The 56,225-nt window shown below is 69.3% G+C and carries 57 protein-coding genes (2 of these 57 only partly in view); 24 read left to right on the top strand and 33 right to left on the bottom strand.

The features are described from left to right. The 5 genes in view from JOE46_RS22935 to JOE46_RS22915 are tightly spaced (at most 27 nt apart) and all read right to left on the bottom strand, a layout consistent with a single transcriptional unit that may run on beyond the window. Window positions 1-280: the 5' end (the start) of an ABC transporter ATP-binding protein gene (locus tag JOE46_RS22935; protein WP_209928598.1), read on the bottom strand. 1,388 nt of this gene lie to the left of the window's left edge; only the first 280 of its 1,668 coding nucleotides appear in the window; the start codon lies at window positions 278-280; its stop codon lies off the left edge, out of view. A gap of 27 nt (window positions 281-307) precedes the next feature. Further along, the gene (locus JOE46_RS22930; protein ID WP_097210241.1) at window positions 308-1,189 is read right to left on the bottom strand and encodes an ABC transporter permease; all 882 of its coding nucleotides are present in this window, start codon (window positions 1,187-1,189) and stop codon (window positions 308-310) included. After that, window positions 1,186-2,145 carry an ABC transporter permease gene (locus JOE46_RS22925; RefSeq protein ID WP_097210240.1) on the bottom strand — a complete coding sequence of 320 codons (960 nt, stop codon included), beginning with the start codon at window positions 2,143-2,145 and terminating at the stop codon, window positions 1,186-1,188. Before JOE46_RS22925 ends, JOE46_RS22930 begins: the two co-directional genes overlap by 4 nt. 27 nt (window positions 2,146-2,172) lie before the next feature. Then, the gene (locus JOE46_RS22920) at window positions 2,173-3,777 is read right to left on the bottom strand and encodes an ABC transporter substrate-binding protein (protein WP_269588557.1); all 1,605 of its coding nucleotides are present in this window, start codon (window positions 3,775-3,777) and stop codon (window positions 2,173-2,175) included. Then, complete coding sequence (locus tag JOE46_RS22915) at window positions 3,774-5,033, bottom strand: ROK family protein (RefSeq protein WP_179800449.1); 1,260 nt, start codon at window positions 5,031-5,033, stop codon at window positions 3,774-3,776. Before JOE46_RS22915 ends, JOE46_RS22920 begins: the two co-directional genes overlap by 4 nt. Before the next feature lie 448 nt (window positions 5,034-5,481). On the opposite strand from JOE46_RS22915, the gene JOE46_RS22910 reads away from it, so the two are divergent. The 4 genes from JOE46_RS22910 (at window position 5,482) to JOE46_RS22895 (ending at window position 10,587) form a co-directional block, all read left to right on the top strand. Next, window positions 5,482-6,423 (top strand): TauD/TfdA family dioxygenase, encoded by a 942-nt coding sequence (locus JOE46_RS22910; RefSeq protein ID WP_209928596.1) that lies wholly within the window; start codon window positions 5,482-5,484, stop codon window positions 6,421-6,423. Further along, entirely contained in the window at window positions 6,423-8,738 is a 2,316-nt protein-coding gene (locus tag JOE46_RS22905) for an arylsulfatase (RefSeq protein ID WP_209928593.1), read from the top strand. Before JOE46_RS22910 ends, JOE46_RS22905 begins: the two co-directional genes overlap by 1 nt. Window positions 8,739-8,821: 83 nt before the next feature. Continuing rightward, complete coding sequence (locus JOE46_RS22900) at window positions 8,822-9,565, top strand: SDR family NAD(P)-dependent oxidoreductase (protein WP_097210236.1); 744 nt, start codon at window positions 8,822-8,824, stop codon at window positions 9,563-9,565. A 2-nt stretch (window positions 9,566-9,567) separates the two neighbouring features. Beyond that, window positions 9,568-10,587, top strand: coding sequence for a DUF2804 domain-containing protein (locus tag JOE46_RS22895; protein ID WP_209928591.1), 1,020 nt, complete (start codon window positions 9,568-9,570; stop codon window positions 10,585-10,587). 2 nt (window positions 10,588-10,589) lie between these two features. On the opposite strand, the gene JOE46_RS22890 is transcribed toward JOE46_RS22895, so the two are convergent. The 8 genes from JOE46_RS22890 to dapA all read right to left on the bottom strand — a co-directional run bounded on the left by JOE46_RS22890 (window position 10,590) and on the right by dapA (window position 17,690). Continuing rightward, complete coding sequence (locus tag JOE46_RS22890; protein ID WP_097210234.1) at window positions 10,590-10,898, bottom strand: hypothetical protein; 309 nt, start codon at window positions 10,896-10,898, stop codon at window positions 10,590-10,592. Next, window positions 10,895-11,650, bottom strand: a complete 756-nt coding sequence (locus JOE46_RS22885; protein WP_097210233.1) for an ESX secretion-associated protein EspG — start codon at window positions 11,648-11,650, stop codon at window positions 10,895-10,897. Before JOE46_RS22885 ends, JOE46_RS22890 begins: the two co-directional genes overlap by 4 nt. After that, complete coding sequence (locus JOE46_RS22880; RefSeq protein ID WP_209928590.1) at window positions 11,647-13,143, bottom strand: PPE domain-containing protein; 1,497 nt, start codon at window positions 13,141-13,143, stop codon at window positions 11,647-11,649. The genes JOE46_RS22885 and JOE46_RS22880 overlap by 4 nt, the downstream gene beginning before the upstream one ends. A 589-nt stretch (window positions 13,144-13,732) precedes the next feature. Next, the gene (locus tag JOE46_RS22875) at window positions 13,733-13,984 is read right to left on the bottom strand and encodes a hypothetical protein (RefSeq protein WP_146179112.1); all 252 of its coding nucleotides are present in this window, start codon (window positions 13,982-13,984) and stop codon (window positions 13,733-13,735) included. A 1-nt stretch (window position 13,985) separates the two neighbouring features. Then, entirely contained in the window at window positions 13,986-15,902 is a 1,917-nt protein-coding gene (locus tag JOE46_RS22870; RefSeq protein ID WP_209928589.1) for a glycohydrolase toxin TNT-related protein, read from the bottom strand. Beyond that, window positions 15,902-16,216, bottom strand: coding sequence for a WXG100 family type VII secretion target (locus JOE46_RS22865; RefSeq protein WP_209928588.1), 315 nt, complete (start codon window positions 16,214-16,216; stop codon window positions 15,902-15,904). The genes JOE46_RS22870 and JOE46_RS22865 overlap by 1 nt, the downstream gene beginning before the upstream one ends. After that, window positions 16,213-16,707, bottom strand: a complete 495-nt coding sequence (locus JOE46_RS22860; protein ID WP_179800441.1) for a YbaB/EbfC family nucleoid-associated protein — start codon at window positions 16,705-16,707, stop codon at window positions 16,213-16,215. Before JOE46_RS22860 ends, JOE46_RS22865 begins: the two co-directional genes overlap by 4 nt. Window positions 16,708-16,793: 86 nt before the next feature. Further along, on the bottom strand, window positions 16,794-17,690 hold the full coding sequence (dapA, locus tag JOE46_RS22855) for a 4-hydroxy-tetrahydrodipicolinate synthase (protein ID WP_209928586.1): 897 nt from the start codon (window positions 17,688-17,690) through the stop codon (window positions 16,794-16,796). Window positions 17,691-17,762: 72 nt separating this feature from the next. Between dapA and JOE46_RS22850 the strand changes: the two genes are divergently transcribed. Continuing rightward, entirely contained in the window at window positions 17,763-18,668 is a 906-nt protein-coding gene (locus JOE46_RS22850) for a LysR family transcriptional regulator (RefSeq protein WP_097210228.1), read from the top strand. Here JOE46_RS22850 and JOE46_RS22845 read toward each other — a convergent pair. Both JOE46_RS22845 and JOE46_RS22840 read right to left on the bottom strand, forming a co-directional pair. Further along, window positions 18,661-19,824 (bottom strand): Ig-like domain-containing protein, encoded by a 1,164-nt coding sequence (locus JOE46_RS22845; RefSeq protein ID WP_374102925.1) that lies wholly within the window; start codon window positions 19,822-19,824, stop codon window positions 18,661-18,663. The genes JOE46_RS22850 and JOE46_RS22845 overlap by 8 nt on opposite strands. A 129-nt stretch (window positions 19,825-19,953) precedes the next feature. Further along, complete coding sequence (locus tag JOE46_RS22840) at window positions 19,954-21,042, bottom strand: UDP-N-acetylmuramate dehydrogenase (protein ID WP_269588550.1); 1,089 nt, start codon at window positions 21,040-21,042, stop codon at window positions 19,954-19,956. A 24-nt stretch (window positions 21,043-21,066) separates the two neighbouring features. On the opposite strand from JOE46_RS22840, the gene JOE46_RS22835 reads away from it, so the two are divergent. From JOE46_RS22835 to JOE46_RS22815, 5 genes are read left to right on the top strand one after another with little or no spacing between them, the layout of a single operon-like run. Beyond that, window positions 21,067-21,570 carry a DUF2505 domain-containing protein gene (locus JOE46_RS22835; protein ID WP_097210226.1) on the top strand — a complete coding sequence of 168 codons (504 nt, stop codon included), beginning with the start codon at window positions 21,067-21,069 and terminating at the stop codon, window positions 21,568-21,570. A 50-nt stretch (window positions 21,571-21,620) separates the two neighbouring features. Next, the gene (locus JOE46_RS22830; protein WP_097210225.1) at window positions 21,621-22,124 is read left to right on the top strand and encodes a DUF2505 domain-containing protein; all 504 of its coding nucleotides are present in this window, start codon (window positions 21,621-21,623) and stop codon (window positions 22,122-22,124) included. 47 nt (window positions 22,125-22,171) lie between these two features. Next, window positions 22,172-22,672 carry a DUF2505 domain-containing protein gene (locus tag JOE46_RS22825; protein WP_077040616.1) on the top strand — a complete coding sequence of 167 codons (501 nt, stop codon included), beginning with the start codon at window positions 22,172-22,174 and terminating at the stop codon, window positions 22,670-22,672. Window positions 22,673-22,686: 14 nt separating this feature from the next. After that, window positions 22,687-23,490 (top strand): class I SAM-dependent methyltransferase, encoded by an 804-nt coding sequence (locus JOE46_RS22820; RefSeq protein WP_209928583.1) that lies wholly within the window; start codon window positions 22,687-22,689, stop codon window positions 23,488-23,490. A 40-nt stretch (window positions 23,491-23,530) separates the two neighbouring features. After that, the gene (locus tag JOE46_RS22815; protein ID WP_209928581.1) at window positions 23,531-25,327 is read left to right on the top strand and encodes an acyl-CoA dehydrogenase; all 1,797 of its coding nucleotides are present in this window, start codon (window positions 23,531-23,533) and stop codon (window positions 25,325-25,327) included. 13 nt (window positions 25,328-25,340) lie between these two features. Here the strand turns inward: JOE46_RS22815 and JOE46_RS22810 are convergent, their stop codons facing one another. Beyond that, entirely contained in the window at window positions 25,341-25,940 is a 600-nt protein-coding gene (locus JOE46_RS22810; protein ID WP_245221149.1) for a type IV toxin-antitoxin system AbiEi family antitoxin domain-containing protein, read from the bottom strand. Window positions 25,941-26,035: 95 nt separating this feature from the next. Between JOE46_RS22810 and JOE46_RS22805 the strand changes: the two genes are divergently transcribed. Then, window positions 26,036-26,803 carry a DUF2993 domain-containing protein gene (locus JOE46_RS22805; protein WP_097210222.1) on the top strand — a complete coding sequence of 256 codons (768 nt, stop codon included), beginning with the start codon at window positions 26,036-26,038 and terminating at the stop codon, window positions 26,801-26,803. Window positions 26,804-26,836: 33 nt separating this feature from the next. Here the strand turns inward: JOE46_RS22805 and deoC are convergent, their stop codons facing one another. Continuing rightward, on the bottom strand, window positions 26,837-27,508 hold the full coding sequence (deoC, locus tag JOE46_RS22800) for a deoxyribose-phosphate aldolase (RefSeq protein ID WP_097210221.1): 672 nt from the start codon (window positions 27,506-27,508) through the stop codon (window positions 26,837-26,839). Between the two features lie 91 nt (window positions 27,509-27,599). On the opposite strand from deoC, the gene JOE46_RS22795 reads away from it, so the two are divergent. Genes JOE46_RS22795 through purU form a run of 3 tightly spaced genes read left to right on the top strand, consistent with a single transcriptional unit; the run spans window position 27,600 to window position 29,815 of the window. Further along, window positions 27,600-28,022 carry a GNAT family N-acetyltransferase gene (locus tag JOE46_RS22795; protein ID WP_209929234.1) on the top strand — a complete coding sequence of 141 codons (423 nt, stop codon included), beginning with the start codon at window positions 27,600-27,602 and terminating at the stop codon, window positions 28,020-28,022. Between the two features lie 51 nt (window positions 28,023-28,073). Further along, on the top strand, window positions 28,074-28,904 hold the full coding sequence (locus JOE46_RS22790; protein WP_209928580.1) for a class I SAM-dependent methyltransferase: 831 nt from the start codon (window positions 28,074-28,076) through the stop codon (window positions 28,902-28,904). A gap of 23 nt (window positions 28,905-28,927) precedes the next feature. Continuing rightward, the gene (gene purU / locus JOE46_RS22785) at window positions 28,928-29,815 is read left to right on the top strand and encodes a formyltetrahydrofolate deformylase (RefSeq protein ID WP_097210220.1); all 888 of its coding nucleotides are present in this window, start codon (window positions 28,928-28,930) and stop codon (window positions 29,813-29,815) included. 49 nt (window positions 29,816-29,864) lie between these two features. Here purU and JOE46_RS22780 read toward each other — a convergent pair whose 3' ends face one another. From JOE46_RS22780 to JOE46_RS22755, 6 genes are all read right to left on the bottom strand, one after another. Further along, a complete protein-coding gene (locus tag JOE46_RS22780; protein ID WP_097210219.1) occupies window positions 29,865-30,893 on the bottom strand; it encodes an alpha/beta fold hydrolase in 1,029 nt (342 codons plus the stop codon). 96 nt (window positions 30,894-30,989) lie between these two features. After that, complete coding sequence (locus tag JOE46_RS22775) at window positions 30,990-31,925, bottom strand: diiron oxygenase (RefSeq protein ID WP_097210348.1); 936 nt, start codon at window positions 31,923-31,925, stop codon at window positions 30,990-30,992. Between the two features lie 154 nt (window positions 31,926-32,079). Further along, window positions 32,080-32,370 carry a DUF2516 family protein gene (locus tag JOE46_RS22770; protein ID WP_027501186.1) on the bottom strand — a complete coding sequence of 97 codons (291 nt, stop codon included), beginning with the start codon at window positions 32,368-32,370 and terminating at the stop codon, window positions 32,080-32,082. A 74-nt stretch (window positions 32,371-32,444) separates the two neighbouring features. Further along, window positions 32,445-33,239, bottom strand: a complete 795-nt coding sequence (locus tag JOE46_RS22765) for a heparin-binding hemagglutinin (RefSeq protein ID WP_209928579.1) — start codon at window positions 33,237-33,239, stop codon at window positions 32,445-32,447. Beyond that, window positions 33,236-33,664 (bottom strand): helix-turn-helix domain-containing protein, encoded by a 429-nt coding sequence (locus tag JOE46_RS22760; RefSeq protein ID WP_097210217.1) that lies wholly within the window; start codon window positions 33,662-33,664, stop codon window positions 33,236-33,238. Before JOE46_RS22760 ends, JOE46_RS22765 begins: the two co-directional genes overlap by 4 nt. Before the next feature lie 83 nt (window positions 33,665-33,747). Then, window positions 33,748-35,019 carry a DUF445 domain-containing protein gene (locus JOE46_RS22755; protein WP_209928578.1) on the bottom strand — a complete coding sequence of 424 codons (1,272 nt, stop codon included), beginning with the start codon at window positions 35,017-35,019 and terminating at the stop codon, window positions 33,748-33,750. A 101-nt stretch (window positions 35,020-35,120) separates the two neighbouring features. Between JOE46_RS22755 and JOE46_RS22750 the strand changes: the two genes are divergently transcribed. From JOE46_RS22750 to JOE46_RS22725, 6 genes are all read left to right on the top strand, one after another. Next, a complete protein-coding gene (locus tag JOE46_RS22750; RefSeq protein ID WP_097210215.1) occupies window positions 35,121-35,888 on the top strand; it encodes a TetR/AcrR family transcriptional regulator in 768 nt (255 codons plus the stop codon). 39 nt (window positions 35,889-35,927) lie between these two features. Next, on the top strand, window positions 35,928-36,278 hold the full coding sequence (locus tag JOE46_RS22745) for a DUF4873 domain-containing protein (protein ID WP_097210214.1): 351 nt from the start codon (window positions 35,928-35,930) through the stop codon (window positions 36,276-36,278). Window positions 36,279-36,324: 46 nt separating this feature from the next. After that, a complete protein-coding gene (locus JOE46_RS22740) occupies window positions 36,325-37,281 on the top strand; it encodes a LysR family transcriptional regulator (RefSeq protein WP_097210213.1) in 957 nt (318 codons plus the stop codon). A gap of 130 nt (window positions 37,282-37,411) precedes the next feature. Beyond that, window positions 37,412-38,875, top strand: a complete 1,464-nt coding sequence (locus tag JOE46_RS22735; RefSeq protein WP_374102924.1) for a glycoside hydrolase family 5 protein — start codon at window positions 37,412-37,414, stop codon at window positions 38,873-38,875. 766 nt (window positions 38,876-39,641) lie between these two features. Beyond that, window positions 39,642-40,361, top strand: coding sequence for a hypothetical protein (locus tag JOE46_RS22730; protein ID WP_209928573.1), 720 nt, complete (start codon window positions 39,642-39,644; stop codon window positions 40,359-40,361). A gap of 109 nt (window positions 40,362-40,470) precedes the next feature. Continuing rightward, the gene (locus JOE46_RS22725) at window positions 40,471-41,934 is read left to right on the top strand and encodes an Ig-like domain-containing protein (protein ID WP_097210211.1); all 1,464 of its coding nucleotides are present in this window, start codon (window positions 40,471-40,473) and stop codon (window positions 41,932-41,934) included. A 90-nt stretch (window positions 41,935-42,024) separates the two neighbouring features. On the opposite strand, the gene JOE46_RS22720 is transcribed toward JOE46_RS22725, so the two are convergent. The 3 genes from JOE46_RS22720 to JOE46_RS22710 all read right to left on the bottom strand — a co-directional run bounded on the left by JOE46_RS22720 (window position 42,025) and on the right by JOE46_RS22710 (window position 45,008). Next, window positions 42,025-42,666: a TetR/AcrR family transcriptional regulator gene (locus tag JOE46_RS22720; protein WP_209928571.1), complete on the bottom strand. Its 642-nt coding sequence runs from the start codon at window positions 42,664-42,666 to the stop codon at window positions 42,025-42,027. Further along, entirely contained in the window at window positions 42,663-43,367 is a 705-nt protein-coding gene (locus tag JOE46_RS22715; RefSeq protein ID WP_209928569.1) for a TetR/AcrR family transcriptional regulator, read from the bottom strand. The genes JOE46_RS22720 and JOE46_RS22715 overlap by 4 nt, the downstream gene beginning before the upstream one ends. A 120-nt stretch (window positions 43,368-43,487) precedes the next feature. After that, window positions 43,488-45,008 carry an NAD(P)/FAD-dependent oxidoreductase gene (locus JOE46_RS22710; RefSeq protein ID WP_209928567.1) on the bottom strand — a complete coding sequence of 507 codons (1,521 nt, stop codon included), beginning with the start codon at window positions 45,006-45,008 and terminating at the stop codon, window positions 43,488-43,490. 130 nt (window positions 45,009-45,138) lie between these two features. On the opposite strand from JOE46_RS22710, the gene JOE46_RS22705 reads away from it, so the two are divergent. Then, window positions 45,139-46,008, top strand: coding sequence for a polyphosphate kinase 2 family protein (locus JOE46_RS22705; protein WP_209928565.1), 870 nt, complete (start codon window positions 45,139-45,141; stop codon window positions 46,006-46,008). 18 nt (window positions 46,009-46,026) lie between these two features. Here the strand turns inward: JOE46_RS22705 and JOE46_RS22700 are convergent, their stop codons facing one another. The 4 genes from JOE46_RS22700 to JOE46_RS22685 form a co-directional block, all read right to left on the bottom strand. Further along, a complete protein-coding gene (locus JOE46_RS22700) occupies window positions 46,027-46,248 on the bottom strand; it encodes a hypothetical protein (protein WP_097210206.1) in 222 nt (73 codons plus the stop codon). Between the two features lie 38 nt (window positions 46,249-46,286). Then, window positions 46,287-46,625, bottom strand: a complete 339-nt coding sequence (locus tag JOE46_RS22695; protein WP_245221148.1) for a hypothetical protein — start codon at window positions 46,623-46,625, stop codon at window positions 46,287-46,289. 74 nt (window positions 46,626-46,699) lie between these two features. Beyond that, on the bottom strand, window positions 46,700-47,266 hold the full coding sequence (locus JOE46_RS22690; protein WP_209928564.1) for a type 1 glutamine amidotransferase domain-containing protein: 567 nt from the start codon (window positions 47,264-47,266) through the stop codon (window positions 46,700-46,702). A gap of 130 nt (window positions 47,267-47,396) precedes the next feature. Then, the gene (locus JOE46_RS22685) at window positions 47,397-48,455 is read right to left on the bottom strand and encodes a YeiH family protein (protein WP_209928563.1); all 1,059 of its coding nucleotides are present in this window, start codon (window positions 48,453-48,455) and stop codon (window positions 47,397-47,399) included. Between the two features lie 101 nt (window positions 48,456-48,556). On the opposite strand from JOE46_RS22685, the gene JOE46_RS22680 reads away from it, so the two are divergent. Continuing rightward, window positions 48,557-49,468, top strand: coding sequence for a LysR family transcriptional regulator (locus JOE46_RS22680; protein WP_209928562.1), 912 nt, complete (start codon window positions 48,557-48,559; stop codon window positions 49,466-49,468). A gap of 42 nt (window positions 49,469-49,510) precedes the next feature. Here the strand turns inward: JOE46_RS22680 and JOE46_RS22675 are convergent, their stop codons facing one another. Together JOE46_RS22675 and JOE46_RS22670 are read right to left on the bottom strand one after the other, a co-directional pair. Next, window positions 49,511-50,551, bottom strand: coding sequence for an NAD(P)-dependent alcohol dehydrogenase (locus JOE46_RS22675; protein ID WP_209928561.1), 1,041 nt, complete (start codon window positions 50,549-50,551; stop codon window positions 49,511-49,513). A gap of 72 nt (window positions 50,552-50,623) precedes the next feature. Then, a complete protein-coding gene (locus tag JOE46_RS22670) occupies window positions 50,624-51,181 on the bottom strand; it encodes a TetR/AcrR family transcriptional regulator (protein ID WP_209928559.1) in 558 nt (185 codons plus the stop codon). 309 nt (window positions 51,182-51,490) lie between these two features. On the opposite strand from JOE46_RS22670, the gene JOE46_RS22665 reads away from it, so the two are divergent. Both JOE46_RS22665 and JOE46_RS22660 read left to right on the top strand, forming a co-directional pair. Next, complete coding sequence (locus JOE46_RS22665; RefSeq protein ID WP_209928557.1) at window positions 51,491-52,324, top strand: hypothetical protein; 834 nt, start codon at window positions 51,491-51,493, stop codon at window positions 52,322-52,324. Window positions 52,325-52,378: 54 nt separating this feature from the next. Continuing rightward, window positions 52,379-53,875 (top strand): cellulase family glycosylhydrolase, encoded by a 1,497-nt coding sequence (locus JOE46_RS22660; RefSeq protein ID WP_209928555.1) that lies wholly within the window; start codon window positions 52,379-52,381, stop codon window positions 53,873-53,875. Window positions 53,876-53,947: 72 nt separating this feature from the next. Here JOE46_RS22660 and metE read toward each other — a convergent pair whose 3' ends face one another. After that, window positions 53,948-56,225, bottom strand: partial view of a 5-methyltetrahydropteroyltriglutamate--homocysteine S-methyltransferase gene (gene metE / locus JOE46_RS22655; RefSeq protein WP_097210199.1) — the 3' portion only. 17 nt of this gene lie beyond the right edge of the window; 2,278 of the gene's 2,295 nt are visible here — the last part of the coding sequence; the start codon falls outside the window, past its right edge — the gene reads right to left on this strand; it ends in the stop codon at window positions 53,948-53,950.

The raw sequence follows: 56,225 nt of genomic DNA, 5'->3' as shown, positions 1-56,225 counted from the left end.
TGGCCGCCCTGGTCCCGCGCAGCCGGGCGAGCGTGCCCTCCCCTGCCCCGACCACCTGGGCGCCGCCGAGCCGGATCGACCCGCTCGCCTCGGCGTTGTCGGGCAGCAGCCCGAGCACCGCCTTCGCGGTCATCGACTTTCCGGAACCGGATTCACCGACCAGCGCGAGGATCTCACCGCGGCCGACGGTCAGGTTCAGCCCGTCCACCACCGGGTCACCGGTCGCGCCGAAACGGATGCTCAGGTTCTCGATTTCGAGGATCGGGTCTGTCTGGGTCATCGTCTACTCCTGAGATGTCATGGCGTGTCAGGCCCGACGCGCGGATCCGAGCGCCTGGGCGATGAGCAGGAATCCGAGCACCAGCGCCGCCACCACCACCAGCGGGCCGATGGCAAAGGCCGGGTTGGCATCGAGATTGGGCACGGAGTCGGCGATGATCGACCCGAGCGAGGGTTCGGGTGGCCGGACGCCGATACCGACGAAGCTCATCGCGGACTCCACGAACACCGCCACCGACATGGACAGCGCCAACTGCACGGCCAGCGGCTCCAGCGCGTTCGGCAGCACGTGGGTGCGCAGCACCCACCACCGACCGGCCCCGATGACCTCCGCCGACTCGACGTACGGCAACTCCCGGATCCGCAGCACCTGGGTGCGGATCATCCGCCCGAAGATCGGGATCTCGACGACCACGATCACTGCGATCACCGTCACCGCGCCGGGTCCCACGATCGCGGCGAGCGCGATCGCCAGAATCAGCGCGGGAAACGCGAGCACCACGTCGAAGGCGCGCTGGGCGATCACGTCCGTCACCGGGTGCAGGCTCGATGCCAGCCCCAGCAGCGCGCCGACCAGCGCCCCGATCGGCACCGCGATCACGATGATCTCGAGGTTGATCCGGATGCCGTGCAGCACCCGGGAGTAGACATCCCGATTCACCTGATCGGTGCCGAACCAGTGCTCGGCGCCGGGGCCGAGGAGGTTCGCCCCGCCGATCTGCTCGTTCGGCCCGAAGGGTGCGATCCACTGGGCCAGCAGTCCCGCCGCCGCCACCGCGACCACCAGCACCAGGCCGAGCAGGCCCTGCCCATGGGTCAGCGCGGCCCACGCCGGGTGCCTGCGCGCGGGCGCCGGCTCGGGAAGGGACCGGTCGGCGACCGCCGGGTCCTCGATGGGGGTGACGCTCATGAGGTTCCCCCGATCCGGATCCGCGGATCCAGGTAGGCATGCACGACGTCGGTGACCAGCTGAACGAGCACGAACACCGAGACCGAGAGCAGCAGCAGCACCTGGACCACCGGGTAGTCGCGGCGGCTGATGCCCTGTTCGATGAGCTGCCCGATCCCGGGCCAGGCGAAGATCGCCTCGACCAGCACCGCACCACCGAGCAGCTGCCCGGTCTGCAGACCCAGCGCGGTCACCATGGTGGGGAGTGCATTGCGCAGTGCGCTGCGGGTGACGAGATTCCACCGCGAGACGCCGAGCGCCCGTGCGGTCAGCACGTACGGCTGACTCAGCTCGGTGCGCAGCGACTCGGTGAGGAATCGGGTCAGGGCGGCGGCCACCGGCAGGGCCAGGCACACGGCGGGCAGCAGCAGGTACTGCGCCGAGATGTCGGGCCTGACCCAGAACCCCTGCGGGGGAACCCCACCCGAGGGGAGCACCGGAAAGAGCACCGCGAACACCAGGACCAGCAGCACGCCGCTGACGAAGGGCGGCAGCGCCACGGCGAGGGTGTTGAACCCGGCGACAGCGCCGGTCAGCCACCGCTTCGGCCAGACAACGGCCGTGACGCTGAGGATCAGGCTGACCAGCACCGCGAGCACCAGCGCGGTCACGGCGAGCACGACGGTGTTGACCAGACCGGAGAGGACCAGATCGGAGATCTGACCGCCGATCACATACGACCTGCCCAGGTCGAAGGTCAACACCGAGCCGATCCAGGACACGTACTGGGCCGGGATCGACCGGTCCAATCCGAGCGAATGTCTGATCGCGGCAATGGATTCCGCGGAGGCATCCGGACCGGCCAGGCTGCTCGCCGGATCGCCGGGGACCAGCCGAAGCACGAAGAAGATCAGCAGTGAGGCCAGCAGCAGCACAGCCACGGCCGACGGCAGCCGGCGCGCGAGGTATCGCACCATGATGCGGGCTCCTCTCGGTCGGGGCCGTCAGGCCAGATAGGTGTCCGTGTAGACGATCTCGGAGCGTTTGGTCCAGTCGATGCCCTGCACCCTCTGCGCCGTGGCGAGTTGGTTGAGCACCACGCCGATCTCCACCAGGAACAGCCCGTCGAGCAGTTGGTCGCTCACCGCCCGGTACCTGTCCTTCGCCTCCGCGCCGGTGCCGTCCGCGACCCGCCACGCCGCTCCCGCGGCGTCGACATAGGCCGGGCTCTCGTAGTGCGAGGAGTTCTTGAGCGCGTTGAACGGGTATGCACTGACGGTGAGCGTGGACGGAACGTACTGGGCCCACGAATGGAACGTCACCCACAGGGCCGGAATGGTGCCGCCGATCAGCGCCTTGATGAAGGTCGCGCCCTCCTGCGGATCGAGCTCGACCGGGATGCCGATCTCGGCGAGGTTCGCCTGCACGATCTGCGCGGTCGCCTCGTAGAAGGGATTCCCGGCCTGGTAGGTCAGGGGCAGGGTCGGGACCGCGATCCCCGACCCGGCCAGGATGGCCCGCGCCTTGGTCGCGTCCCGGGTGAAGGTCGTGTTCCTCGACTCGTCGTAGGCGGGCGAGCTCTTGGGCCACGGCAGGTTCACCGGGTAGCCGGAGCCGCGGAACACCTCCGAGATCACCCGGTCCCGATCGATCGCGTACGCGATCGCCTGCCGCACCCGGACATCGGCGAGCGCCGGGTGGGTGACGTTCGCACCCACGTACACCTGCAGCTCGGCCCCCTCCAGCGACACCGCCTGGAATCCCGCTGTCTCGCCGAGGGTTTCGGTGTCGCGATAGTTCAGCCCACCCGCAACCGCGACCTGGCCGGACTTGAGCGAGCTGAGCAGCGCCTGCGAGTCGGGGATCACCGAGACCTCCACCCGGTCCAGGAAGGGCCGGTCCGGGATCCAGTAGTGCTCGTTGCGCTCGAACACCAGCGCGCTGTTTGGCGTGCGCGAGACCAACTTGAACGGCCCGGTGCCGATGAAGGCGTCACCGGTGGCGAGCTTGTCGATGGACTCGCTGTCGAGGATCGGCACGGTGTCGAGCAGGTCGAAGACGTTCCCGAGCGGATGCGCCAGCGTCAGCACCAGGCGGTGCGGGTCGCTGGTGTCGAACGCCGTGATCGCGGCCGCGGTGCTGCGCAGCTGAGCGGTCCACTTGGGGTCCGCGTAGGTGCGGAGGGAGAACTCCGCGTCCTTCGAGGTGAACGGGCGACCGCTGTGGAAGGTGACGTCGTCGCGCAGCTCCAGGGTCAGCGACAGCCCGTCGGCGGCGAGCTGCCACGACTTCGCCAGCCGAGGTTGCGGCTCCACGTTGTCGTGCGGATAACGGACGAGGGTGTCGTACGCCAGCCCGATCACGGTGGTGGCGCCGCTGGTGTTGGTCAGGAACGTCGCCGGGATCACGTCCGCGGTGATACCCGTCTTGAGGGTGCCACCGCGCACCGGTGTGCCGGACGCGCCCGTGGCCGCCCCCGCCCGCTGCTCGTCGACCGCGGAGGAGCAGGCCCCCAGCAGCCCGGTCCCGAAGATGGCGGCGGCGGTCAGACCCGCGCCGCGGAAGAAGGTACGACGATCGACGATCGACCGGTTGACTGAGGAGCTCACTGGGAGACAACCCTTCGAATGGAGGTGAGTGGATCTGAGTAGAGGGTGCTGAGCGAGACCACGCCTGCCGCGAACTCCTGGACGCGGTTGCCGAAGCCGGTGATCCGGATGTCCTTGCGGGCCAGGCTCGACGTGCGCGCGAACGCCTCGGCGACGTGCGGGATTCCGGCGGGGTACTCGGTGAATGCCTGACCGCCGAGGATCACCCGGTCCGGGTTGAACAGGTCACGCAGCATCGCGACGGTGCGGCCGAGCACCCGGGCGCGCTCGACCAGGAGTTCGTGCGCCGGAATGGAACCCGCGGCCGCCGCCCGGTAGACGGCAGCGATGGCGGGCCGTTCATCGGTCTCGGTGAGGATGCCGGCCTCCTTGGCTGCGGCGATGGTGGCGCGGTCGCTGACCGTGGCCTCGAGGCAGCCGCGGGCACCGCAGGCGCACAGCGCCGAGGAACCGGTGGACAGGTGCACGATCGAGCCGGGGCCGGACGAGGGCGTGTGCACCCGGCCGTCGATGGTGACGGCGACTCCGGCCGTCTCGCGGGCGTAGAAGTAGAGGCTGGTCCCGTCCGTTCCGCTGTCACCGGGGCGCTGAGGGGCGAGCAGCAGCTCCGACGCCGCCATCGCCTCGACGTGCGCGGCGACCGACACCGGCAGCCCCAACCCTTCGCCGATGATCGCGCCGACGGGGGCGCCCAGCCAGCCGAGCCGTGGGTGGTCGACCCGGCCCGTGGTCGCGTCCACCCGGCCGCCGAGCGCCACCCCGACCCACAGGGGCCGGCGTCGATGCCATCTGGAGGCGAACAGCTTTGCACTGCGAGAGATTTGGGAGAGCGCCCGGTCTTGTGGGCCTGCCGGTGTCGGAACCTCGACGGAGCCGAGGATCTTTCCCCGGAGGTCACTGGCGACGATCCCGGTCACCACCGCACCGATATGGATACCGATGGTGAGATAGGGCTCGTGGTTGACCTCGAACGGCACCCGGGGTCGACCCACCGCTCCCGACGCGGTGAGATCCGCGCGCTCACGCAGCAGGCCCTCGGCGAGCAGCGCCGAGACCTGGCGGTTCACCGTGGCGGTGGACAGGCCGGTGATCTTCGCCGCGATGTCGCGGGCGATCGGCCCGCGGGCGCAGGCCACCCGGAACACGGCCGCGGCGGGGGCGTCCGCGACGCGCAGTTCCGGCGGCACGATCTGGGCGCGGGTGGGGGTACGGGTGATCGGCCGGGTGAGGACGGCCGCAGACGACAAACTGGTGATGGACACGCGAATTCCTTGCGCTTCGTCCCCGGCGGGGGACAGACCTACACGGCGTGGGCGAGCGCTGACCAGGTCAAACGGCGCGAGACCGACCGCCGTGACGCCCCACAGGGGCGTCCGGGATCAGGCGTCGAGGTACGAGGAAGTGGCAGCGCGGACTAGCGAGAGATACCGCGAGGGGAACAACAGAGTTCCCGCGTCAGGGGCAGGCGTGAGCCCAGTGCGGCGGTCACATAGGTGACCCGCATGGGGTGAGGCCTGCCGGAGTTCATGGCGTCAAGCTAACACCTCGCCGAATTCTCCACCAGCCGAGGGGAAATACCCGTCGGGGCGACGATCCGGAACACGGTTGCGATCAGCATGACGGAAACCCTTGGCCACCGCAGGCATCGCTGGTTGCCTGGCACAGGTACCACAGCGAGTCCCGTCAGACTACGAAAGGCCAATCATGTCAATCGATTTCGAAACCCAAACGACCGCGACGGGAGCCTCCGTCGCAAAGCTCGGCGCCCACATCGGCGCCCGCGTCGACGGCGTCACCCTCGGCGGCGACCTCGATCCGGCGACCGTCTCACTGATCCGGCATGCCCTGCTCGAGCACAAGGTGATCTTCTTCCGCGGCCAGCAGCACCTCGACGAGGACTCCCAGTACGCGTTCGCCCAGCTGCTCGGTGAGCCGACCACCGCGCACCCCACCGTCACCTCCCGCGGTGAGCGGGTGCTGCCGATCGACTCCGAGTACGGCAGCGCCAGCAGCTGGCACACCGACGTCACCTTCGTCGACCGCATCCCGAAGGCCTCGATCCTGCGGGCCGAGGTGTTGCCCTCCTATGGCGGCTCGACCACCTGGGCGTCCACCGTCGCGGCCTACGACACCCTGCCCGAACCGCTCAAGGCCCTGGTGGAGAACCTGTGGGCGACACACACCAATCTCTTCGACTACGCCGCGAGCACCGCCGCGACCGTCGACGGCAAGGGTGAGGAGTACATCCGGGAGTTCCAGTCCACCTACTACGAGACCCAGCACCCGGTCGTGCGCGTGCACCCGGAGACCGGTGAGCGCTCGCTGCTCCTCGGCCACTTCGTCAAGGGCTTCGTCGGCTTCGGGCCCGCCGAGTCGCAGGCGCTGTTCCAGTTGCTGCAGGCGCGCGTCACGAAGCTCGAGAACACCACCCGATGGAACTGGGAGGACGGCGACGTCGCGATCTGGGACAACCGCGCCACCCAGCACTACGCCGTCGGCGATTACGACGGGCAGCGCCGTCGCCTCACCCGGATCACCCTCGCAGGCGATGTCCCGGTCAACACCCACGGCGAGCGCAGCCGCATCGTCACCGGCGACGCCTCGCACTACTCGACCATCGACCAGCCGGTGCGGGTCGCGAGCTGATGACCGTCCCGCCGCACGCCAGGGGCTACGAGGGGTTTGCCGGCCGGATCGGCCGGACCACCGACGACTCCACCCCGTCCTGGGCGCCCGTCCCGTCGGCCGCCCCGGGTTCACCGAATGTCGTCGTCGTGTTGATCGATGACATGGGCTACAGCGACATCGGGCCCTTCGGCTCCGAGATCGACACGCCCAACCTCGATCGCCTCGCCGCCTCGGGCGTGCGGCTGACGAACTACCACACCACCCCGCTGTGCTCGCCGTCGCGCGCGGCGCTGCTCACCGGGCTCAATCCGCACCGAGCCGGCTACGGCTTCGTCGCCAATGCCGATCCCGGTTACCCGGGCCTGCGACTCGAACTGGCCGACGACGTGCTCACCTTGCCCGAGATCCTGCGGGCAAGCGGCTACGCCACCTACGCCGTCGGCAAGTGGCACCTGGTGCGCGACGCCAACCTGCGCCCCGGCGCGAATCGCGATTCCTGGCCGACGCAGCGCGGGTTCGATCGCTACTACGGGTCTCTTGAGGGCCTCAATTCCTTCTACTATCCCAACCAGCTGGTCTCGGACAACTCCGCCGTCGACGTGGACGATTACCCCGAGAACTATTACCTCACTGACGATCTAACGGACAAGGCGATCGGCTACCTCAAGGACCTGCGCGCCCACGATGCCGACAAGCCGTTCTTCCTCTACTTCGCACATGTGGCCATGCACGGACCACTCCAGGCCAAGCCCGCGGACGTCGCGAAGTACCGCGGCCGCTACGCCGAGGGCTGGGATGCGCTCCGGGAGAGCCGCTTCGCGGCGCAGCTAGCGCAGGGACTGTTCCCTCCGGGGACCGAGCAGGCGCCGCGCAACTCCGAGGCCGGATTCGATGTGCCCGAATGGGACTCGCTGACGCCTGAGCAGCAGCGCCGCTTCGCCCGCTATATGGAGGTGTACGCGGGCATGGTCGACAGCGTCGATCAGAGTGTCGGGCGGGTCCTCGACACCATCGAGCAACTCGGTGAACTCGACAACACCATCGTGGTGTTCACCTCCGACAACGGCGGCACCGCGGAGGGCGGGCCCGAGGGCACCCGGTCTTACTTCTCCCAGTTCGCCCACGTCACCGACCCGGACTGGGTGGGCGACGTGCCGCACGACGAGGAACTGATCGGGACCGCGAAGCTCGGCGTGCACTATCCGCGGGGCTGGGGCCAGGCGTCGAACACCCCGTTCCGCTTCTACAAGGGACAGTCCTTCGCCGGCGGCGTCCGGGTGCCGTTCGTACTGTCGTGGCCAAACGGACTGCGAAAGCAGGACGGCGACACCGGAATCCGCGAGCAGTTCACCTACGTCACCGACCTTGCGCCGACCCTGCTCGGGCTCGTCGGCATCGACCCCCCGACCGTGCGGGGCGGACTACCGGCCAAGGAGTTCGACGGGGTGGATGCCTCCGCGGTGCTGCGAGACGGGACCGTCCCGTCCTCGCACACCGAGCAGTACACCGAGATGACCGGCAACCGCGGCTACTACCGCGACGGCTGGAAACTGCTCGCCCTGCACCCCGGCCCGGACGTGGACGCCCCCCGCTGGCAGCTGTTCGACGTTCGGACCGACCCGACCGAACTCCACGACCTGGCGGACCGGCTGCCGGAGAAGGTCGACGAGTTGGCCGCGGCATGGGACGAGGCGGCCTGGGCGAACACGGTGTTCCCCTTGCTGAGCGGCGGCGCCCTCGCCGTCCGCAGGCCGGCCGAGCAGGCGTTGTCGCGGCCGGTCCGGATCCTGGCGGGCACCCCGCCCCTGGAGCGCTATCGGTCCTCGAAGCTGATCGCCTTCCGCGACTTCGAGATCGCCGCCGAGTTGGGTGGATCCGGATTCGCGCGGGGCGACGAGGGCGTCCTGGTGGCGCACGGCGACCCACAGGGCGGCTACCTGCTGTACATCGAAGACGGGCACCTGGTGTTCGGGCTGAACAGCTACGGCCGGTACACCTCCGTCGACGCCGGTCCGGTGCCCGTGGGCGCCAGCAGGCTCGAGGTCTCCGCGACGGTCGCCCCGCGGCTCCGCTGGGACTTCACCGTCCTGGTCGACGGCGTCGCCGCCGGGGAGCTGCTCGGGCAGGTGCAGCTGGTCGGCATGGCCCCCTGGACCGGCATCTCGGTCGGGGTGGACGCCCACGGCCCGGTGTCCTGGGATCTGCGGCAGCGGCGCGGCCCCTTCCGGTACACCGGCGCACTGCGTGCGGTCACCTACACACCTGGCCCCGTCCAGGTGCCGGGCGGGGCCATCGAGCGGATCGAACGCGAGGCCGAGTACGCCGCCGATTAGGCAGCTCCGCTGCCCGTGCGCGGTTGACGAGTCCAGGGACCCGCCAACCGCGCACGGGCGCCGCAGGCGCCTAGGCTGAGCCCATGACCATCTCGCCTGATGCACAAGTCGCCGTCGTCACGGGAGCGAGCTCCGGAATCGGTGAGGCCACCGCGCGCACGCTCGCCGCGCAGGGGTTTCACGTGGTTGTCGGCGCGCGGCGGATCGACCGCCTGGAGAAGCTGGCCGAGGACATCGGCGGCACCGCGCTCGAACTCGATGTCACCGACGAGGACTCGGTGGACGCCTTCGCCGCGGTGCTGCCGAGGGTCGACGTCCTGGTCAACAACGCGGGCGGCGCCAAGGGCCTGGCCCCGGTCCTCGAGGCGGACCTGGACGACTGGCGGTGGATGTGGGAGACCAACGTCCTCGGCACCCTGAAGATCACCAAGGCCCTGCTGCCGAAGCTGATCGCCTCCGGCGACGGGCTCATCGTCACCATCACCTCGGTCGCCGCGTTCGAGGCCTACGACAACGGATCCGGCTACACCTCGGCCAAGCACGCCCAGGCGGTGCTGCACCGGACGCTGCGCGGCGAGCTGCTCGGCCAGCCCGTGCGGCTCACCGAGATCGCCCCCGGCGCAGTGGAGACCGAGTTCTCCCTGGTGCGCTTCCACGGCGACGAGGACCGCGCCAAGAAGGTCTACGAGGGCATCACGCCCCTGGTCGCCGCGGACGTGGCCGAGGTGATCGGGTTCGTCGCGTCCCGCCCCTCGCACGTGAACCTCGACCAGATCATCATCAAACCGCGCGATCAGGCCGGCCCCGGACGCTTCTCGCGGACCTAGGCGTGCAGCACCGGCTGACCGCGGGCCCGCTGCTCGACGAGCGTGGCCGGCTCGCCGAGGCGGGCTGGTCCACGTCCGAGGTCCGCCGGTACGACCGGGCAGCCGTCGCCGCACCCCGGTTCCGGATCAAGGAGTGGGACTACTACTGCGTGCTCACGCAGGACGTCGGTCTCGCGCTGACGGTCGCGGACAACGGCTACATGGGCCTGCTCGGGGTCTCGTGGCTCGATCTCGGGGCGCGCGCCGAGGTGACCGAGAACGTGATGCTGCCCTTCCCGATGGGCTCGATGGCGTTGCCCGCAAGCGCCGATGCCGGCGACGTGCTGGCCTCACACAAGGGTCTGCGGATCTCGTTCCGGCACACCGAGGGTGGCCGGTTGCTCGCGATCGATCACCCGGGGTTCGACGGCGGGCGCGGGCTGAGCGGTGAGCTCCTGCTGTCCCAGCCCACCATGGATCGGATGGTTGTCGCCACGCCGTTCCGCAAGGCCCCCAAGGCCTTCTACTACAACCAGAAGATCACTTGCCTTCCCGCGAGCGGTGAGGTCGTGGTCGGCGGGCACTCGTTCGCGTTCGACCCCGGGTCGGCGTTCGGCGTGTTCGACTGGGGCCGCGGCGTCTGGACCTACGACAACACCTGGTACTGGGGCTCGGCGTCCGGGCTCGTCGGCGGAAAGCCGTTCGGGTTCAACATCGGTCACGGTTTCGGCGACACCTCCGCGGCCACCGAGAACATGGTGTTCGTCGACGGTCGCGCGCACAAGCTGGACCAGGTGACCTTCCACCTCCCGGCGGGCACGTTCGACGGCGCACCGTGGACCTTCACCAGCAACGACCGCCGGTTCGAGATGACGTTCGAGCCGATCCTCGACAGGGCGGCCAGCACCGATCTCTTGGTCCTGCGCTCCATCCAGCACCAGGTGTTCGGGCGATTCAGTGGTCACGTCGTCCTCGACGACGGCAGCACGATCGAGATCGCGAACCTGCTCGGGTTCGCGGAGGAGGTCCGCAACCGCTGGTGAGCTCAGGCGCCGCGGCCCGGCCCCGGGTCGAGGATCAGCAGGGCGTCCAGCTCCCGGTTCCGGCAGCGGCGGACGAACTCGGCCGCCGAGCCCGGGTCGGCGGCGAAGCGCTCGTGCGTCGGCCCGTCGATCTCGTAGAACTCCTCCGCCTCCGCGACCCCGTTGGCCGCGGGAATGGCCAGGTAGTGGCGCCCGGTGGTCTCCTCGATTCCCAGCGAGAAGCGCAGTTCGAGGCAGATGAACTGGTCCCGGAAGCTCGGCGACGCGACGGCCGTCTCGGTCCGGTCCTGTTCGCGCCGTACCTGTCTCATCGGCCGACGGCCCCTGAGCGCGCGACGCCGACGAGCCGCTGCACCTCGGCGGCGATGTCCTCACCGCGGGCGGGCAGTGCGCTCACGATGTCGGAACCCCGCACGAGGTAGCGCCCGTCGTCGGCGAAGTCCATCCAGTGGAAGCCCTGTCCGTCGCCGGTCGGCCGGTTGTCGTAGGCGGGGCCCGCGAAGACCGTGATCTCGCCCAGCCCCGTGCGCGGGCGCCGGAAGAACTCGTCCCGTTCCTCGTTCCCGCGTGCCCGGCTGGCCGACTGCATGAGGGAGCCGCTCGCAGGCGCCACCGACCGGGGCACCGACACGCCCCGACGCCGACCCGCGGCTACGGCCGGGATCGATTGGGCCACAAATGTTCCCACCTGCGCGACGGGAGCGGATGCCAGCAGGACGTCGGCGCCCGCGTGCAGGTCAGGCCCCGGCAGCTGAACGGCCACGGCCGCGACGGACTGCCCGATACCGGCGTGCATCCTGATCATCGACTCGAGCCCGGCGCCGCGAAACCCGCACAGCTCGATCCGGACCACCGGCTCGGCCAGCGCGACCAACGCCTCGTACAGGCGCTCGTCGAGCATCGGGACGACGCTCTGCGCGGCCGCCCGCCGGTCCGCCCGGAACTCGTCTTCCGTGGCCGCGGTGCCGCGGAACTGGAACGGGTAGGGCAGGCGGTCCCGGCCGAATCGCTCCCACAGAACCGTGAACTCGAGGGCGGTCAGGCGCCACCGACCGTCGCTCATCCGCCGATGACCGGCGGCGCGACCTTCGGGAGCCTGCCCACCAGTTCGTTGCCGTTGTCGACGTTGACGAGGTAGCTGGGCGTCTTGTGCTCGGTGTCGTCATCGCCGTTGGCGCGGGCGCCACCCGGCGCCATGCCGCCGCCCATCGCGCCAGGACGGCCCGCGGCGCCCGCCGTGCCACCGCCGGCTCCACCCGCGCCCGCCGCACCACCGGCCGCGCCCGGCACGCCCATCCCGCCGCCGAGGCCACGCGAGGAGCCACCCAGCCCGCCGGTCGCGCCAAGGCCTCCGCCCGCGCCCGCGCCGTAGGACGCGCCGGACCCAGCACCCGCGCCGAGCCCCGAGCCGGAGCCCGACGCGCCGTGGCCTCCGGATCCGGTGCCGCTGCCGGTACCTGTGCCGGAACCGAGCCCGCTACCGGTCCCGTCGGCACCGCCTGCGGCCGCGGGAGCGGTCCAGGCAGAGGACGGATCGGTCTGCGCGAAGGGCGAATTCGAGCCGTCGGTGCCGGAGGCGGCGCCGTCCGGCGACAGCGGGTTCGCGCCCGCGTTCGGGTCGAAGGGGTCGGCTCCTGGCGATCCGGGCGCCGGATCGTTCCCGACTCCCTGCCGCGTCGGGGGGACCGGGGCATCCCCCGGTCCGGTGTAGCCGGAGGGGTTGTAGCCGGACGGTCCCCCGGTGTTCGTTTCGCTGCGCGGCGAGAACGTGCCGTCGCCCTCACGGTCTATCACGTTCTTTGGCTTCGGGAGGATCGGGACGTTGGTGTCGGCCTGCTGCATCACCGGCGTGTATACGGTCTTCATGATCTGGATCGCCTGCTGGCGGGCCTCGTCCTTGCCGTGCACCAGCTGCTTGACCATCCCGACCGAGGGCAGCGCGACGTTGACGAGTGACTCGAGCGCGGAGATGGCCTCCACGGCGGGCATGGTCGCCTTGACCTGCGAGATCCCGGTCGCCGCCTCGGCCACCTTGGTCCCCACCAGCTGGCCCGCCACCGCCAGCTTGTCGGAATCGGCGACATAGGCCGCCGTGGCCGTCACCGCGGCCTCGGCGGCGACGCCCTCCCACTTGCCGTCGATCTCCTTCGAGATGAAGTCCTTGAACTCGGCGAGGCCCTCACCGAGCGAGGATCCGATCTTCGCCCAGCCCTCGGCGCTCGCCCGGATCGGATCCGCACTCATCGCGTCGACGGCGGACTTGATGGCCTCGTGCGACATCGAATCGAAGCTGTCGGGCACCACAGACGGCGGTTCGTAGCCACCACCGAACTCAGCCTTGAGACCGTCCTGCCGGCTGTAGAGCTCGGAGCGCTCGGTGTTGCCGGCCTCCTGCCGATCCTCGACGCGGTCGCGCTCGTCGATGTCGTAGCCGGACACCACATCGATGATCTTGTTTCCGGGGTCGCGCGCCAGATCGCTCAGGTCGTCCAGGGCACCCGTGGCCAGGTCGCCCATCGACCCCTTCAGCTCGTCCAGGCTCGGCAAAATCGACATCTCAGATCCCCCTCGCCGTGCTGAACATCGTGGTCAACGCACCACAGGCCGCGCCAACGGCGACCTGGCTCCCGAACCTCTTCCGCACCGACACTCCCCCACTGGTCCCGACCGATACCGGTCCTCCCTAGATAGACGCAGCACCGCACCCATCCGTTCCATCCGGATCACGACAAACCCGGCGAGGCAGCTCACCCCTCCATAGCTGCCCCGCCGGCCACCGTTCCGAATCCGGCCCGAGGGGTATCAATGCGCCGCAGGCCGCACATTCGCAGCCCGCGTCCACCCCCGTGTGCGCGATACTTCCCACCCGGCCCAGTTCTCACGGCTTACCTGGAATAGACGCACCACGGAGCGAATCGGTTCCGTGGTCTACTGGGAAAATCCGTACCGAAACCCGGCAGCACGGCCAAACTGGTCCGACCACTACTGCGGTATGGCGTTCTACCCCCACCAGTTCCCCGAACTGCCCCAAAATCGGCGACCGCCTGCTCGTGTCAGCACACGTGATCAACCAGCCGCCGCTCAGACGAAATCATGCGGTCCCCCGCGCGAATCTCCGTCTCGTCGGAAGCAATCGAACCTCTCGTCACAATGCATCAGGCTTGGAAAGAGCACGCAGCCTGGATATTGCGGCATCCACTCCGCCGTGGGAATCGAAGAAGTACAGGCATGCATCGTGCTCTGAATTGAAGACCTTCCGGTCATACTTTGATCCGCGTTCGCTGTAGAACACTTCCCACTGACCGGCGGGCGTTTCGGAAACCGAGAAAGAGTCATGGGTCATCCCATTGACCACCACCGGAACACGTATACCGGCCAACTCGAGCGCTTCGATCAATTCAGAACTCTTCACTTACTACCTCTCTCAAGTAACCCGCGTTGATCAGATCCACGATCGAATGAGTTGTGTGGTACTGGATTCCACCACCCGGTTGCGCCATCGCTTCGGCGATCCGGCCCATGAACACCGGAATTGGCCGAACAACCTGATACTGATGATAGCCCTGGTCGAGCGAGGTAAAGGGAAGGCCTCGCTCCGGAAACGGCACGCCCGGCGGCGAAGCGAACCGCCCGTATGGCGACCCAAATCTGTCCATCGTCTCGCCGGGTTGGAGGACGACCGGACGCCTCTCATCGGGTGACTCAAACCCATCGGGGTGGAGGCCGGGATCCGGCCATCCCTCGACCATCGGCGTACCCCACGCGTCTATCCTTGTTCCTGGCGGATGATCCTCATCTCCGGGCCAGTGCGCCTCAAGCCATTGATCCCGGGTTAACAACGAGCCGTATGGATTCCAGTCCTCAGGGATCAATTCCTGAACGTGCGGATCCGACTGTAGTAGTCCCCGGTTCTCGAGGACCAGGTCTTGGAGATCCTGCCGCGAATGAACCGCCTCGATTTCACTCGAATCGATCAAATGCAGCAGGGGATGATTACCGAGGGTGGCTTCTCCGGCCTCGATCACCCCCGCGGGCGGATGTCCCGTGGTCGATTCCAGATAGTCATCTGGGGCGGTGATCTCTTGGACTGGAAGTGGATAGCTCTCGAATGCAGGCTCAGGATCTGTGGGGCTTCTACCGTCGAACCCCGCATCTTCCGACAGCGAGTCCAGTCCATCGGACGTGTCGAATGGAGGCTGTCCATGACCGGCCGGCGATGCGGAATGCGGACTTACCTCTGTCGACTGCTGAACGGCGGTGCCCATGTTCAACCCACCCGGCCTCGCCGTGGGCGATGTCGCAGTGGATCCCACCCCGCCGCCCGCCGTCGGTTCCGTGATCCCCATGTTCAATCCGCCGGTGCGCGGGGCCGGCCCCGCCGACGCCGCATCCGCGACCGAACCCGGGCGCGGCGCGGCGTCGGCCGAACTGGGCACCGTGCTCGCGGGCGTCTCCAATGGCGAAAAGCGGGGCGTGTCGACCGACGAGGTGGGACGCGTGGCGGTGTCCCCGTCGCCCGCCGCCCCGACGCCGCCGCCGATCGCGCCCGACGCGAGGTCCTGCCAGGACACACCCTGACCCGACGCCGCCGCGCTGGCCGCTGACCCGGCCGCCCCGGCTATCGTCTCCGTGCCGATCTGCCCGAGCGGTGACCCCGAGCCGAACCGGCTCACCCCGCCGGAGACCGCGCCCTCGACGAAGCCCTCGATCGCACCGGACGCCAGGCTGCCGGTGTCCAGCCGGTCCCGGTTGCCCTGCAGGATCTGCAGCGACTGGATTGCGCCGTCCAGCAACACATTCTGCGCCGCGCTCACCGCGGCGTGCTGGAGCAGCTTCATGATCAGCTGCCGCACCACCATCCGCACCGCGACCTGGGTGGCGATCTGCGCGGCGGGGATCGCCGCGGTGCTCGCGCCAAGGGTCGGGATGGCCGCCGCGGCGAGCGCCGCAAGCTCGGCCGCCAGCAGCGCCAGCGCCGCGATGATCGTCAGCTTCGCGTACTCGACGTCGGTTGCGGTGGTGTCGCACGATTCGGACAGCTGATCGCACAGCGCGACCAGCGACAGGAACGCCCCGTCGGCACCGTCGAAGTTCTCCCAGTACTGCGCCATCGCCGCGTTGACGTCGCCGAGCACGGCCGCCAGCGCCTTGTCCATCGCGGCGTCGCCGTCCTGGGCGATCAGTTCCACCGCCGACGAGGCCGAGTCCCAGGCGTCGGCCAACCGGCGCAGGGAGGTCTCGTCGGCCGCCGGCCAGTCCGCCCCCACCGCGATCGAGGCGACGCCGCGGAGCCACCCCGGGATCTGGATCCCCATCAGGCCGGTCCGCTGAGGCTGCCCGCGAATCCCCGATCCGAACCGTCGAAGGCGTCCGCGGTCTCGGTGACCGCGCCCGCGATCGCCCGCATCGCCTCGGCGACCTTGAGCAGCCCGTCCACCGCCGAGTCGGCGCCGGGCACGTAGCCCTCGGCGAAGGCCGCACCGGTCTCGTCGGAGCCCCAGCTTGCGCCCTCGGCCTGCAGCGCGCCGGACAGCTGGGTCCGGGTGCGGTCCAGCGCGTCCGCGACCGCCTCGAACCGCGGTGCGGCGGACCGCAGCCCGTCCGGGTCGACCCAGACCGGGCGGCTCACTGGTCGGCCCCGCGCAGGATGGACGCTCCGGGTTCCCACCCGGATTCCTCCGAGTCCCCGTCGGCCACAGCCACCTCCGGCGCCGCCGGCACCAGGTTCCGCAGGCTCGGCGCACCCGGGATCAGGTCGGGCAGGTCGGGGAGGTCGACGTCGGCCTGCGACACCGGCGCCATCAGGTCCTGCACGCGGCGGCGTGCGGTCGCCGCCGCGTCGCGGGCGGTGGCGGCGATGGCCTCCCCCAGCCGGGACGGCGTGGACCTCGCGAACGCCTCCGGTGCGAGGTCGACATCCACGACCGCTCCGGCCGAATCGACGGTGACCGTGGCCAGTCCGTCCGGCGTCCGCGCCTCCACCCGCAGGGCCGCGACCTCGGACTGCGCCCGGGACAACAGGTCCGACCGGCGGTGCAGGTCCTCGAGCATGCCGTCGATCTGAACCCGCAACGCCTCGTTGCGGGCGCGCAATTCCTCGCGCGCACCCGGATCCCGCACCCGTACCCCCACCGAATCACAAGGGCCGCAGCTTCGGCCCGTCATCCTTCTAGACGCGGCGCGGGCCGATTCGGTTCCACCTCGAATCAGACCGCCGCGAGCGCTGTTCGGAGTTTCGCGAGGTCCGGCGCGGGCGTTTCGAGCAGGGGCATGCGGACCGTCGCGTGCGGGATGATGCCCAGTTCGGCCAGCGCCGCCTTGGCCATGATGGCGCCCTGCGAGGTCCGCATCACGGCCTCGGTCAGGCCGAGCAGGGACCGCTGGATGTCCCGGGCGGATTCGAGGTCTTCACTCCGGACGGCTCGGATCAGCTCCGCGTTCCGGTTGGCGACGATGTTGCCCACGACGCTGACCACGCCGCAGGCGCCGATCGACAGGTAGGGCAGGTTGAGTTCGTCGCTGCCGCAGTAGTAGGCCAGCGACGAGCCGGCCATGACGGTCATGGCGTCGAAGAGGTCCTCCTTGGCGTCCTTCACCGCCCGGATCCGCGGGTGCCGGGCGAGCTCGATCAGCGTGTCCGTCGCCAACGAGATACCGGTCCGCGCCGGGACGTCGTAGAGCATCACAGGCAGGTCGGTGGCATCGGCGACCGCCAGGCAGTGGGCCACGACCCCGGCCTGGGTCGGCCGGGAGTAGTACGGACAGACGACGAGCAGGGCGTCGGCGCCTGCGGCCTCGGCCTGCCGCGCCCGCTCGACGCTCGCGGCCGTGTCGTAGGTGCCGACGCCCGCGATCACCCGTGCCCGGCCCCTGGCCCGGTCGGCCACCGCTGACACCAGGTCGACCATCTCGGCCTCGGTCAATGTGGGCACCTCGCCCGCGGTGCCGCCCACGACGATCCCGTCGCACCCGGTGGCCAGGAGGTGGTCGACCAGGCTCGCGACCCCCTTCGCGCTGACTGCGCCGTCGGGCCGCATCGGGGTCACCATCGCGACCAGGTTCGAGCCGAACAACGCCTGGGCAGTCTCACGGGAATCGGTCATGAGGCGATCCTGCCCACCCCATTTCCATCGGTCCAGCGATGCTTTTTTACCAATAATGCGTAGCCTGGCTTCATGATCGATGTCGGGTCTCTCAGCGCGTTGCGATCGGTCGCCGTGCTCGGGACCATCGCCAGCGCGGCGGACGAGCTCGGCTACACCGCCTCGGCCGTCTCCCAGCAGATCAAGCGCCTCGAACGCCAGATCGGTGTCGCGCTGCTTGCGCCCGCCGGGCGCGGGGTCGTCCTGACCCCGGCCGGTCGGGCGCTACTCGACGCCGCCCCCGAGGTCTTCCAGTCCCTGGAACGCTGCGCCGAAGCGGCCCGCTCCGTCGCCGACGGCACCCCCACCGGGGTGTTGCGGGTGGCCGCCTTCTCCACGGCCATCCGCGGACTCCTGGCCCCGCACCTGCCGGACCTGGCAGCCGAGTGGCCCGACCTGCACCTGCAGGTCACCGAGCAGGACCCCGACCAGGCGCTGCACTCGGTCGCGGCGGGCGCAGCGGACCTGGCGATCATCCACGACGCCGACGGGCTCTCGCCCCGGCTGCCGTCATCGCTGACCTACCGGCATCTGCACACCGATCTCGGCGACCTGGTGATGCACCGGAGCCACCCGCTTGCCGCCGACCGGCAACCGCTGACCAGCGCGGACGTCATCGCCCATGCCTGGGTGACCAGTCCACCCGGCACCGTGTGTCACCAGTGGTTCCGACGCCTGGTCGCGGACCAGCCCGGTGAACCAGACGTCCGCCACCTCGTCGACGACTTCGCGACCCAGCTGTCGCTGGTCGCCGCGGGCGAGGTCATCGCCCTGGTTCCCCGCCTCGCCAGGCCCGCACTCGGCGACGACCTCGTCACCCGCGTCCTTCAACCACCGCCCATGCGCGAGGTCTCGGCCGCGTGGCGGCGCAGCGCCGACGCGAGCCCGGCCATCCGAGCCGTGGTCGCCGAGCTGCTCCCAGGCGCCGACGTCAGCTGACCGGAACCGCCGCGCCACCGGCGGGCAGCGCCGACATCTCCTGCCACGCGGCCCAGTCGACCGCCCAGTCGTAGATGTCGCCGTCCGCGGCGGACAGCGGGATCCGGGTCCCGGTGACCTCGACCGGGTCGCCGTACAGCGCGGTGCCGAAGTACTCCTGGGCGTCGCTCAGGGAGAGGTTGATGCAGCCGTTGGTCACGTTGGCCGCGCCCTGCACGCCGGTGGTCTCGGGGTTGGCGTGGATGAACTCGCCGTTGTTGGAGATGCGCACCGCCCACCGCTCGCGGACGTTCTCGTAGAAGGGCGGGTTCGACATGAGGAAGTCCTCGTGCTTCTCGCTGACCACGTGGACGCCGCTGCGGGTCACGTTGCGGTCCTCGTTGCCCTCGCCGTAGCTGACCGGGAGGTCCATCACGGTCGCGCCGTCCCGCACCACCTGCATGCGGTGGCTCGGGGCGTCCGCCTTGACGATCTGGCTGCGGCCGATGGTGAAGTTCAGGCTCAGGTCCTCGGCGCCGTACGCCCCGTCCCCGTAGTCGACGCCGTACAGGTTCGCCGCGAGGTTCACCGTCGTGCCGGGCGCCCAGTAGTTCTGCGGGCGCCAGTGCGCGCGGGACCCGTTGTCGTCGGGCAGCCAGGCCCACGACCCGGGGGTCGGCGGGTTGGTGGTCACGGTCAGCGCCTTCTCCACCGCCGCCTTGTCCTCGACGTGGTCGCTGAACTTGAGGATGATCGGCGCCGCGATGCCGACTTGCTGACCGTCCGCGATGTTCGTGTTGGCGGACGTCGTCGACTGCGGGGTCACCGTGGTGAGCGAACCCTCCACCGGCACGGTCTTGCCGTCGGAGCCGACCGCCCCGCCGGACCAGGTGTAGCGCGCGCCGTAGCCGAGCGGCTCGGAGACGGTGAAGGTGGTCTTGTCCGGGGACAGCACGCCCTGCACGGGCCTGCCCGCCTCGTTGGTGAGCGCGACCCCCTGCAGCGTGCCGCGGGCCGCCGTCACGGAAACCGGCGCCGTCGGGCTGACGTCCTCGGCGCCCGCCGCGGGGACCTGGGTGACCGCCGCGACCGGCCCGCTCGCCGCCACCGGGTTACCGCCCCCGCCGCCGATGGTGCAGCCCGCGAGCACCGCGACCGCCGCGAGCAACACGGCTATCGACGAGAACCCGCGGACCTTGTTCGTCCGAACACGCTGGATTACCACGCAGGCCACGGTACCTGCGCAGATGATGTGGCCCACGTCGCGCCGACCGCTGGACCTGGGAAAGGCCAGGGGAAGGCCTGGTCAGATGGTGCAGCCCACGGTCACCGGCTCCGGTTCGAGCCGGACCCCGAACGCCTCCTGCACCCCGTCCCGCACCTCTCTGGCCAGCGCCAACAGGTCCTCGGTCGACGCGCTCCCCCGGTTCGTCAGGGCCAGCGTGTGCTTGGTGGACAGCCGCGCCGCCGCGTCCGCTCCCGGGTGCCCCTTGGTGAACCCGGCCCGCTCGATCAGCCAGCCGGCCGACAGCTTGGTGCCCGCGTCGCCGGGGAACTGCGGCACCCGCACGTCCTCGCCGAGCCGCCCCGCGATGGCCGTCAGCACCGCGGGCAGCCGATCGTCGGCGAGCACCGGGTTGGTGAAGAAGGAGCCTGCGCTCCAGGTGTCGTGGTCGGCGGGGTCGAGAACCATGCCCTTGCCCGCACGCAGACCGAGGACGACCTCCCTGACCTTCGCCGCCGGACGGCGTTCGCCCTCCTCGGCACCCATGGCGTGCGCCAGCTCCCGGTACCGCAGCGGCTCGCTCAGTCCGTCGGGGCGCAGGTCCAGCTCCAGCGCCAGCGCCAGCGCCGCGTCCGAGTGCTTGAGCACGCTGGTCCGGTAGCCGAGGCCGAGCTCGTCCGGCGTCACCCACCGCACCTCACCGGTCGCGCGGTCCAGCAGCTGCACCCGCCGCAGCAGGGTGCCGACCTCCACGCCGTAGGCCCCGACGTTCTGCACCGGCGTCGCGCCCGCCGACCCGGGGATCCCGGACAGGCACTCGAGGCCGCCGAGGCCCGCCTCGACGGTCCGCGCGACGACGTCGTCCCATACGGCGCCCGCCTCCGCCAACACCGAGTCGGGGCCGAGCCGGATCGCATCGTTGGCCACCCGCACCACGACGGCGTCGACGCCCTCGTCGGCGATCACCAGGTTGGACCCGCCGCCGAGGACGAGCGTGGGGGTGCCCGCCGCGTCGAGCGCGCGCACCACTCCGACGATCGCGTCCGTGTCGCGGCAGGTGAGCATCGCCCGTCCGGGCCCGCCGAGCCGCAGCGTGGTGAACCGCGACAGCGGCACGCCCTCACTCAACTCGGCACCGAACTCCGCCGCGATGTCACTCAATGCCTGCACGGGGTCAAACGGTAGCCTGCCGACATGGCCCGCAGCATTCCGCATTCCGCGTCCTACCCGCAGCCCGTCGACCAGGTGCACCGGGCCCTGACCAGCGAGCGGTACTGGCGCGACCGCCTGGCCGAGGTCGGCGGCGAGGGAGCCGAGCTGGGTCATGTCGTCACCGGCGAGGGCACCATCGACGTGGAGATGGCGCAGGCCATCCCGGCCGAGCACCTGCCCCCGATCGTGTCCAAGATCCGCCCCGGCGACCTGATCATCACCCGGACCGAGACCTGGGGCGCCCTGGACGGCGGGCGCGCCACCGGCACCTTCAGCGCGCGGGTCGACGGGCTGCCCGGCGAGGTCACCGGCACCCTCACCCTTGCCCCCACGGGCACCGGCGCGGCCATCACGCTCGACGGTCGGGTCGAGGTGAAGCTGCCGCTGATCGGCGGCAAGATCGAGGCCGTCATCGCCGAGCAGGTCGTCGAACTCCTCGACGCCGAGCACGGGTTCACCGAGGGCTGGATCGCCGCCAACGGCTGATCCGGATGGGGCAGATGTGACCTGGGTGATACCAATGTAAATTGCGGGGCATGTCACGCCGAATTGAGTTCACCGCCAACTACACCCGCCCCGCCGCCGAGATCCACCGCACGCTCACCGACGAAGGATTCTGGCGCAACCGCGTCGAGCAGGGCGCAGACAAGGGCCTCACCCTCGCGCACCTCACCGCCGGTGAGGGCACCATCGACGTCGCCCTCGCCCAGGACATCGACAAGGCCGCGCTGCCGGGCGTCGTCTCCAAGATCCTCAAGGGCGAACTGTCCATCACCCGTGGCGAGGTGTGGGGCCCGCTGACCGACGGCAAGGCCGAGGGCACCTTCAGCACCACCGCCACCGGCATCCCGATCAACGCCTCGGGCACCGCGACCCTGGTCGACACCGCCGAGGGCTCCACCCTGACCGTCGAGGGCGACGTCGAGGTCAGCGTGCGCCTGATCGGCGGCACCATCGAGGGCCTGGTGTCCGAGCAGATCCTCGGCATCCTGGCGAAGGACCAGGAAGTCGTCGAGGAGTGGATCACCGCCAACAGCTGACGCGGGTGTTGTCGGTGCGCCGAGCCCGAGCCGGTACCCTCCGGGTCATGGCTCGACGCATCGACTACTCCGCCCGTTACACCCATCCCGCCGAGAAGGTGTACTCCGCGCTGACGAACCGGGACTACTGGGAGGCGCGGATGGTCGAGCTCCGCAAGTTCTCCGACAATCACGTCGAGAGCTTCGAGGTCGGCGACGACGGCATCGACCTCGTCTTCCACCACATCATTCCGCGGGACACCCTGCCCGACATCGCGCAGACCGTGATGAAGAAGGACATGGTGATCACCCGCAAGGAGCACTACAGCGTCTTCGGCGACGAGGTCACCGGCACCTACTCGGCCTCCATCCCGGCCGGCCCCGGCAGCCTCAGCGGCACCATGGCGCTGTTCGGCACCGACACCGGCTCCACGCTGCGGACCTCCTCCGAGGCGAAGGTGTTCATCCCCTTCGTCGGAGGCAAGCTCGAGCAGCTGATGCTGGTCAACCTCGTCGACCTGTTCCGCACGGAGGCCCAGGTCACCGCGGACTGGCTCGCCGAGCAGTAAAAAAACCGAACCTCGTGTCCCGCCCGAGCGGAACCCGAACGGGTTCCGGCAAACCGGACGGCGTCATCACCCGCGGCACCACCGGCATCAACCGGCTGCGCCGCAGCGACCGCTGGCTGATGCACCGGGCCGCGGTCGCCGACACGCTGCACGCGGCCGGCGACCCGCTGGTCGTCGACCTCGGCTACGGCGCCCGCCCCCACACCACCTTCGAGCTGGCGTCCCGGCTGCGCACCGTCCGCCGCGACCTCCGAGTAGTCGGCCTGGAGATCGATCCCGCGCGGGTGGTCGAGGCCCGCGACGGCGTGAGCTTCGCGCGCGGCGGCTTCGAGCTGGCCGGGCTGAACCCCGTGCTCATCCGCGCGTTCAACGTGCTGCGCCAGTACCCGGAGGACGCGGTCGCAGGCGCCTGGGCCAAGCTGCAGTCCGGGCTGGCGCCCGGCGGCTTGCTGATCGACGGCACCTGCGACGAGTTGGGCAGGCGCTGCGCCTGGGTGCTGCTCGACGCGGACCGCCCGCTGTCGCTGACCCTCGCCTGGGACCCGTTCGACATCGAGCGGCCGAGCGACATCGCCGAACGGCTGCCGAAGGCCCTGATCCACCGCAACGTGCCGGGCGAGCCGGTGTACGAGCTACTGCAAGCAGCCGACCGGGCGTGGGCGACGGCGGCCCCGCACGCCCCGTTCGGTCCGCGGGTGCGGTGGCGGGCGGCCGCCCAGCTGCTGCGACAGCAGGGCGTGCCGGTGGAGGTCCCACGCCGACGGCTCCGCGACTGCGTACTGACGGTCCCGTGGTCGCTGGTCGCCCCTTCGATCTAGCCTTGTCGTGACCGAAGCACCTGCGAAGGGACCTGTGAGAATGCGTTCGACCCTGCTGTCGCGGAGAGATCTCGACTTTCTGCTCTACGAATGGCTCGACGTCGAGGCGCTGACGGACGACCCCCGCTACCAGGAGCATTCCCGCGACACCTTCGACGCGGTGCTCGATCTCAGCGAGCAGCTGGCCACCCGGCACTTCGCCACCCACAACAAGAAGGGTGACGAGCAGGAGCCGAGCTTCGACGGCACCCGGGTCACCATCATCCCGGAGGCCAAGCAGGCCCTCGACGCGTTCGTGAAGGCGGACCTGATGGGCGCGGGCATGGCGTACGAGGCAGGCGGGCTGCAGCTGCCCGCGACGGTCACCGGAGCCTGCTTCGCCTGGTTCCAGGCCGCGAACGTCGGCACCGCCGCCTACCCGATGCTGACCATCGGGAACGCGAACCTGCTGCTCGCGCACGGCAGCCCGGAGCAGATCGAGACCTACGCCAAGCCGCTCGTCGCGGGCCGCTTCTTCGGCACCATGTGTCTGTCGGAGCCGCAGGCGGGGTCCTCGCTCGGCGACATCGTGACCCGCGCCGAGGCGCAACCCGACGGCAGCTACCGGCTGTTCGGCAACAAGATGTGGATCTCCGGCGGCGAGCACGATCTGGCCGAGAACATCGTCCACCTGGTGCTGGCCAAGATCCCGGGCGCGCCCGAGGGCACCAAGGGCATCTCACTGTTCGTCGTGCCCAAGTTGCTGGTCGAGTCCGACGGCAGCCTCGGCGAACGCAACGACGTGACGCTGGCCGGGCTGAACCACAAGATGGGCTACCGCGGCACCACGAACACCGTGCTGAACTTCGGCGACGGCACCCACACCCCCGGCGGCGCGGCGGGCGCCGTCGGATACCTGGTCGGCGAGCCCGACAAGGGCCTGTCGTACATGTTCCACATGATGAACGAGGCCCGGATCGGGGTCGGCCTCGGCGCGACGGCGCTCGGCTACACCGGCTACCTCAAGTCCGTCGACTACGCCCGGCTGCGCGAGCAGGGCAGGCCGGTCACGGCGAAAGATCCTGCCACCAAGCCGGTCCCGATCATCGAGCACGCCGACGTCAAGCGGATGCTGCTGGCCCAGAAGTCCTATGTGGAGGGCGCGCTGGCGCTGGAGATGTTCTGCATGCGGATGGTCGACGAGCAGCGGATCGCCGAGACCGTCGCCGCCCGTAACCGGATCGGCCTGCTGCTCGACATCCTCACCCCGATCGCCAAGAGCTGGCCGTCGCAGTGGTGCCTCGAGGCGAACAACCTGGCGATCCAGGTGCACGGCGGGTACGGCTACACCCGCGAGTACGACGTCGAACAGCACTACCGCGACAACCGGCTCAACCCCATCCACGAGGGCACCCACGGCATCCAGGGCCTGGATCTGCTGGGCCGCAAGGTCACCCAGCAGGGCGGCATCAGCCTGCGGCTGCTGAGCGAGTCCATCGGGCGCACCATCGCGGACGCCGAGGAGACCGACGGCGAGCTCGCAGAGCTGGCCGAGCAGCTCGGCGAGGTGCTCGGCCGGGTCGGCACGATCACCGCGGGGTTGTTCGCGTCCGGCGACGTCGAAGCGGCCATGGCCAACAGCTCGGTCTATCTGGAGGCGGTCGGGCACGTGGTCGTCGCGTGGATCTGGCTCGAGCAGATGCTCGCCTGTGAGGGCAAGACCGGCGACTTCTACGACGGCAAGCGGCAGGCCGGCCGGTACTTCTTCCGGTACGAGCTGCCCAAGACCGGCCCGCAGCTGGCGCTGCTCGCCTCGCTCGACCGGACCACGCTGGAGATGCGGGACGCCTGGTTCTGATCGACCCGCCGGGTCAGGCCCAGGCGGACAGCGCCCGGCCGACCCGGCGTTCGACCCGGACCGACTGCCCCGCCGCGCCAGCCTCGAGCGCAGGCCGGTCGAGCCTGCCGATGGCCAGCGCGTCGCCGACCACCTCGTCGAGCACCCACTGCGAGACCCCGCTCTCGGCCAGGTCGAGCACCGTCCGCAGCGGGGTGGTGATCAGGAAGGCACCGGTGTGCTCGCAGTCGGCGGGCCCCAGGTCGGCGCGGTGCACCGCGACCCGGTCGGTCCGGACGTGCACGGGCGCGCCTGCGGTCACGTGCAGGAACTGCGGGTGCAGGTGACCGAGGCCGTACAGCTCGGCCGCGCTCTGATGGGAGACGACGGCCCCCTGTAACTGGACGCACCGCCTGGCCACGTCCTCCAGGTCGGTGTGCGGCCACGGCGACAACCGGAACAGGTCCCTGTCGACGCGTTCCCACGCGCCCGCGCCGAGCGCGCGGCCGATCTCCCCCGGCGAAAAGCCGAGCGTGCGCGCCTGTCCGGCGGTGAAATACCCGGCCTGTTCGAGCGCGCACTCGAACAGACCCCGCTCGCGCTCCTCGTGGCGCCGCACGACCCCGTCGTCCATGACGTCACAGTACGTGCGACTGTGGCATGGATCACAGGGAATTCTCGCAGCGCGTTCTCAGATCCCCCACAGACTTCTGGGGAAGAATCCGTGCAATGGCCTCCCCCGCGAACACTTCGTACCGGTCCGCGAACTCCGGACCGAAGCGCAACCGCACCCTGCTGATCGTGCTGATCGTGATCGCCGCGCTGGTCGCGGTCCTGATCTCGGCCGAGCTCTACGTCCGGCACAACGTCAAGCAGTGCATGGCCCAGCAGCTCGAGAGCGAGCTCGGCTCCCAGGTCGACGTCGGGTTGAGCTGGAAGCCGGTGCTGCTGCAGGCGATCGACAAGAACGTCCCATACATCACGGTCACCAGCGACGACTCCAGCTTCGGCCCCGCCAAGGACATGCACGTCACGGCGAAGGTCAACGACATCGAACTGACCGACAAGGGCGGCGGCACCATCGGCAGTTCCACCGCAGACGTGGACTGGTCCACCGCCGGCATCCTCGCGACCATCCAGGCCCAGCCCTTCGGCCAGCTGGTCTCCGGCGTGACCGCCGACCCGACCGCGGGCACGCTGTCGTTCCAGGTCATCGGGCTCGCGGAGCTGACCGTCCGGCCGCAGGTGGTGGACGGAAAGGTCGACATCGAGACCGTTGAGGCCTCCGTCCTCGGCCTCGGGCTGCCCACCGACCTGGTCAGCGGCATCGTGGACGTGCTCGGCGACAGCCTGCAGACGCTCCCGCTCGGGATGTCGGCGACCTCGCTGACCATCACCGACGGTGGACTGCAGATGTCGATGGCCGGCGGCGCCTACACGATGCCGGAGGCCTCCCCCGAGGCGCAGGCCACGGGCGGCGGCTGTTCCCTGCTGTGATCCGCGCTCGCGGTGGCCGGGTGGCGGTTCGCGCTATCCGGCCGCCGCGAACCCGTCCAGCACGGCCCGGGTTCCGGACAGGCCAAGCCTGGTCGCGCCCGCCTCGATCATCTCCCGCGCGGCGTCCGCGGTCCTGATCCCGCCGCTCGCCTTGACGCCGAGCCTGCCGCCGACGGTGGCCGCCATCAACCGCACCGCGGCCGCGGTGGCACCGCCCGCCGGGTGGAAGCCTGTCGAGGTCTTGACGAAGTTCGCCCCGGCCAGTTCGGCGGCCCGGCAGCATTCGACGATCGCCTCGTCGGACAGCGCAGCGGTCTCGAGGATCACCTTGAGCACGGTGGCGTCGCCGATCCCCTCCCGCACGGTGAGGATGTCCGCGAGCACCGCGTTGTAGTCGCCCGCGACCGCCGCGCCCACATCGATCACCATGTCGATCTCCCTCGCGCCCTGCTCCACCGCGAGCCGCGCCTCCGCCCCCTTGATCAGGGAATGGTGCTTGCCCGACGGGAAGCCGGCCACGGCGGCGACGGCCAGCCCCTCGGCCCGCACCGGCAGCATCGACGGCGATACGCAGATGGCGTACACGCCGAGGTCGCGGGCCTCCGCGATCAGCGCGTCGACATCGGCGGGCGTTGCCTCCGGCTTGAGCAGGGTGTGATCGACCATCTGGGCGACCCGGTCTCGGGTCAGCGGGGCGTCAGGCATACCGAAGAGCTTGGCACAGCGCGGTATCCGAGCGGGGAATCCGGTTGCGGCCGCCACCCGCGGCGGGGCGCCCCTGCCCGCGGGCGAACCTATGGAGGTCGGGCTGGTCGCGAGGTTGCGGGCGTCCGAGGCGTGGCTGCCTGCGCTGTCACTGGTCGCCGAGATCGACGGCGAGATCCGCGGCCACGTCTGCCTGACCAGGGCCACCGTCGCCGGTCGGCCCGCGCTCGCGCTCGGTCCGATCGGGGTGCCGCCCGAACACAAGGGCCACGGGATCGGCGCCGCGCTGATGCACGCCGTCCTCGGGGCGGCGGACGCACTCGACGAACCGCTGGTCGCCCTGCTCGGACACCTCGACTACTACCCGCGGTTCGGGTTCGTGCCCGGGTCGACGCTGGCCGTCGACCCCGGCGTCCCGGACTGGGTCTCGCACTTCCAGATTCGGCCGCTGCCGGCCTACACCCCTGACCTCGCTGGCGGATTCCGGTACGCGGAACCGTTCTACGAGGAGTGAACGCGCGGTGACACGTTCCATAATGTGAACCGTCGCGGCTACCGTGTCGGTATGAGCGCCGACGAGCTGGCCGCCGTGTTCAACGCAGGCGCGGCCGAGTTCACCTGGCTGACCCCACAGATCTGGGGCCCGGCCGGGCAGGCACTGGCCTTCCAGTTGCGGCTGGGGCCGGGCAACGCGGTGCTCGACGTGTGTTGCGGCGCAGGCGCCTCGGCGCTGCCCGCGGCCGCCGCCGTCGGTCCGGGCGGCCTGGTACACGCCGTCGACCTCGCGGACGACCTGCTGGAGGAGGGCAGGCTGCTGGCGTCCGATCGCGCCCTGCAGAACATCGACTTCGTGCACGCCGACGCCACGGAATGGGAGCCGCCGAGCACGGTCCCCGAGGCCGGCTACGACGCGCTGGCCAGCTCCTACGGGGTGTTCTTCCTCCCACGCATGGACGAGTCGGTGAACCGGCTGGTGAACCTGGTCCGCCCCGGCGGCAAGGTCGGCGTCACGGCCTGGCGCCGCGGCGCCCTCGAGGACTACGCCAGGGCGTATTTCGATGCGGTCGGGCGGCACGTGCCGGGCTTCGACGTCGGTGCCCGCGACAACCGCGATGACCCGCTCAAGAAACTCGATACGACCGACGCGCTGAGCGCCTGGCTCGCCGGTTTCGGCACCTCCGCCGTCGAGATCAACGAGCTGTCCAACTGGCTGCCCGCGACCCCCGAGCTGGCATGGGGACTGGTGCTGGGCAGCGCCCTGCGCGGCACCCTGGTCGGCCTCGACCCCGGCACCGTCGAGGCGATCCGGCTCGAGTTCCTGGCGCTGCTCACCGAACGCGACATCGAGACCCTCGACCTGGGCACGCTGGTCGCCACGGCAGTCGTCGACCGCTGACCGGTACCTGCGACACTGGGTCCATGAGCTCGCCTACCACCGACGACGACCGCCGTTTCGTGCTCTCGCTCGGCACCCCGGACCGCACCGGCATCGTCGCCCGGATCTCCACGTTCCTCGCCGAGGTCGGCGGATCCATCGTCGAGGCCGCGTACCACGCGGACGCCGACAGTGGCTGGTTCTTCACCCGGCAGGCCGTGAGCGCCTCCTCGATCGACATGAGCATCGACGAGCTCCGCACCGCGTTCGCCGCGGTCGCCGCCGAGCTCGGCCCCGACACCGAGTGGACGCTGCAGGATTCGTCCGAGCGCAAGCGCGTCGTGCTGCTGGTGAGCAAGGAGGCACACTGCCTGCACGACCTGCTCGGTCGCGCCGCGGGCGGCGAGCTACCCGCGGACATCTGCGCGGTCATCGGCAACCACATGGACCTGGCGCCCGTCGTGGAGGCGCACGGGCTCACCTTCCACTACGTGCCGTTCCCGAAGGACCCGGCCGAGCGCGGCCCGGCGTTCAACCGGGTTCGCGACCTGGTCGACGCCCACGACCCCCACGCGGTGGTGCTGGCCCGCTTCATGCAGGTGCTGCCCGCCGACCTGTGCGAGCACTGGGCTGGGCGCGCGCTCAACATCCACCACAGCTTCCTGCCGTCCTTCGTCGGCGCCAGGCCCTACCACCAGGCGTTCGCGCGGGGCGTGAAGCTGATCGGCGCGACCTGCCACTACGTGACAGCCGAGCTGGATGCCGGGCCGATCATCGAGCAGGACGTGATCCGGGTCGACCACGCCGACGAGGTCCGCGACATGGTGCGCCAGGGTCGCGACATCGAGAAGCTGGTGCTCGCCCGTGGCCTGCGCTGGCACCTGGAGGACCGGGTGCTGGTGCACGGCCGCAAGACCGTCGTCTTCAGCTAGGCGCTCCGCGCCCGTGAGTCCTTGTGGTCCCCCTGCGGCCCAGAAGGACTCACAGTCGGGCGAGGCGGCGGATCTCGTCGTTGACCGGGCCGGGGGCCTCGACGGTGCTCATGTGGCCGATCGCGGGCAGCCGGATCAGGCGCTGCAGGTGCCCGGCCTCGTCCAGCACGTCCGAGATCCGCCGAGAGTGCGACTGCGGGGTGAGCCGATCGGCGGTCCCGACCAGCACGGTGGTCGGTACCTGCAGGTTCTCCAGCGCGGCGCGGATGTCGAGCATGCTCAGCGCGGCGCCCCAGCCGCCGCGGGTCCGGCCGTGACAGTCGAGCACGATCCGGGTGCAGAACTCGACCTCCTCGCGCGTGGACCCGGGCGCCATCGCCGCGTACTGGATGACGCGGCGGGTGGCGGGCGTATCCACCCGCACCGAGCTGCGCCAGCCCAGGAGAACCCGGCCCACCGGCGGCGGGATCGTCGGCAGCCGCTGCGAGAGCGGGATCAGCGTGGACTCTGCGACCAGGCTGTCGGTCGCGGTGCTCGCCAGCATCACCGCGCGGGCCTTCGCCCGGACGTGCTCCGGGTACCTACCGGCCCACGACATGATGCTCATGCCACCCATGCTGTGGCCGACCAGGACGGCCTTCTTGTCGCCGGTCACGGTGGCCTCGAGCACCGCGGCCAGGTCGTCGGCCAGCAGGTCGGTGCTGAGCGGGTTGCGACCGAGCTCGGTACGCCCGTGCCCCCGCTGGTCGTAGGTGATGACGCGGAAGTCGTCGGCCAGCGCGTTGATCTGCGGGTACCAGTAGGCGGTCGAGCAGGTCCAGCCGTGGCTGAGCACGATGGGCTGCGCCTCGGGATCGCCGTAGGCCACCACGTGGATCGGGTGCCCGTCCGCCGAGGTGACGGAGATCGTCTCGGGCCGGTGCACGGGATCGCTCAGCGCGGGATTCGGCTCGGCCACAAAGGGTGCGCTCGACCTGGTCCGCCGGGAGAGCACGACCGCGCCCACACCGATGATCGCCGCTCCGGCCGCCGCTCCGACGAGGATCCGTCGCTTCGAACCCCGTGACTGTGCCGTCACCTGTCCACCTCCGTGATGTGCTGTTCATTGTCGATTGGGAAGCCGCCCTTGCCCTGACGTCACACGATGCCGTGGTCGCGCCGGGTCCCGGCGGCGCTAGATGATGTGTGCCCGGCGCAGCAGGAGCTTCGACGGCCCGCCGATCAACCCGACCTCGCTCAGGAATTCGACGGTCTTCGCGCTGCCCTCGCGGAGCATGTCGTGGTAGTGCTTGTTGGCCTTCGCCGCCGCGCGGGCTCGCTCGGGGTCCAGCCCCGCGGCCTCGTACACCTTGTCGTTGACCAGGCTGGTGACGATGAAGTAGGCGGTCACGCCGAGCATCAACCGGACCCGCGCCCTGGTGAACCAGGAGATGCCGTCGACGCGCCGGACGGTCTCCTCGCGGGCGAACTTGATGTGCCGCGCCTCCTCGAGGACGTGGATCCTGCTCACCGTCCTGGTGAGCGGCTGCACCCGCTCGTCCTTCATGAAGTCGCGCTGCATCATGTCGAGGATCTCCTCGGCGAACAGCGTGCCGCCGTAGGCGAGCGAACCGGAGGCCGTCGCCTTGAAGGCGCGCGCCGACTCTCGGATCCACCGCTTGGGCCGGTAGGACGGGACGCCGAAACGCTGCGCCGACCTGGCGAACATCGTCGAGTGCCTGCACTCGTCGGCGATCTCGGTGAGCGCGAACTGCACGTGCGGCTCGGACGGGTCGTGGCTGTAGATATCGCGCAGCAGCATCTGCATGAGGATCATCTCGAACCAGATTCCGGTGCCTGCGACACTCGCGGCCTCGTGCTTGGTGAGCGTGATCCGCTGGTCCTCGGTCATCGACTCCCAGAGGTCGGTGCCGTAGAGGCTGGACCATTCCGGCGTCATGCCGTAGAGGCCCGCCGGAATGGGCGCCTCCCAGTCGACCTCGATGAGGGGGTCGTAGGACTTCCTGGCCGCCGAGGCCAGTAGTCGGCTCGCCGTGTCCTGCCGCTCCCCCGCCCTGGCCAGGCGGGATCCGGACCTGTTCACGGCCTTGCGTACGTGAAGGATCGACATCGCCACTCCTCGGCATCGGATCCGGTGACACGCGCCGGTATCGACTTACCTCAAGAATGCGTGGCGGGAATGACCGTTGTCAAGGGTTATATGTAACTGATATTCGCAGACAATTTGGGGGTGCGATCGACGCCCCCAACGCGAGGGCGACCGACTACCAGCGCGGCCCGCGCTGGACCTCGTCCACCCGCGGTCGCACGTCGACCAGGTACACGCAGATCGCCACGACCGCGATCATCCAGAAGAGCATTCCGAAGGGCAGCAGCAGCACCAGCAGCGCGACCAGCAGGATGCCCAGCCAGATCGGCTTGCTCAGCTTGTCGACCGCGGTGAAGGCGTCGGTGCGCTGCCGGATCGCGTGGAAGACCGCGAAAACGCCCGCCGCGATGGCGGCGAGCTGGAGCGCGAGCATGATCAGGCCGGTGAGGCCGTTGACGGTCGGCATGTATCCATCCTACGAGTTCGGCCCCCGCACACCGTGATGCGCGGGGGCCGAACTCGATTCAGCTGTGCGAACCGTCAGCTGGTGGCCTTCTTGGCCGGGGCCTTCTTGGCCGGAGCCTTGGCCGCGGTCGCGGCGGGCTTCGGGGCGGCCGGCTTGGCCGGAGCCTTCTTGGCCGGGGCCTTCTTGACGGGCGCCTTGGTGGCGGCCGTGTCGACCTTGGCCGCGGCCGTCTTGGTGGTGGACTCGGCCTTCTCGCCCGCGCCGACGAAGCGGCTGGCCACGTTCTCGCCCGCCTCGGTCACGGCGTCGCTGACCTCGTCGGCGACGTCGCTGATGCGCTCCGCGGCGCGGCCGGCCAGCTTGGCGGCCTGCTCGCCGACGGCCCGGGTCTGACGGGCAACGGTGCCGAGGGCCTCCTCGGTAAGGGTGGCGGCGTCGCCGAGAACCGACTCGGCGCGCTCGATGCCCTCTTCGACGGCGGGCTGCTTGCGCAGACGCTCGACGGTCTCCTCTCCCCGCTCGGCGAGCGAGGTGTAGATGTCGGATGCGACCTTCAGGTACGCCTCGGCGACCTTGCGCAGCTCCTCGGCGGTGAACTTCTCGCGCAGCTCGGCGAGCTCCTCGGGCAGCTCGGACGGCAGGCCGGCAAGCCGCTCGCGGAGGCTCTCGACACCCTCGGTGAGGTCGCCGGTCAGCTTCTCGAAGCGCTCGCGGGCGGCGTCGACCGTGAGGGCCTCCTCGCCGTTGGCGGTGGCACGCGAACGCACCTGGGCGACGACGTCGGCGACGGCCTGGACGACCACGTCGCCCGCGCCGACTGCGGCGTACAACGGGGTCTTCACGCTGTCGAGACCTTTGAGTTCAGTCATTCCTGGTTCTCCTTTTCGGGCTGGGGGTCGAGGCGCGGATTGTTCTCGCGCCGAAACGATTCGTAGATTTCAAGGAGGACCTGCTTCTGTCGCTCCGTGACGGAGGTATCGGAGAGCAGGGCGTCCCGCACCGGACTGGCTGGGCGATCTTCGAGAAATCCAGCCCGCATGTAGAGCACCTCCGCGGACACGCGGAGTCCCTTCGCGATCTGCCCGAGCACCTCTGCCGAGGGCTTGCGCAACCCACGCTCGATCTGACTCAGGTAGGGGTTGCTGACGTTGGTGAGTTGCGAGAGCTGCCGCAACGACACCTGCGCGGCCTCCCGCTGCGACTTGATGAAGCTGCCGATGTCCTGCGCCGCGGAGCTGACCACCCGCGCGGCCACATCACCGGCACTGTCGCCAGTGGGCGTTTCGTCGGCCATCACACTCCCTACCTGGTGGGTGAATCCCACGGTACGGGAGCGTGCTAACTATTGCAAGCACTCTTGTTAGCAGCGGGCTGCGGTCAGGTGAACAACACTTGCGAGACGGTGTGGATGGTCAGCCCGGCGAGCGCACCGACCACGGTGCCGTTGATCCGGATGAACTGCAGATCCCGCCCCACCTGCAGCTCGATCTTGCGGCTGGCCTCCTCCGCGTCCCAGCGTGCCACCGTGTCGGTGATGACGCCGGTGATCTCCTCCGTGTAGTTCGCGGCGATGTAGCGGGTTCCGCTGTCGAGCCAGCCGTCGACCTTGGCTCGCAGTTCCCCATCGTCGCGCAGCCGCTCCCCCAGCCGGATCACGGTGTCGCGGATCTTGGCCCGCAGCGTGCTGTCCGGGTCGTCGACGGACTCGAGGATCATCCGCTTGGCCACCTTCCACGCCGCCTCGGCGGCTCCGGTGACCTCCTTCCGGCCCATGATCTCCGCCTTGACCTTCTCGGCCTTGGCCATGGTCGCCGGGTCGTTCTGCAGGTCGTTCGCGAAGTCGACGAGGAAGCGGTTGGCGGCCAGCCGAACCTCGTGCTCCGGGTTCGAGCGCACCTTCCAGGTGAACTCCACGAGCTCCTTGTAGATCTTCTCGCCGAGCAGCGCGTCGACGAACTTCGGCGACCAGGCCGGACTGTCCCGGTCGATGATCCGGTCGATCGTGTCCTGGCTGCCCAGCGCCCACTGATGGGCCCGCTCCGCGAGCAGGTCGAGCAGCGGCAGCTGTCGGTTCTCCTTGATCAACTCCGCGAGCACCTTGCCGATCGGCGGCCCCCAGGCCGGCTCGGCGAGCCTGCGGACGATCGTGCTGTCGATGATCTGCTGGACGTCCTCGTCGCGGAGCACCGAGACGAACCCGCGCAGGATCGTCGCGGTCTCCGCGGCCACCCGCGTGGCGTGCGCCGGCTCGGCCAGCCAGGTGCCGACCCGCAGCGGGACCTGCGCGGCCTCCACCTTCTGCGACACGACGTCGGGCGCGAGGAAGTTCTGCCCGACGAAGCTGCTCAGGTTCGAGCCGAGCTGGTCCTTCTTCTTCTTGATGATCGCGGTGTGCGGGATCGGCAGCCCGAGCGGATGCCGGAACAGCGCCGTCACGGCGAACCAGTCCGCCAGCGCGCCGACCATGCCCGCCTCGGACGCGGCCCGGACATAGCCGACCCATTCCGGCGCGCCCTTGCTCTCCTGCCAGCGGGCGACCAAATACACCACGGTGGCCAGGACGAGGAACCCCGTGGCGAGGGCCTTCATCCGGCGGAGGTCACGCTTCTTGGCGGCGTCATCGACGGTGAGCAACTGCACCAGGCCCATTGTGCCGAATCTCCGGGCCACGCCGGGTCAATCGTCGGCTCCTGCTCGAACCCCCGCCTAAACTGTGCAGGAGATCAAACCGAACGGATGTGGCGAACCCAGTGCCCAAGAACTCAGTGCCAACAGCACAGGACCCCGAACAGACCGAGACTGCGACCAAGCCCGAGAGATCCGAGGAGGCGGCCAAGCCCGAGAAGCCGGACGGCCGCAAGCGGCGGTGGCGCGAACACAAGATCGCGCGCCGCGAGGAACTGGTCGACGGCACCATCGCGGCTATCCGGGTGCGCGGGCGCGACATCGGCATGGACGAGATCGCATCCGAGATCGGCGTCTCCAAGACCGTCCTGTACCGGTACTTCAACGACAAGAACGACCTGACCAGCGCCACCATGATGCGCTATGTCGAGACGGTGCTCGCGCCGCGGATGTACGCCGCGATCGGCAGCGACATGGACGAGTACGAGCTGGCGCGGATGGCGATCACCGCGTACGTCGAGACCGTCGCCGAAGACCCAGAGGTCTACCTCTACGTGATGGCGAACAGCGCGGGCGGCAACCGCGACGTCGTCGCCGAATCGGAGCGGATGATCGCCGAGCTGCTCTCCGCCGTCCTCGGCGAACGGTTGCGCCTGATGGAGATGGATTCCGGCGGGTCGCTGCCGTGGGCCTACGGGATCGTCGGCGCCGTACAGCTCGCCACCCACTGGTGGATCTCCAACAAGTCGATGACCGCGGAGAACCTGATCGACTACCTGACGATGATGACGTGGGGCGGGATCACCGGGATCGCGGAGGTCGCAGGCTCTCCCGCGCGTTTCAACGCCAATCCGCATCCGCTGCTCCGCGGGGACGCCGCCGAGGGCCTCTGACGGTCTTGTGTTACCTGAGGTAACAGGTATTCTTGCGGGGTGAGCGACTTCAGCGCCGAGACCGGCGAGGACCACGACGAACCGGACGGCTACTCCGGAAGGGCGCTGATCACGGTCGGTTCGCACCCCACCCTCGCGCTCGACGTCCAGCTGGTCGGCCATTTCGAGCCGATCAGCGGTCGCTACCTCTGGCAGGGCCGGGTCCGCCGGCTCGCGGAGTCGATGCGCGACGGCGCGACGGTCGGGCCCGGCGCGGAGCTGGAGATCGAGACCCCCGAGGGCTCGGGCATCGCGACGGTGTCCTCGATCGACCTCTGGGGCAGCCACATGATCGAGGGCCGGTCGGGCAGGCCGTTCGCCGCGATGGAGGACACCGAAGGCCTGCTCTGACCGTTCCCGCCTGTTCCGCGGCCCGGCCGACCTACACTCTTGCGCCATGGAGCTGCAGACCCGCCAGCTGAGGTACTTCGTCGCCGTCGCAGAGGAGCTGAATTTCACCCGCGCCTCCCAGCGTCTGCACATCGCGCAGCAGGCGCTGAGCGCGCAGATCAAGCAACTGGAGCAGGACCTGGACGTGATCCTGCTGACGCGGACCACCCGCAGCGTGACCTTGACCGCGGCAGGCGCCGCGTTCCTCGAGGATGCGAGCGCGGTGCTGGCGGCCATGGACGCCGCGGCCGAGCGTGCACGCTCGCTGCAGCGCAGCGAGCGTGCACGCCTGGTGTTGGGCTTTCTCGAGGGCGCGGCGCTGATCCTGACCGAGCCGATCCTCTCGGCCTTCCGCACCCGCCATCCCGGCGTCACGGTGGAACTGCGTCAGTTCAACTACGACGACCCCTCGGCCGGCCTCGCCGACCGGTCGGTGGATGTGGCGTTCGTGCGGCGCCCGATCTCCACGGACGGCATCGACTTCGTCCCCCTGTTCAACGAGCCGCTCATGGTGGGGCTCCGCACCGACCATCCACTGGCCGATCGCCCCGCGGTTCGCGCGAGCGAGCTCCTCTCCGAGCCCATGCTCGGGGCGGCCTGCACCGACCCGGTGTGGAACGCATTCTGGGAACTCGATGCGCATCGAAATGGCACACCCGCTCCGCCCGTCTCCCGCTCGACCACGTTGCTGGAGGAATATCAGAAGGTGGCGGCCGGGGTCGGAATCGTGGTGACGGCCGCCGCGGCCCGCTGGGTTCCCTTTCCCGGGGTGGCGCTGGTACCGATCCTCGACGCCGCCCGCAACGAGGTCGCGGTGGCACGCCACCGCGACAACGATTCGGCGCTCGTGTGCTCGTTCATCGACACCGCTCGACGGGTGCGCGACGCCCGCCCCGATCTCGTCGCGAAGCTGAGCGAACCGGATTTCGACGACCGCACGATGCCGACGTTCATCCCGTACTGACAAGCGCAGCTTGTGAATCCGTAGCGAACGGGTGTTTCCGTTCGACTCTCCCCAACCCTAAGGTTCCTTGGACGTCCGAACGTCGCTCGATGAAGGGTAGAGAATGAGCTGGTCACGGGGCCGAGTCCTGATGCGCATCATGACTGCACCGGTGCTCGTTGCCGCCGCCGTGGCGCTGCAGGTACCCGCCCAGGCCGCCGCCACCCCCACGAGCGACTGGACACTGCCCCGGTTGACCGTCACCGACAGCTCCATCACCGACGTCACCGGGCGGACCGTCCTGCTGCGCGGGGCGAACGTCAACCAGCTCAACGACTACGCCGAGAACGACCCCGCGATCCCGGCCACCGCACCTCTCGAACGCGCCGACTTCACCCGGATGGCGACACTCGGCTTCAACGTCGTTCGGCTGACCGTGGCATGGTCCGCCCTCGAACCCACCCCCGGTGCATTCGACATGGCCTACGTGGCCCGGATCCGCGAGGCCGTGAACGACGCCAAGGACCACGGCATCTACACCGTGCTGGACATGCACCAGGACGCATGGGGCAAGGCGGTCGGCACACCCCCGGGCGAGGCCTGCCCCGCACCGCTCAAGCCCGGCATCGGATGGGACGGCGCCCCCGCATGGGCCACCATCACCGACGGCTGGAGCACCTGCACCCTCGGCGGGATCCGCGAGACCTCCCCCGCCGTCGCCCGCTCGTTCCAGAACTTCTACGACGACACCCAGGGGATCCAGGGTCACCTGGTCAACACCTGGGCGCGACTGGCCGCCGAATTCAAGGACGAACCGGCGGTCGTCGGCTACGACCTGCTCAACGAGCCCAACCCCGGCCTGCGGGACCCCATCACCGCCGCCGACCAGATCGGCCGGTACTACCAGCGCGCGATCGCGGCGATCCGGCAGGCCGAGCAGGGTGGGTTCGCACACCTGGTGTTCTTCGAGCCGAGCGCGATCTGGTCCGCCATCGGTGTCGACGCGCTGCCGCCGCCGCACTATGTGAACGATCCTCTCGTGGTGTTCGCGCCGCACCTGTACAGCGGATCGATCAACGTGAGCAGCGAGATCCCCTCGATCGAGGAAGGCTTCCGACTCGCGCTCGACGGTGCCGCGCGATACCGGGCACCGCTGTGGACCGGCGAGTGGGGTTGGTTCGGCGCCCCGGACGCCGACGCCGACCAGGTCGATCGATTCGTCGACGCGATGAACAAGCACCGGATCGGCGGGGCCTGGTGGTCCTGGACCCAGGCCTGCGGTGACCCGCATGCGGTCCGCGACGGCAACACCCACAAGCCTCAAGGCAACCTGAACAAGATCGACTGCCCCTCGGGCGAGCAACTCGGTCTGGTCGAGGGCTTCGCCCGCCCACTCTCGCGCGCCTACCCGCGGGCTGCCCCCGGCGCCCTCACGGAGGTGACCGCGACCGGGTTCGCCGGCACCGGCACCGGACGCCTCGAGGCCTGGTACCCCGGCACCGCACGCCCCGACCTCGACACCGCCGGCGTCACCGATCTCGGCCTGACCCAGATCGACGGCGGATGGCGCATGATCGGGAACACCGCGGGGGCTTATCGGGTGACCCAACACTGAATCACGTCGTGCGTATCCGGCAACAGTAACGAGCAGATTTCCCACTCCGATAGAAATCACGGGCCGGAATCCAGCAACGCGGAACAGCAGATTCGACAATCTGTGAACCGACCCGGGAGAACACTTCATGAATTCCCGACCCGAGCCAGCAAACAATGACCGAACCTTTTATTTACTGAAGGGCACCGAGGTTACCGGCGGTCAACCCGGCCCGGATTTTCCCTGACCGCAATAGCGGAAACGATGCACCCCTGAGCTGGATCGATGCTAAGTACAGAGCCTGTCGGCGACGCCATCCCTCATCAAGAAAGTAGCGATCGCGCTCAGTGTCCGTGAGGCCGAACGGACCCCCGGCAACACAGATTGAAACCTCGACTGATTTCGTTTAAGGTTCCGCTCCCGCAACTGCGGTAGACGTGGTAGAAATTGTCGCGGCCGCAACCGCATCCTGGTTGCGGCCGCAGCATTTCAGGAAATCAAGTTCAAGGAGAAAACAATGGGAACCCTCTTCACCGTGCTCGGCGCAATCGGAAGCACCATCTCGATCGCGACCTTCATGCAGTCTCTGAGCTGACGGCTCGGGGCCGGTGCGCTCCCGAGGTGCACCGGCCCCTTTGACCGCCACGCAGGCGGTCGCCTTCAGGTCCTGCCCCGGCACTCCCGGGGCGGGCGCTCCGGTAGATGCGACGCCGGGACAGGCCCTGCGTCGGGCAGAGTACGCGGCCACCACCCTGTCGTGACCGCAACAGCGAGAACTAGGGAGAACATGTCTTCGAACACCGTCCGCCGCATCGCCGCCCTCGCGGCCGCCACCGCCCTCCCCGCCGGCCTGCTCATGGCAGGCGCCGGAGCGGGCGTCGCGAGCGCAGCCGACCCGGCCTGCGTCCAGTCCAGCCACGACACCAAGAACGACTGGAGCACCGTGTGGATCACCCACACGTACGACAAGTCCGTCTCGGCCGCCGAGGTCGCCGCAGGCACCAACGTCACCTACAAGATCGTCGTCGGCACCACCAGCATCGGTAACCCCTACGTCAACACCATCCGCGACTACCCGCCGGCCGGCTTCGGCGCCCCCATCTCGACGAAGGTCACCGCCTACCACTTCGCGCAGGGCCAGGTCACCGAGGACGTCACCCCCGAACCGACAGGCGACGGCGGCTGGCGCGCGAGCAGCACCGGATGGTTCGTCAACTCCGGCAACCCGGTCACCGCCGAGTTCACCTACCGCGTCCCCGACAACACCCCGGCAGGCACGAAGGTCACCAGCGGCGGCATCGACATCAGCGGCACCGTCGGCGTCGGAGTGAGGCGCGAGAACCTCACCGCGTGCTTCAACGTGCGGGCCAAGAACCCGGGCGAGGCCGTTCTCGGCAGCGCAGACGGCGCAGGCGTCGGCTCCGCCGAAGGCCAGCTGAGCTCCACCGGCTCGGTCAGCGACGTGCTCGGCGACGCCATCACCCGCGTCATCAACAACGGCAGCTAGTCCCCGTGTGCTCGGCGCCGCGACCGCCGCGGCGCCGAGCAACGAAACCCCCACCCCCACGCTGCGGCCTCGATGGCGACGGTCGCGCACTGGCCACCGAAGGATCACCATGACATCACGAGAGATCACCCGCGGCGTCGCCGCAGGCGCGGCAACGACTCTGGCCATCGGCGCGCTCGCCTTCCTCGGCGCGGGCGTCGCCGGTGCGGCCCCGGCGTCGATCACCTGGGACGACGGCAGCTCCCGTTTCACCAGGACGGTCAGCAACACCTCCCCCGCCGTCGGCGACACCATCACCGTGACAACGAAGTTCGACCGGACCAGCTGGGTCGACGAGTTCATCTACAACGTCAAGGACCGGCATCCGTCCTGCCTGACCTACGTGCCCGGCTCCGCGAAGATGGGCGGCTCCCCGACCAATACGGACGACGTCAATGCCGACGAGGGCAACGGCACCGGCTACGTCCGTTCCTCATGGGGCGTCACCTCCTGGGTGGTCCAGAACCGCCCGGGCTTCCACGCCTCGCCGGAGTACAGCGTCGACTACAAGGTCGGCCCGAACTGCCCCCGCGGCGTCGCCCTGACGACCGGCATGGACTACGGCGGATCCCTCGGCAGCGGCGGCTACGGTCAAAAGGGCCCGTCGCTCAACATGGCCAAGACCGCCACCACCACCACGCTCGGCGCCGTCACCGGCGCCCGCGTCGGCGTGCCGAGCAACCTCACCGCCAACGTCACCGGCGGCGCAGCGGGCGACACCATCGAATTCCGCGACGGCACCGCCCCGATCGGCACTGCCGCCCTCGACGGCGCGGGCACCGCGACCCTCGCCTGGACCCCCACCGTCCGCGGCGGCCACACCCTCACCGCCAGCTTCCCCGACACCGCATTCGCCACCGCCTCGCAGTCCGCGCCGGTCACCGTGCAGGTCGCCGAGCAGAACGCCACCTCCACGATCGCGCTCGCACCGATCACCGGCGCGCAGGTCGGCCGCGCCTCCACCGTCACCGCCACCGTGAACCCGGCCGCTGCAGGCGGCACCGTCGAACTCCGTGACGGCGCGGCCTCCCTCGCCACGCTGCCGGTCGGTGCCGACGGCAAGGTCACCTACCAGTGGGTGCCCGCCGCGGCAGGCGCGCACACCCTCACGGCCACCTTCTCCGGCCGTGACGGCGTCGTCGGATCCACCACTACCGCATCGGTGAACGTGGCCGAGGCACCCGCCTCCTCCACCGACTCGACCACCACCCTCAACCCGGTCGGCGCCGCCGCCGTCGGCACCGCCACCACCCTCACGGCCAAGATCAACCCCGCCAACGCCGGCGGCACCGTCACCTTCAAGGACGGCGGCACCGTCATCGGCACCGGCACGGTCGGCGCCGACGGCACCGCCACCGCCGCGTGGACCCCGGCCACCGCGGGCCAGCGCACCATCACCGCCGAGTACTCGGGTGCAGGCACCGTCAACGCGTCCTCCGACCAGGAATCTGTGATCGTGGGACCGGGCGACGGCACCGGTGGCCCCGGAACCGGCAGCGGCGCCGGCAGCCTCGGCTCGCTCTTCGGCTCCTGACAACCGATACACCGTGAAGGGGCTGTCCCCGGCCACATCGGCCGGGGACAGCCCCTTTTCACAACCCGGCCACCGGCACGACGAACAGCGTCAGGGCCGGGCCGCGACGGGCCCGCCGATGCCCGAGCGCAGGAAGTCGACGAGCGGCGCCGCCAGATCCTCTGCCGTCGCGGGCCCGTGCAGCGGGAACACCGCGGAGGCGAGCAGGATCGAGCCCATCGCCTCGCCTGCCACCCCGAGGTCAACGGCGCCGGGCAGATCTCCGCTCCGCACCCCGGACGCGAGGAACTCCGCCGCGACGTCGCCGAACTCTCCGAACACCCCGAGCAGCCGGTCGATCAGGACCGGATCGATCGACGGCGCCTCGAACACCACGAAGCGGATCAGTTCCGGCTCCTGCCGCACCAGCTCGTGCAGGCGATCGACGATGTGCCGGTACCGGTCGAAGAACTCGTCGAGGTCCGCCGACCGTCCGAGCGCGTCGTCGACGATCCGCTCCCTGATCAGTTCGAAACCGTGGTCCACGACCGCATCCAGCACGTCACGCTTGCTGGTGAAGTAGTTGTAGAACGTGCCGTGGCCGACGCCGAGCGCGGCCACGATGTCGGCGACACCGCAGTTCGCGTAGCCGTCCGCCACGAACACCTGCGCGGCCGCCTGAACCAGCTCGCGGCGCCGCTCCGCGCTGCGCCCGCCCGCGACCCGGTCGTCGGCACCCACCCCGAGGGTCACCGCGCCTGCCCGTCCATGCCCGGCCGACACAGGCCGAACGACACCAGCGCGACGATCGTGTCGGTGTACCGCGCCCGGTCGGCGGCGCATTGGCCGACGCGCAGCCCGCGCAGGAGACCGGGCCAGGTCAGGGCGATGATCGAATGACCCACCGCGTTCGGGTCGAGATCCTTGCGCAGCCAGCCGCCCAGTATCCCGTGCTCGAGCACCTCCGCGACCAGACCGGCCAACACCTGCTCGCCGCGCATCACCCGCCTGCCGAGCTCGTCCTCGATCGCGCTCGCCTCGACCATCAGGAGCTTGAGGACGTTCGGTGAGTCCTCGACCAGTCCGAACAGCGCGTCCGCGAGGTCCCGAATCCGGGCGATCAGCGATTCCAGTGTCTCCGGCGGCTCGAGCAGCGCGGGCGCGTCGACGACATCGATCAGTTCCCGCAGGCAGCGCTCCATCACCTGATCGAGGATCTCGCGCTTGCTGTCGAAGTACCGGTACACGGTGCCGAGGCCAACCCCTGCGCGCTTGGCCACCTGCGCTGCGGTCGTCGCCTCGTAGCCACGCTCGGCGAATTCCTCGATCGCCGAGGACACGATCTGCTCGCGTCTGGTCTCGGACAACCCCGGCTGCGGTGGCCGTCCGCGCCTGGCTGGCCCCTCCTCGAGCACTGCGACGAGCGGCACCGCATCGCTTGGCGTCGACGGCAAGCCTGGCTCCTTCGGCATCGCGGACTCGGGAACTCACGACAATGCGCCCGCATCGGCGGGCGCATTTCCCGGATCGGTCGGTGACCGATCCATGATCAGGATCTTACCAACCGCCGGGCCTCAGCCGGTGGTCTCGGCGACCTCGACGGCGGTCTCCGCTGTGGTCCCGACCAGCTCGAAATCGGACGGGTCGAGCCTGCGGGTGCGCAACCAGTACTGCCAGGTGAACCCGGGCCAGATGGTGCGGTTGACGCCCTTGGCATCGAGGTACCAGCTGTTGCAGCCACCGTTGGTCCACACGCCCTTGGACAGCTTGGCCTGGATGTCCTCGTTGAATCGATCCTGGACCTCGGGCCGCACCGCGATCGCCTCCGCGGCGCTGCCGTCGACGAGCGCCATCGCCGCCAGCACGTATCGGATCTGCTGCTCGATCATGAACACCACCGAGTTGTGCCCCAGGCCGGTGTTCGGGCCGAGCAGGAAGAAGGCGTTCGGATAGCCCGCCACGGTGATCCCCAGGTGCGTCTGGATGCCGTGCTCGTTCCAGTACGGCACCAGTTCCCGGCCGCCGACGCCCGCGAGGTTCACGCTGTCGAACCCGTCGGTCACGTGGAAGCCGGTCGCGAAGATGATGGCGTCCGCCTCGCGAACGGCGCCGCCCCCGGCCACGATGCCCGACTCGGTGACCCCCTCGATGCCCTCGGTGATGATCTCCACGTTGGGCTTGGCCAGCGCCGGGTAGTAGTCGCTCGACCCGAGGATGCGCTTGCACCCGATCCGGTACTCGGGCGTGAGCTTCCGCCGCAGCACCGGGTCGGCGATGCTGCGCGCGATGTTCTTCTTCGCGATCGTCTCCAGCGGCCGCATCAGATTCGAGTGGCCGTTGAGACCGATCGCCAACGATTCCGACACCCAGTAGATGCCATCGCGGAATGCCCTCCTTACCGGCGGCACCAGGTCGAAGACCCGGCGCAGGCGCGTGCCGATCGAGAGGTTCTTGCGGGGCACCACCCATGCCGGGGTGCGCTGATAGAGCTGCAGTTCGGCCACCGCGTCGACGATCTCGGGCACGAACTGGACGGCGCTGGCGCCCGTGCCGATCACCGCCACCCGCTTGCCGGTGAGGTCGTAGTCGTGGTCCCAGCGGGCGGAGTGGAACGCGACACCGCCGAAGTCCCCCATCCCTGGCAGGTCGGGGACGTTCGGGACGTGCAACGCACCGACACCGGCGACGAGGTACTGCGCGACGTACTCGTCGCCCTCCTCGGTGCGGACGTGCCAGCGGTTCTCGGTCTCGTCCCAGTACCCGCCGTCGACGGTGCGACCGAAGTGGGTCTTGGCACGGAGCCCGTACTTGTCGGCGAGGCCTCGCAGGTAGTCGAAGATCTCCGCCTGCCCGGACCACAGCTCGGACCAGCCGGGGTTCGGCTCGAAGGAGAACGAGTACATGTGCGAGGGCACGTCGCAGGCACAGCCGGGGTAGGTGTTCTCCCGCCAGGTGCCGCCGACCTCATCGGCCTTCTCGAGAATGACGAAGTCAGGGCGGCCGGCCTTCAGCAGCTGGATCGCCATGCCCATCCCGGAGAAACCCGCGCCGATGATGAGCACCCGGGACCGATGCTGCTTCGTCTGCGATGCCATGTCCGACCTCGACTCTCCTGTACCTATCGTCAGGTTAACCTCGCGTGACGGCGCTCACCATCGCGTCGCTGAGCCGAAACGCCGCAGGCGGAGCCGCCCGAACCCGCCGCGCCCTGACTACAGTCACGACATGGCCAAGCTTCCGAAGGAACCAGTCGGCAACTGGGAGATCCCCGCGGTCGAGGCGCTGCGGGCGACGCCGGACATCCGGGTTGCCGACATCGTCACGAAGGGCACCCCCGGCTTCGTCGGCGACAAGGCGGTGGGCGAGCGACTGCTCGAGGAGCGCGGCGCACGCCTGTCCGCCCTCCAGGAGCTGCTGTACGCCAACGGACGGTCCGGCGACACCCGCTCGGTGCTGCTGGTGCTGCAGGGGATGGACACCGCGGGCAAGGGCGGGATGCTCCGGCACGTGATCGGCCACGTGGACCCGCAGGGTGTCGACCACGCCTCGTTTGGGGTCCCGACCGCCGAGGAAAAGCGCCACGACTACCTGTGGCGCATCCGCAAGGCCCTGCCGCGCAACGGACAGCTCGGCGTCTTCGACCGGTCCCACTACGAGGACGTGCTGGTGGTGCGGGTGCACAACCTGGTGCCGCCGGAGGTGTGGGAGCCGCGCTACGAGGAGATCAACGCGTTCGAGCGGGAACTGGTCGAGTCCGGTACGACGATCGTCAAGGTGGCGATGTTCGTGTCGCTGGACGAGCAGAAGGCTCGCCTGGCCGAACGGCTCGAGCGGCCCGACAAGTACTGGAAGTTCAACCCCGGCGACATCACCGAACGCGGCTTCTGGCCGGAGTATCAGAAGGCCTACCAGGCCATGCTCGACCGGACCTCCACCGAACACGCGCCGTGGCACGTGGTGCCCTGCGACCGCAAGTGGTACAGCAGGCTTGCCGTCACCGAGTTGCTCATCGACGCACTGGAGAATCTCGACCTCGACTGGCCGCCCGCCGATTTCGACATCGACGAGCAGAAGGCCCGGCTCGCCGAGTCCTGAGCGCCGACCCATGGGCGCTCAGGGGAAGTGCGGGGTGTCCCGGCCCAGCTTGTGGTCGTGGTGGATGGTGCCGCCCACCACCACGATGGCCGTCGTGATCACGAGAACCAGCGCAGACCCGGCGACGATTGCCCAGCCAGGGTGACCGGACCCCGCCGCCACGAGGAACATCCCCAGGGTGAGCGCGGTGAGCAGGACGCCACCGAAGCCGACCCACCCGGCGAAAATGTTCAGACTCATCGCTGACTCCTCTCGGCCGGCGGCGCCCGGCGTCGTCGTCATCGCACGGGCCAGCGGTCGCCGCCGGGCAGCGGGAACCGGGGGGTGTGTTGGTGCACCCGTCGATCGTGGACAACGGCGCTGCTCACGATGCTCGATCCGATCAGCACGCAACCCGCGCAGACCAGGGCCGCCACGATCGCCCAGCCGGTGAAGCCCGACGCCGCGGCGACCACGCTCAGAGCAAACGTGAGGACGGCAACGAGCCCTAGGGCATAACCGATCCATTCGGAGAACAGACTCAACTTCTCGGGGAACCGACGCACCCGCTCCGGGAACTGTCGCAGCTGATCAGAGAACATATTCAGCCTCATGTCGGCGAACAGATTCTGGAACATGCTCACTCCTCCTCGACTCGAGGATCAACCTTTGTGTTCGACGCTACGCCCGGTTCTCGCGCCTCGACAAGGCGTCAGAGGGGCTCAACCGGCTGCGGCATCTGTGTGAACTTGCCGACGATCGCGGCGCAGAACCAGTGCAGGTCCGCCGGTCCGCGGCTGGTGATCAGGTTGCGATCCACCACGACCTTCTCGTTCACGTGGCTGCCGCCCGCGTTGATGATGTCGGTGCGCAGGCTCGGCCAGCTGGTCAGCGTCCGACCTCCGACCACGTCCGCCTCGAGCAACATCCACGGACCGTGTCCGATCGCGCCGACCGGCTTGCCGACGTGCACGAAGTGCCGCACGAACGCGACCGCGTGGTCGTCGACCCGGAGCCGGTCCGGGTTCATCGTGCCGCCGGGCAGGATCAGTCCGTCGAAGTCGTCGACGCTCGCGCGCGAGACCACCAGATCGACCGGGAAGCGGTCCGCCTGCTGCACATCTGCACGAAATGCCTGGATCTCCCCCGGCTCGAGGGAGATCAGCGTGACCGCGGCGCCCGCCTCCTCGACCGCGCGCCGCGGCTCGATCAGCTCGTCTTGCTCGACCCCGTCTGTCGCCAGGATCGCCACTCGGTGACCCTCGAGTTGCCTAGACATCGCCCCGACTCCTTCTGCGCTCGCCTGCGGCGCCCGGATCTCCCCGGGCACCCGCCACCGCAGCGAACGCACCCGGGCATGCACCGAGTATGGCGCCCGATCGGGACGACGACCAGGGGTGCTCCTGGCGTCAGCTCACGAGCAGGACACCCACCAGCGCTATCGACGCAACCCAGACGGTCGACAGGCTCGCCAGCACGAAGGGACGGGGGCCGACGTCTCGGATGACCGCAAGGCGCACCCCGGCGCCGAGGGCGAACATCGCGGCTGTCAGCAGCGCCGTCTGCGCCAGCCCCGCCACGGCAAGGACGGATCCGGGCAGCAGCCCGGTCGACCGCAGCCCTACACACGCGATGAAGGCCAGCACGAACAGCGGCACGAGCGGCGGGCGCTTCGCGGCACCGGCGCCACCGGCGGGCCTGCGCCGACTGCGCACGCTCAGGTAGGCCATCACCGGGGCGAGCATGAGCACCCGGGCGAGCTTGACTACGGTGGCGACGGCCAACGCGGCCCCGCCGATCGCTCCTCCGGCGGCGACCACCTGGGCGACCTCGTGGATCGCACCGCCAGCCCACATGCCTGCGGCCTCCTCGCTGAGCCCCATGGCGCTCGACAGGAGCGGGATCGCCGGGATCATCAGGGTGCCGAAGATGACCACGAGGGCGACCGCGGTGAGCAGCTCCTCCTCGCGGGCGTCGATGACGCCGTCCGCGGCCGCGACCGCCGCCGCGCCGCAGATGGAGAATCCACAGGCGATCAGGACCCGCTGGGTCCACGACAGCCCGAGCAGCTTGCCCGCGTACATCGTCCCGGCCATGCCGAGGCACACGATCGCCACGACAACCGCGATGACGCCCCAGCCGAGCCCCAGGATGTCGCTGAACATCAGCTGCAGCCCGAGGAGCGCGATGCCCACGCGGAGCAGGCGCTTGGACGAGAAGGCCAGCCCGGGGCGGAACCTGGGCGCGATCGTGAACAGGTTCGCCACGAGCGCCCCCGCCACGATCGCGATCAGCATCGGGCTCACGGTGGGCACGAGCCGCCCCACCCCCATCGCGACCAGCGTGCCGACCACGCTGAGCGCGATGCCGGGAAGGACATCGGTCCGCTCGTTGCCCGGCTGCGCGGGAGGCGTATCCGCGGCTGCCCGATCGCGAACGAGATTCGACCCGCTCAGTTCTCTGCTCATGCATCGACTGTCCGTTACCCGAGCTAAGTACGGTAGCCGGTGATTTACCAACACCTCATATCACAGTGATATGGAGATCCCGTTGGGCATACCATGCGCGTATGACCCGCCGTTGGCCCGAGATGGGCGTCCTCGAACTGCTCGTCGGCGTCGACGACCACGGGAGCCTCAGCGCCGCCAGCCGGATCGCGGGCATCGCGCAGCCGAACGCCAGCCGATCCATGAAGCAACTCGAGCGGCAGTTCGGAATGCCCCTGCTGCAGCGCAAACCGACCGGTTCGACGCTGACGCCCCAGGGAACCGTCATCGCCCACTGGGCACGCCAGGTCCTCGCCGACGCGAACCAACTGCTCGATGTCGCCGAGGGGATGCGTGCCGAGCGCTCGGCGGAGCTGACCATCGGCGCCAGCATGACCGTGGCGGAGCACCTGATGCCGGGATGGTTGGGCCTGTTCCGGGGTTTGAATCCCGATGTGACAGTCCATCTGCAGGTCCGCAACTCGGCCCAGGTGTTCGACTGTGTCACCGACGGATCCTGCGATGTCGGTTTCGTCGAATCCCCCTCGGTCCCGTCCTCGCTGCACAGCATCACCGTCGCTCGTGACCGGCTGGTGGTGGTCGTTCCGCCCGACCACCCGTGGACCCGCCGACGGCGGCCGCTGACCATCGCCGAACTCGCCGCCACCTCGCTCCTGGTCCGCGAGCCCGGGTCGGGCACCAGGACCACGCTCGACCTGGCCCTGCAGGAATACGAGCGCGCGAAGCCGATCCTCGAACTGGGCAGTGCCGCCGCCATCCGGACGAGCGTGCTCGGCGGGGTCGGACCCGCCGTCCTCAGCACGCTCGCGGTCAAGGATCAGGTACGAACCGGCGAGCTTCGGGTGATCCACGTCGACGGCCTCGAGCTCGGCCGGACCCTCCGGGCAGTCTGGCGACCACCACGCCAACTCGACGGTCCCGCAGGCGATCTCGTGCGACTCGTGCGAAGGACCGCGCAGCAGCGCGCCGACTGAACCGACCCGGACCGCGTCAGGAGTGAAGCGACGCGGACCGCGTCAGAAGGTCCCGGCGTCGACGACGAATCGGTAGCGCACATCGCTGCGCACCACCCGGTCGTAGGCCTCGTTGATGCGGTCCGCGGGGATCACCTCGATCTCCGCGCCGATCCCCTGCTCGGCACAGAAGTCCAGCATCTCCTGCGTCTCGGCGATCCCGCCCACCATCGACCCGGCCAGGCTGCGCCGGTTCGACGCGAGCGAGAATCCGCTGACCCGAATCGGCTTCTCGGGCAGGCCGAGCTCCACCAGCGCCCCGTTGACCGCGAGCGTCGACATGTACAGGTCGATGTCGAGGTTCACCGAGACGGTGTTGAGGATCAGGTCGAACCTCGACCGCAGCGCCTTGAAGGTCGCGGGGTCGCTCGTCGCGTAGTAGTGGTGGGCACCGAAGCGCAGGCCGTCGTCCTGCTTGCTCAGCGTCTGACTCAGCACGGTCACCTCCGCACCGAGCGCGGCGGCGATCTTCACCCCGACGTGCCCGAGCCCGCCCATGCCGATGATCGCCACCTGCTTGCCGGGACCCGCGCCCCAGTGCCGAAGGGGCGAGTACAGCGTGATGCCCGCGCAGAGCAGCGGCGCCGCGACATCCAGCGCGAGACCGTCCGGGATGCTGAGCACGAACCCCTCGGTGACCACGATGTGAGTGGAGTACCCACCCATCGTGTACTCGCCGTCGCCGATACGCGAGTTATAGGTCTGTACAACTCGTTTGGTGCAGTACTGCTCGTCCCCGGACGCGCAGGCATCGCATGCGCCACAGGAATCGACAAAGCAGCCGACGCCGACGCGCTCCCCGACCTCGTGCAGGGTGACCTCGGAGCCGACGGCGGCGACGACGCCCGCGATCTCGTGACCCGGCACCACCGGATAGTGGGTGCCGCCCCACTCGTTGCGCGCGGTGTGGATGTCGGAGTGACAGATGCCCGAGTACTTGATCTCGATGAGCACGTCGAGCGGACCCAGGTCCCGGCGCTCGATGCCGACCTTCTCGAGCGGTCCGTCGGCACTGGTCGCGGCGTAGGCGGAAACTGTGAGCATGCGTAAGTTTCTATAGGCCGAGCCGATTCCGCGCAACGCGACCGACCTCGTCGCAGGTCTGGCGGTCACGACTCAGCCGAGCCCAGACCGATCGACCGTGATCCGCCGCAGCAACGAGTCGGCGGCCGATTCGAAGACCTGCGGAAGATCGATGTCGTCGGGGACGGTGGCCCACTGATCGCGGAGACCCTCGTTCAGGGCCAGCAGTTCGAGGATCACCTGGCGGGCATCGACGTCCGGCCGGATCTCCCCCTCCTCGATCCCCCGCTCGACGACGGGTACGAGCATTCGCAGCGAGACGATCAGGTTGCCGCGCAGGCGCTCGCTCGCGGGGTTCGATTCGAGCAACGCCTCCCCGCTGAGAACGGCACGGAAGCGCACCAGTTCGGGACGACGCATGCTGTTGCGAACCGCAACGGTGAACTGATGGAACAGATCCCGCACCGTGCCGGTCGCATCGAAGGCGTCGGCATAGGGATCTTCCCGCAGTGCGATGGCGGCGAGGAAGAGTTCCTTCTTCGTCCCGAAATGGTGGAGCAGTCCGGCATCGCTGACGCCGGCATCGGCCGCTATTCGCGCCAGCGACGAATTCGCGTACCCGAAGCGGGAGAAGTGTTGGACGGCGGCCATCAGGATGCGTTCGTGCCTGTCCTCACCCGGCGCGTATCGGCGGCGCGGGCGAGGCCGACCCCTGGGTGACTCGTCGTCTGGATCTCGGTCCGGCCCCTCGGCTGTCATCACGATCTTTCTGCGAGTGTCGGGCACTGATCGCTCGAGCCTATTCGGTGACCGAGCCACAGAAGACGTTCATGCCGCGTCTTCTCGAAAGTCATCCAGAAGACCTAGTGGCCACTTAGCATTTGCCTCCAAGCACGGCGGCCCGACGGCCGCGAAGCGCTGAACAGCAGATATGCCGACAAGGAGAAGGAGAGTTCACTGATGACCACTCAGCAGCGATTGCGCCGGCGGATGCCCGCGCGGTCGGCAACCGTGGGGGCACTCTTGCTGGCGCTCGTCGCCGCACCGGTGACGGTGGCACTCGCAGACGAGGCACCACCGGTCGCGGAGTCACCGGGGTCGACCCAGGTACTGGACGGCACTGGTTCCGGCGATATGTGGGCGGTGCCGACCCTGCCGGCCGACCAGCTCACGCTGATCATCGCCTTCAGCTTCGGCAACAGGATGCCGGCGGGGGCGGATCCCGCACGAACCGAGGGTGAGCCGGGGCTGGTCAACGAGGCGCTCGCGGACACGGTCGTCGCGGCGCGCGGCGATCGGGACATCCCGGTCTACGCACAGACCCCGATCGCGGACGTCCTGCGCACCAAGTACGACATGGACGACGTCGTGGCCATCGCGGCCGACGTTCGCCCCGACGGCACGCTCGCGTATCTGTCGACCGATGGGGCCGCGGCGAAGGTCGCCGCCCTGCGCGGCGCGTCACAGGCGACCGACCTCGCCGGCGTGGTGGCGTTCGGAGACCACCAGTGGCGGGCCACCCGAACCGCGGAGGCCAACGGCTTCCGCGCCTTTGCGCCGCTGGGGATTTCGATGCCCACCCAGTATGACCCGGAGTCGGCCAGGTGTGGACGAGGAGCCGCGAGGTCTACCTGCCGACCGACTACGCAGGCAGGATCCCGCTGCTCATCGAGACCGGCAGCGGAGCCGGCCGATAGGCACTATGACCGCTTCCGCGGCCACGATGGGGCGGGTTACACCCGCCCGCCCCATCGGATCACCGAAAACCCGCGTGGACACCTGGCGCTCCCCTAGAATTCACCAGTTGGACAATCGTCCAACTGGGTCGGTGAATCCCTGAGGAGTGACATGCGCAGATTGCTCGCGACAAGCATCGCGGTGCTCGGAACGCTGTTCGCATCAACACCAGCGGTGGCCGCCGCCGACGAAGCCCCGTCGACGCCGATCAGCCAGGTCCGCATCGACGGACGTTCCCTCGTCGACGGGTACGGACGCACGGTCCTGCTGCACGGGGTCAACAACGTCGACAAGGAACCGCCGTACCTCACCCCGGGGGACGGACTGACCCTCACCGCCGCCGACGCCGACCTGCTCGCCCGGCACGGGTTCAACACCGTCCGCCTCGGCGTGTCCTTCGACGGCCTGATGCCCGAGCAGGGCCAAATCGACCCCGCCTACCTCGACCGGATCGCCGACACGGTCGACGTCCTCGGCACCCGCGGCATCCACGTCCTGCTCGACAACCACCAGGACGGACTGAGCCCGGCCTGGGGCGGAAACGGCTTCCCGGAATGGTCCATCAAGGCCAGACCCTTCCCCGGCGAACCGAACCCGGGATTCCCGATGAACTACCTGATGCCCAGCATGAACATCGGCTGGGACGAGGTCTGGACCAACAAGAACGGGGTACTCGACCACCTCGGCACCGCCCTCGCAGCGCTCGCCACCAGGGTGGAGGGGAAACCCGCCGTCCTCGGCATCGAGCTGATGAACGAACCCTGGCCCGGCTCACCGTTCCTGACCTGCTTCCCCGGCGGCTGCCCCGGCTTCGACCGGACCTACCAGGCCGCGATGCAGAAGCTGACCGACCACATCCGAGGCGCGAGCGCGACGGTGCCGGTGTACTGGGAACCCAACGTGACCTGGAACCAGGGCATGCCCAGCTACCTGGGCAGCCCACCGCAGACCCCGGCGATCACCGACCCGAACATCGCCCTCTCCGTGCACGACTACTGCATCCCCAGCCAGATGAGCATCTACGGCGGGGTGCCCGAGAAGGCCAAGCTGGCCTGCCCTGCCCAGCACGAGCTGACCTGGGCTCACATCGATTCGCTGACCTCCCGCACCAACCGGCCGGCCCTGGTGACCGAGTTCGGCGACATCGACCCGAACACCCTGGCGGCCACGATGTTCCGCGCCGACGAGCGCTTCACCGGCTGGCAGTACTGGCACTACTCATCGATCTTCGGCCCCGGCGGCGGCGCGGATCCGTTCCACGGACAGGTCGGCGACCAGCTGGTGCGCACCTACCCGCAGGCCACCGCAGGCACCCCCGGCACCCTGAAGTTCAACCCTGACGGCGGCGACTTCAAGTACACGTACACGCCGCGGCCGTCGAGCAAGCCGACCGAGATCTACGTCTCCGACCGGCACTACCCCGCCGGCTACGTCACCGAGGTCACCGGCGGCCACACCACCTCCCCCACGGGCGCCCGCACGGTCACCGTCCATGCAGACGGCACCGGCCCGGTCACCGTCAAGATCCACCGACCCGACTCGGACGGCAACAACCTGCCCGACAAGCCGGGCTTCGGCTCGGGCTCGGCCGGCAGCTCGGGCTCCTGACCGGCCCGCTTCATCACCCGAATGCACGAAGGCCCCGGACCGTGAGGTCCGGGGCCTTCCGCGTGTCCACGCCTATTCGGCCGCGGCGGCCTTCTCGGCGCGGCGGCGCAGGCGGCGCGCGGCCGCCACCAGGTTCCGCAGCGAGGGCTCGAGCTGCCAGTAGTGCCTGGTCTTGAGGCCGCCGTCGGGATTGGCCCACAGTCGGTCCAGCTCCACCGATTCCGAGGCCTCGGTGAGCAGCTCGTCGAGCTCATCGATGTCCGGGATTCGGGCCGAACGGCTCTCGTACACACCGGGTCCCACGCCGTGGGTGAGCTTGCGCTCCTTGATGGCGTCGAGCACCCAGGTGATCGAACGGGTCGCCACGATCGCGGTCACATCGCAGTCCATCCGCTCGATCGCGTCCACCACCGACTTCTGGGTCGTATAGGTCAGGTGGGTGTGGATCTGCGTCTCCGGCTTGGCACCGCCGGTAGCCAGCTTGAACGCGTCGACCGCCCAGTCCAGGTACTCTTTGCGCCCGCCCGCCCGCAGCGGCAGCAGTTCCCGGATCGCCGGCTCGTCAACCTGGATGATCGAGATGCCCGCGGCCTCAAGGTCGGCCACCTCGTCACGGATCGCCAGCGCCAGCTGATCAGCGGTCTCGTGCAGCGGCTGGTCCTGCCGGACGAACGAGCGCGCCAGCATGGTGATCGGACCGGTGATCATGCCCTTGACCGGCTTGTCGGTCAGCGACTGCGCGTAGCCGATCCACTCCACGGTCATCGGCCCCCGCCTGCGGACGTCACCGAAGAGGATCGGCGGACGCACGCAACGCGACCCGTACGCCTGCACCCAGCCGTTGTGCGTGGACGCGAATCCGTCCATCAGCTCGGCGAAGTACTGGATCATGTCGTTGCGCTCGTGCTCGCCGTGCACGAAGACGTCGAGGCCGATGTCCTCCTGCAGCCGGATGGTGCTCTCGATCTCGGCCTGGATGCGCTTGACGTAGTCAGCCCACTCCAGCCGTCCCTGACCCAGCTCGTACCGCGCCTGGCGGACGGCATCGGTCTGCGGGAACGAGCCGAGAGTCGTCGCGGGCACCTTCGGCAGGTTCAGCTTCTCCTGCTGAGCCAGCCGACGGACCTCGTACGGAGCCCGGATGCGGTCTTCGGCCTTGATGGCGTAGACCCGTTGGCGCACTTCGTGCTTCTGCTTGAAATGCACTTTCGTCGGCTTCTTGCGCCAGCGCTCCGACGGGCCCTCGGTGAGCGCCTTGGCCAGTGAGACCACCTCGCCGACCTTCTGCTTCGCGAAGGCGAGCCGGTCCGCGACGTCGCCGTCGAGTTCCCACTCGGCCAGCACGTCGTACGGCACGTGCATCAGCGAACAGGACGTCGAGACAACCAGATCCGGGATAACGTCCTTGAGCGAGGACAGGTAGGTGAGCGTGACGAGGTTGTCTGCCCGCCACACGTTTCGGCCGTTCACGACGCCCGCGTAGAGGCGCTTGCGCTTGAGGCCGGGGATCTTCGCCAGTTCGTCGGCCGCGACCTTGCCGTAGACCAGGTCGAGTCCGAGCGCCTCGATCTTCGTGGCGGCCAGGATCGGCAGTGCCTCACCGAGATTCCCGTACGGGCCGGTGACCAGGATCCGCGGGCGCAGCGGCGCGTGGGACAGCGTGGTGTACGCCCGGCCGAGCGCGGCCAGTTCCTCCTGCGTGCGGTCCTGGGTGAAGGCGGGCTCGTCGAGCTGGACGCAGGTCGCCCCGGCCTTGGCGAGCAATTCGAACAGCGCCTCGTACTGCGGCAGCAGCGAATCCAGCAGGTCGAGCACCGAGAAGTCGTCCGCCGCATCGGCGCTCGCCTTCGACAGCAGCAACAGCGAAACGGGGCCAAGGAGCACGGGGCGCAGTTCGATGCCGCGCGCCTTGGCCCGTTCGAACTCGTCCATCAGCGCGTCTGCGCGCAGGGTGAACACTGTGCGCTCGTCGAGCTCGGGCTGACGGTAGTAGTAGTTGGTGTCGATGAACCGCACCAGCTCCAGCGGCGGGAAGTCGGGCCTGCCGCGGGCCATGGTGAAGTAGAAGTCGAGTTCGTTGAGCTCGCCCTCGAGCGGGGCGAACCGGCTGGGCACGGCGCCGAAGAGCAGCGCGTTGTCCAGCACGTGGTCGTAGTAGGAGAAGGTGTTGCCGGGAACCTGCGTCAGGCCGGTCGCGGCCAGCTCGCTCCAGGTCTGCTCCTGGAGCTCCCGGCCGACGGCGATCAGCTCGGCCTGGCTGGACTTGCCGTGCCAATACGCCTCGAGTGCCCGCTTGAGTTCGCGTCGGGGCCCGATCCTGGGGTACCCCAGGACGCTGGAGCCGTAGGTG

The organism is Rhodococcus sp. PvR099, assembly GCF_017833315.1.
Lineage (GTDB): Bacteria > Actinomycetota > Actinomycetes > Mycobacteriales > Mycobacteriaceae > Rhodococcus_G > Rhodococcus_G oryzae.
Note: the sequence above shows the minus strand (reverse complement) of the source record. Positions and strands in the feature narration are given on the sequence as shown.

Coding starts and splice junctions, on each gene's coding strand:
- JOE46_RS22670 (WP_209928559.1), bottom strand. CDS start 51,181: ATGGCCGCCGTCCAACACTTCTCCCGCTTCGGGTACGCGAATTCGTCG.
- JOE46_RS22900 (WP_097210236.1), top strand. CDS start 8,822: ATGACCATCTCGCCTGATGCACAAGTCGCCGTCGTCACGGGAGCGAGC.
- JOE46_RS22755 (WP_209928578.1), bottom strand. CDS start 35,019: ATGGGCCTGGTGCAGTTGCTCACCGTCGATGACGCCGCCAAGAAGCGT.
- JOE46_RS22735 (WP_374102924.1), top strand. CDS start 37,412: ATGCGCATCATGACTGCACCGGTGCTCGTTGCCGCCGCCGTGGCGCTG.
- JOE46_RS22675 (WP_209928561.1), bottom strand. CDS start 50,551: ATGCTCACAGTTTCCGCCTACGCCGCGACCAGTGCCGACGGACCGCTC.
- JOE46_RS22740 (WP_097210213.1), top strand. CDS start 36,325: ATGGAGCTGCAGACCCGCCAGCTGAGGTACTTCGTCGCCGTCGCAGAG.
- JOE46_RS22685 (WP_209928563.1), bottom strand. CDS start 48,455: ATGAGCAGAGAACTGAGCGGGTCGAATCTCGTTCGCGATCGGGCAGCC.
- JOE46_RS22825 (WP_077040616.1), top strand. CDS start 22,172: ATGGCTCGACGCATCGACTACTCCGCCCGTTACACCCATCCCGCCGAG.
- JOE46_RS22805 (WP_097210222.1), top strand. CDS start 26,036: ATGGCCTCCCCCGCGAACACTTCGTACCGGTCCGCGAACTCCGGACCG.
- JOE46_RS22850 (WP_097210228.1), top strand. CDS start 17,763: ATGATCGATGTCGGGTCTCTCAGCGCGTTGCGATCGGTCGCCGTGCTC.
- JOE46_RS22725 (WP_097210211.1), top strand. CDS start 40,471: ATGACATCACGAGAGATCACCCGCGGCGTCGCCGCAGGCGCGGCAACG.
- JOE46_RS22760 (WP_097210217.1), bottom strand. CDS start 33,664: ATGGCCGACGAAACGCCCACTGGCGACAGTGCCGGTGATGTGGCCGCG.
- JOE46_RS22910 (WP_209928596.1), top strand. CDS start 5,482: ATGTCAATCGATTTCGAAACCCAAACGACCGCGACGGGAGCCTCCGTC.
- dapA (WP_209928586.1), bottom strand. CDS start 17,690: ATGACCGATTCCCGTGAGACTGCCCAGGCGTTGTTCGGCTCGAACCTG.
- JOE46_RS22830 (WP_097210225.1), top strand. CDS start 21,621: ATGTCACGCCGAATTGAGTTCACCGCCAACTACACCCGCCCCGCCGCC.
- JOE46_RS22700 (WP_097210206.1), bottom strand. CDS start 46,248: ATGAGTCTGAACATTTTCGCCGGGTGGGTCGGCTTCGGTGGCGTCCTG.
- JOE46_RS22765 (WP_209928579.1), bottom strand. CDS start 33,239: ATGACTGAACTCAAAGGTCTCGACAGCGTGAAGACCCCGTTGTACGCC.
- JOE46_RS22880 (WP_209928590.1), bottom strand. CDS start 13,143: ATGTCGATTTTGCCGAGCCTGGACGAGCTGAAGGGGTCGATGGGCGAC.
- purU (WP_097210220.1), top strand. CDS start 28,928: ATGAGCTCGCCTACCACCGACGACGACCGCCGTTTCGTGCTCTCGCTC.
- JOE46_RS22835 (WP_097210226.1), top strand. CDS start 21,067: ATGGCCCGCAGCATTCCGCATTCCGCGTCCTACCCGCAGCCCGTCGAC.
- JOE46_RS22890 (WP_097210234.1), bottom strand. CDS start 10,898: ATGAGACAGGTACGGCGCGAACAGGACCGGACCGAGACGGCCGTCGCG.
- JOE46_RS22710 (WP_209928567.1), bottom strand. CDS start 45,008: ATGGCATCGCAGACGAAGCAGCATCGGTCCCGGGTGCTCATCATCGGC.
- JOE46_RS22775 (WP_097210348.1), bottom strand. CDS start 31,925: ATGTCGATCCTTCACGTACGCAAGGCCGTGAACAGGTCCGGATCCCGC.
- JOE46_RS22905 (WP_209928593.1), top strand. CDS start 6,423: ATGACCGTCCCGCCGCACGCCAGGGGCTACGAGGGGTTTGCCGGCCGG.
- JOE46_RS22695 (WP_245221148.1), bottom strand. CDS start 46,625: ATGTTCCAGAATCTGTTCGCCGACATGAGGCTGAATATGTTCTCTGAT.
- JOE46_RS22815 (WP_209928581.1), top strand. CDS start 23,531: ATGCGTTCGACCCTGCTGTCGCGGAGAGATCTCGACTTTCTGCTCTAC.
- JOE46_RS22870 (WP_209928589.1), bottom strand. CDS start 15,902: ATGGGGATCCAGATCCCGGGGTGGCTCCGCGGCGTCGCCTCGATCGCG.
- deoC (WP_097210221.1), bottom strand. CDS start 27,508: ATGCCTGACGCCCCGCTGACCCGAGACCGGGTCGCCCAGATGGTCGAT.
- JOE46_RS22810 (WP_245221149.1), bottom strand. CDS start 25,940: ATGGACGACGGGGTCGTGCGGCGCCACGAGGAGCGCGAGCGGGGTCTG.
- JOE46_RS22730 (WP_209928573.1), top strand. CDS start 39,642: ATGTCTTCGAACACCGTCCGCCGCATCGCCGCCCTCGCGGCCGCCACC.
- JOE46_RS22705 (WP_209928565.1), top strand. CDS start 45,139: ATGGCCAAGCTTCCGAAGGAACCAGTCGGCAACTGGGAGATCCCCGCG.
- JOE46_RS22795 (WP_209929234.1), top strand. CDS start 27,600: ATGGAGGTCGGGCTGGTCGCGAGGTTGCGGGCGTCCGAGGCGTGGCTG.
- JOE46_RS22680 (WP_209928562.1), top strand. CDS start 48,557: ATGACCCGCCGTTGGCCCGAGATGGGCGTCCTCGAACTGCTCGTCGGC.
- JOE46_RS22770 (WP_027501186.1), bottom strand. CDS start 32,370: ATGCCGACCGTCAACGGCCTCACCGGCCTGATCATGCTCGCGCTCCAG.
- JOE46_RS22885 (WP_097210233.1), bottom strand. CDS start 11,650: ATGAGCGACGGTCGGTGGCGCCTGACCGCCCTCGAGTTCACGGTTCTG.
- JOE46_RS22660 (WP_209928555.1), top strand. CDS start 52,379: ATGCGCAGATTGCTCGCGACAAGCATCGCGGTGCTCGGAACGCTGTTC.
- JOE46_RS22925 (WP_097210240.1), bottom strand. CDS start 2,145: ATGGTGCGATACCTCGCGCGCCGGCTGCCGTCGGCCGTGGCTGTGCTG.
- JOE46_RS22930 (WP_097210241.1), bottom strand. CDS start 1,189: ATGAGCGTCACCCCCATCGAGGACCCGGCGGTCGCCGACCGGTCCCTT.
- JOE46_RS22690 (WP_209928564.1), bottom strand. CDS start 47,266: ATGTCTAGGCAACTCGAGGGTCACCGAGTGGCGATCCTGGCGACAGAC.
- JOE46_RS22790 (WP_209928580.1), top strand. CDS start 28,074: ATGAGCGCCGACGAGCTGGCCGCCGTGTTCAACGCAGGCGCGGCCGAG.
- JOE46_RS22665 (WP_209928557.1), top strand. CDS start 51,491: ATGACCACTCAGCAGCGATTGCGCCGGCGGATGCCCGCGCGGTCGGCA.